The sequence below is a fragment of the Streptomyces rishiriensis genome, from assembly GCF_003112535.1.
GTDB lineage: Bacteria > Actinomycetota > Actinomycetes > Streptomycetales > Streptomycetaceae > Streptomyces > Streptomyces rishiriensis.
This window is the reverse complement of record NZ_BEWA01000012.1, coordinates 736,632-790,684: the sequence shown is the minus strand read 5'-3', so window position 1 is coordinate 790,684 and position 54,053 is coordinate 736,632. Positions and strand designations below refer to the sequence as shown.

General features: G+C 68.7%; 62 protein-coding genes, 4 tRNA genes and 2 pseudogenes (2 of these 68 cut by a window edge). 56 read left to right on the top strand and 12 right to left on the bottom strand.

The genetic code is table 11. The annotated features are described in order from the left end of the window. From nuoK to Sri02f_RS22950, 7 genes and pseudogenes are all read left to right on the top strand, one after another. Window positions 1-38, top strand: partial view of an NADH-quinone oxidoreductase subunit NuoK gene (nuoK, locus tag Sri02f_RS22980; protein ID WP_109003145.1) — the final stretch only. It extends 373 nt beyond the left edge of the window; the window shows 38 of its 411 coding nt (coding positions 374-411); the start codon falls outside the window, past its left edge; it ends in the stop codon at window positions 36-38. Further along, window positions 35-2,029, top strand: a complete 1,995-nt coding sequence (locus Sri02f_RS22975; RefSeq protein ID WP_109003144.1) for an NADH-quinone oxidoreductase subunit 5 family protein — start codon at window positions 35-37, stop codon at window positions 2,027-2,029. Before nuoK ends, Sri02f_RS22975 begins: the two co-directional genes overlap by 4 nt. Window positions 2,030-2,035: 6 nt before the next feature. Further along, window positions 2,036-3,610: an NADH-quinone oxidoreductase subunit M gene (locus Sri02f_RS22970; RefSeq protein ID WP_109003143.1), complete on the top strand. Its 1,575-nt coding sequence runs from the start codon at window positions 2,036-2,038 to the stop codon at window positions 3,608-3,610. Continuing rightward, window positions 3,607-5,142, top strand: coding sequence for an NADH-quinone oxidoreductase subunit N (locus Sri02f_RS22965; protein WP_109003142.1), 1,536 nt, complete (start codon window positions 3,607-3,609; stop codon window positions 5,140-5,142). The genes Sri02f_RS22970 and Sri02f_RS22965 overlap by 4 nt, the downstream gene beginning before the upstream one ends. A 205-nt stretch (window positions 5,143-5,347) precedes the next feature. Continuing rightward, window positions 5,348-6,214 carry a zinc metalloprotease HtpX gene (gene htpX / locus Sri02f_RS22960; protein WP_109003141.1) on the top strand — a complete coding sequence of 289 codons (867 nt, stop codon included), beginning with the start codon at window positions 5,348-5,350 and terminating at the stop codon, window positions 6,212-6,214. After that, window positions 6,211-6,603 carry a YccF domain-containing protein gene (locus Sri02f_RS22955; protein WP_109003140.1) on the top strand — a complete coding sequence of 131 codons (393 nt, stop codon included), beginning with the start codon at window positions 6,211-6,213 and terminating at the stop codon, window positions 6,601-6,603. The genes htpX and Sri02f_RS22955 overlap by 4 nt, the downstream gene beginning before the upstream one ends. Window positions 6,604-6,909: 306 nt before the next feature. Further along, window positions 6,910-7,483, top strand: a pseudogene (locus Sri02f_RS22950) (SMI1/KNR4 family protein). A 116-nt stretch (window positions 7,484-7,599) separates the two neighbouring features. Here Sri02f_RS22950 and Sri02f_RS22945 read toward each other — a convergent pair. Next, window positions 7,600-8,847, bottom strand: coding sequence for an APC family permease (locus Sri02f_RS22945; RefSeq protein ID WP_109003139.1), 1,248 nt, complete (start codon window positions 8,845-8,847; stop codon window positions 7,600-7,602). Window positions 8,848-9,182: 335 nt separating this feature from the next. On the opposite strand from Sri02f_RS22945, the gene Sri02f_RS22940 reads away from it, so the two are divergent. Further along, complete coding sequence (locus Sri02f_RS22940; RefSeq protein WP_109003138.1) at window positions 9,183-9,449, top strand: GlsB/YeaQ/YmgE family stress response membrane protein; 267 nt, start codon at window positions 9,183-9,185, stop codon at window positions 9,447-9,449. A 58-nt stretch (window positions 9,450-9,507) separates the two neighbouring features. Here the strand turns inward: Sri02f_RS22940 and Sri02f_RS22935 are convergent, their stop codons facing one another. Beyond that, the gene (locus Sri02f_RS22935) at window positions 9,508-9,996 is read right to left on the bottom strand and encodes a YajQ family cyclic di-GMP-binding protein (RefSeq protein WP_069770430.1); all 489 of its coding nucleotides are present in this window, start codon (window positions 9,994-9,996) and stop codon (window positions 9,508-9,510) included. Between the two features lie 224 nt (window positions 9,997-10,220). Between Sri02f_RS22935 and Sri02f_RS22930 the strand changes: the two genes are divergently transcribed. Beyond that, window positions 10,221-10,302: transfer RNA gene (locus Sri02f_RS22930), tRNA-Tyr, on the top strand. Window positions 10,303-10,402: 100 nt separating this feature from the next. Here Sri02f_RS22930 and Sri02f_RS22925 read toward each other — a convergent pair. Next, entirely contained in the window at window positions 10,403-10,681 is a 279-nt protein-coding gene (locus tag Sri02f_RS22925) for a hypothetical protein (protein WP_109003137.1), read from the bottom strand. A 97-nt stretch (window positions 10,682-10,778) separates the two neighbouring features. Here Sri02f_RS22925 and Sri02f_RS42985 point away from each other — a divergent pair, with 97 nt between their 5' ends. Next, complete coding sequence (locus Sri02f_RS42985; RefSeq protein ID WP_109003136.1) at window positions 10,779-11,000, top strand: hypothetical protein; 222 nt, start codon at window positions 10,779-10,781, stop codon at window positions 10,998-11,000. A 51-nt stretch (window positions 11,001-11,051) separates the two neighbouring features. On the opposite strand, the gene Sri02f_RS22915 is transcribed toward Sri02f_RS42985, so the two are convergent. The 3 genes from Sri02f_RS22915 to Sri02f_RS22905 all read right to left on the bottom strand — a co-directional run bounded on the left by Sri02f_RS22915 (window position 11,052) and on the right by Sri02f_RS22905 (window position 13,485). Continuing rightward, complete coding sequence (locus Sri02f_RS22915; RefSeq protein ID WP_109003222.1) at window positions 11,052-11,708, bottom strand: SDR family oxidoreductase; 657 nt, start codon at window positions 11,706-11,708, stop codon at window positions 11,052-11,054. A 157-nt stretch (window positions 11,709-11,865) separates the two neighbouring features. Beyond that, window positions 11,866-11,991, bottom strand: coding sequence for a hypothetical protein (locus tag Sri02f_RS43665; protein ID WP_281261900.1), 126 nt, complete (start codon window positions 11,989-11,991; stop codon window positions 11,866-11,868). Between the two features lie 213 nt (window positions 11,992-12,204). Continuing rightward, entirely contained in the window at window positions 12,205-13,485 is a 1,281-nt protein-coding gene (locus tag Sri02f_RS22905; RefSeq protein WP_109003134.1) for an amidohydrolase family protein, read from the bottom strand. 278 nt (window positions 13,486-13,763) lie between these two features. Here Sri02f_RS22905 and Sri02f_RS22900 point away from each other — a divergent pair. From Sri02f_RS22900 to Sri02f_RS22875, 6 genes are all read left to right on the top strand, one after another. Further along, window positions 13,764-13,836: transfer RNA gene (locus tag Sri02f_RS22900), tRNA-Thr, on the top strand. Between the two features lie 46 nt (window positions 13,837-13,882). Next, window positions 13,883-13,955, top strand: a tRNA-Met gene (locus Sri02f_RS22895). 88 nt (window positions 13,956-14,043) lie between these two features. Beyond that, on the top strand, window positions 14,044-14,208 hold the full coding sequence (gene rpmG / locus Sri02f_RS22890; RefSeq protein ID WP_003948671.1) for a 50S ribosomal protein L33: 165 nt from the start codon (window positions 14,044-14,046) through the stop codon (window positions 14,206-14,208). Window positions 14,209-14,337: 129 nt separating this feature from the next. Further along, a complete protein-coding gene (locus Sri02f_RS22885; RefSeq protein WP_109003133.1) occupies window positions 14,338-14,820 on the top strand; it encodes a MaoC family dehydratase N-terminal domain-containing protein in 483 nt (160 codons plus the stop codon). An 8-nt stretch (window positions 14,821-14,828) separates the two neighbouring features. Next, window positions 14,829-15,257, top strand: coding sequence for a MaoC family dehydratase (locus Sri02f_RS22880; protein ID WP_109003132.1), 429 nt, complete (start codon window positions 14,829-14,831; stop codon window positions 15,255-15,257). A 150-nt stretch (window positions 15,258-15,407) separates the two neighbouring features. After that, window positions 15,408-16,463: a UDP-N-acetylmuramate dehydrogenase gene (locus Sri02f_RS22875; RefSeq protein ID WP_109003131.1), complete on the top strand. Its 1,056-nt coding sequence runs from the start codon at window positions 15,408-15,410 to the stop codon at window positions 16,461-16,463. A gap of 59 nt (window positions 16,464-16,522) precedes the next feature. Here Sri02f_RS22875 and Sri02f_RS22870 read toward each other — a convergent pair whose 3' ends face one another. After that, entirely contained in the window at window positions 16,523-17,155 is a 633-nt protein-coding gene (locus tag Sri02f_RS22870; RefSeq protein ID WP_109003130.1) for an NAD(P)-dependent oxidoreductase, read from the bottom strand. A 98-nt stretch (window positions 17,156-17,253) separates the two neighbouring features. Between Sri02f_RS22870 and Sri02f_RS22865 the strand changes: the two genes are divergently transcribed. After that, complete coding sequence (locus Sri02f_RS22865) at window positions 17,254-17,841, top strand: TetR/AcrR family transcriptional regulator (protein WP_109003129.1); 588 nt, start codon at window positions 17,254-17,256, stop codon at window positions 17,839-17,841. Between the two features lie 241 nt (window positions 17,842-18,082). On the opposite strand, the gene Sri02f_RS22860 is transcribed toward Sri02f_RS22865, so the two are convergent. Both Sri02f_RS22860 and Sri02f_RS22855 read right to left on the bottom strand, forming a co-directional pair. Continuing rightward, window positions 18,083-19,114 carry an adenosine deaminase gene (locus Sri02f_RS22860; protein WP_069770418.1) on the bottom strand — a complete coding sequence of 344 codons (1,032 nt, stop codon included), beginning with the start codon at window positions 19,112-19,114 and terminating at the stop codon, window positions 18,083-18,085. Window positions 19,115-19,249: 135 nt separating this feature from the next. Continuing rightward, a complete protein-coding gene (locus Sri02f_RS22855) occupies window positions 19,250-20,476 on the bottom strand; it encodes a pyridoxal phosphate-dependent aminotransferase (RefSeq protein WP_109003128.1) in 1,227 nt (408 codons plus the stop codon). A gap of 260 nt (window positions 20,477-20,736) precedes the next feature. Between Sri02f_RS22855 and Sri02f_RS22850 the strand changes: the two genes are divergently transcribed. The 11 genes from Sri02f_RS22850 to Sri02f_RS22795 all read left to right on the top strand — a co-directional run bounded on the left by Sri02f_RS22850 (window position 20,737) and on the right by Sri02f_RS22795 (window position 35,044). Beyond that, a tRNA-Trp gene (locus Sri02f_RS22850) sits at window positions 20,737-20,809 on the top strand. 114 nt (window positions 20,810-20,923) lie between these two features. Further along, the gene (gene secE, locus Sri02f_RS22845; protein WP_109003127.1) at window positions 20,924-21,211 is read left to right on the top strand and encodes a preprotein translocase subunit SecE; all 288 of its coding nucleotides are present in this window, start codon (window positions 20,924-20,926) and stop codon (window positions 21,209-21,211) included. A gap of 80 nt (window positions 21,212-21,291) precedes the next feature. Further along, window positions 21,292-22,146, top strand: a complete 855-nt coding sequence (gene nusG, locus Sri02f_RS22840; protein WP_109003126.1) for a transcription termination/antitermination protein NusG — start codon at window positions 21,292-21,294, stop codon at window positions 22,144-22,146. A 170-nt stretch (window positions 22,147-22,316) separates the two neighbouring features. Beyond that, window positions 22,317-22,751: a 50S ribosomal protein L11 gene (gene rplK / locus Sri02f_RS22835; protein WP_006383482.1), complete on the top strand. Its 435-nt coding sequence runs from the start codon at window positions 22,317-22,319 to the stop codon at window positions 22,749-22,751. A gap of 80 nt (window positions 22,752-22,831) precedes the next feature. Then, the gene (gene rplA / locus Sri02f_RS22830) at window positions 22,832-23,557 is read left to right on the top strand and encodes a 50S ribosomal protein L1 (RefSeq protein ID WP_109003125.1); all 726 of its coding nucleotides are present in this window, start codon (window positions 22,832-22,834) and stop codon (window positions 23,555-23,557) included. Window positions 23,558-23,701: 144 nt separating this feature from the next. After that, a complete protein-coding gene (locus tag Sri02f_RS22825) occupies window positions 23,702-24,640 on the top strand; it encodes an SCO4651 family lipoprotein (RefSeq protein ID WP_109003124.1) in 939 nt (312 codons plus the stop codon). Between the two features lie 194 nt (window positions 24,641-24,834). Next, on the top strand, window positions 24,835-25,650 hold the full coding sequence (locus Sri02f_RS22820) for an SCO4651 family lipoprotein (RefSeq protein WP_245970728.1): 816 nt from the start codon (window positions 24,835-24,837) through the stop codon (window positions 25,648-25,650). Between the two features lie 285 nt (window positions 25,651-25,935). Then, window positions 25,936-26,466 carry a 50S ribosomal protein L10 gene (gene rplJ / locus Sri02f_RS22815; protein ID WP_069770411.1) on the top strand — a complete coding sequence of 177 codons (531 nt, stop codon included), beginning with the start codon at window positions 25,936-25,938 and terminating at the stop codon, window positions 26,464-26,466. 125 nt (window positions 26,467-26,591) lie between these two features. Then, complete coding sequence (rplL, locus tag Sri02f_RS22810; RefSeq protein WP_109003122.1) at window positions 26,592-26,972, top strand: 50S ribosomal protein L7/L12; 381 nt, start codon at window positions 26,592-26,594, stop codon at window positions 26,970-26,972. Window positions 26,973-27,548: 576 nt separating this feature from the next. Beyond that, complete coding sequence (gene rpoB, locus Sri02f_RS22800; RefSeq protein WP_109003121.1) at window positions 27,549-31,034, top strand: DNA-directed RNA polymerase subunit beta; 3,486 nt, start codon at window positions 27,549-27,551, stop codon at window positions 31,032-31,034. Between the two features lie 110 nt (window positions 31,035-31,144). Continuing rightward, a complete protein-coding gene (locus Sri02f_RS22795) occupies window positions 31,145-35,044 on the top strand; it encodes a DNA-directed RNA polymerase subunit beta' (RefSeq protein WP_109003120.1) in 3,900 nt (1,299 codons plus the stop codon). Between the two features lie 216 nt (window positions 35,045-35,260). On the opposite strand, the gene Sri02f_RS22790 is transcribed toward Sri02f_RS22795, so the two are convergent. After that, entirely contained in the window at window positions 35,261-36,538 is a 1,278-nt protein-coding gene (locus Sri02f_RS22790; RefSeq protein ID WP_109003119.1) for a putative hexosyltransferase, read from the bottom strand. Between the two features lie 140 nt (window positions 36,539-36,678). Between Sri02f_RS22790 and Sri02f_RS22785 the strand changes: the two genes are divergently transcribed. The 5 genes from Sri02f_RS22785 to tuf all read left to right on the top strand — a co-directional run bounded on the left by Sri02f_RS22785 (window position 36,679) and on the right by tuf (window position 42,444). Further along, window positions 36,679-37,818 (top strand): glycosyltransferase family 2 protein, encoded by a 1,140-nt coding sequence (locus tag Sri02f_RS22785; protein ID WP_281261899.1) that lies wholly within the window; start codon window positions 36,679-36,681, stop codon window positions 37,816-37,818. Between the two features lie 256 nt (window positions 37,819-38,074). Then, window positions 38,075-38,446 carry a 30S ribosomal protein S12 gene (gene rpsL, locus Sri02f_RS22780; RefSeq protein ID WP_003948652.1) on the top strand — a complete coding sequence of 124 codons (372 nt, stop codon included), beginning with the start codon at window positions 38,075-38,077 and terminating at the stop codon, window positions 38,444-38,446. A gap of 3 nt (window positions 38,447-38,449) precedes the next feature. Beyond that, window positions 38,450-38,920 (top strand): 30S ribosomal protein S7, encoded by a 471-nt coding sequence (gene rpsG, locus Sri02f_RS22775; protein WP_020132641.1) that lies wholly within the window; start codon window positions 38,450-38,452, stop codon window positions 38,918-38,920. Between the two features lie 39 nt (window positions 38,921-38,959). Continuing rightward, window positions 38,960-41,086, top strand: coding sequence for an elongation factor G (fusA, locus tag Sri02f_RS22770; RefSeq protein WP_109003117.1), 2,127 nt, complete (start codon window positions 38,960-38,962; stop codon window positions 41,084-41,086). A 164-nt stretch (window positions 41,087-41,250) separates the two neighbouring features. Beyond that, window positions 41,251-42,444: an elongation factor Tu gene (tuf, locus tag Sri02f_RS22765; RefSeq protein ID WP_057584687.1), complete on the top strand. Its 1,194-nt coding sequence runs from the start codon at window positions 41,251-41,253 to the stop codon at window positions 42,442-42,444. Window positions 42,445-42,543: 99 nt separating this feature from the next. Here tuf and Sri02f_RS22760 read toward each other — a convergent pair whose 3' ends face one another. Further along, window positions 42,544-43,011 carry a hypothetical protein gene (locus Sri02f_RS22760; protein WP_109003116.1) on the bottom strand — a complete coding sequence of 156 codons (468 nt, stop codon included), beginning with the start codon at window positions 43,009-43,011 and terminating at the stop codon, window positions 42,544-42,546. A gap of 169 nt (window positions 43,012-43,180) precedes the next feature. Here Sri02f_RS22760 and Sri02f_RS22755 point away from each other — a divergent pair, with 169 nt between their 5' ends. Together Sri02f_RS22755 and Sri02f_RS43885 are read left to right on the top strand one after the other, a co-directional pair. Continuing rightward, on the top strand, window positions 43,181-43,510 hold the full coding sequence (locus tag Sri02f_RS22755; RefSeq protein ID WP_307721048.1) for an acyltransferase family protein: 330 nt from the start codon (window positions 43,181-43,183) through the stop codon (window positions 43,508-43,510). A 6-nt stretch (window positions 43,511-43,516) separates the two neighbouring features. Then, on the top strand, window positions 43,517-43,660 hold the full coding sequence (locus tag Sri02f_RS43885; protein WP_307721047.1) for a hypothetical protein: 144 nt from the start codon (window positions 43,517-43,519) through the stop codon (window positions 43,658-43,660). Window positions 43,661-43,790: 130 nt separating this feature from the next. Here the strand turns inward: Sri02f_RS43885 and Sri02f_RS22745 are convergent. Further along, window positions 43,791-44,006: pseudogene (locus Sri02f_RS22745) on the bottom strand (acyltransferase family protein); the annotation flags it as partial. A 709-nt stretch (window positions 44,007-44,715) separates the two neighbouring features. Here Sri02f_RS22745 and rpsJ point away from each other — a divergent pair. The 21 genes from rpsJ to rplO form a co-directional block, all read left to right on the top strand. Beyond that, window positions 44,716-45,024 (top strand): 30S ribosomal protein S10, encoded by a 309-nt coding sequence (rpsJ, locus tag Sri02f_RS22735; RefSeq protein ID WP_003948644.1) that lies wholly within the window; start codon window positions 44,716-44,718, stop codon window positions 45,022-45,024. Between the two features lie 17 nt (window positions 45,025-45,041). After that, complete coding sequence (rplC, locus tag Sri02f_RS22730) at window positions 45,042-45,686, top strand: 50S ribosomal protein L3 (protein WP_109003115.1); 645 nt, start codon at window positions 45,042-45,044, stop codon at window positions 45,684-45,686. 8 nt (window positions 45,687-45,694) lie between these two features. Beyond that, window positions 45,695-46,354, top strand: a complete 660-nt coding sequence (rplD, locus tag Sri02f_RS22725) for a 50S ribosomal protein L4 (protein WP_069770401.1) — start codon at window positions 45,695-45,697, stop codon at window positions 46,352-46,354. Continuing rightward, a complete protein-coding gene (gene rplW / locus Sri02f_RS22720) occupies window positions 46,354-46,773 on the top strand; it encodes a 50S ribosomal protein L23 (RefSeq protein ID WP_057584678.1) in 420 nt (139 codons plus the stop codon). Before rplD ends, rplW begins: the two co-directional genes overlap by 1 nt. Before the next feature lie 40 nt (window positions 46,774-46,813). Next, a complete protein-coding gene (gene rplB, locus Sri02f_RS22715; protein WP_019980874.1) occupies window positions 46,814-47,650 on the top strand; it encodes a 50S ribosomal protein L2 in 837 nt (278 codons plus the stop codon). 12 nt (window positions 47,651-47,662) lie between these two features. Then, entirely contained in the window at window positions 47,663-47,944 is a 282-nt protein-coding gene (rpsS, locus tag Sri02f_RS22710) for a 30S ribosomal protein S19 (protein ID WP_069770399.1), read from the top strand. Between the two features lie 41 nt (window positions 47,945-47,985). Further along, window positions 47,986-48,333, top strand: coding sequence for a 50S ribosomal protein L22 (gene rplV / locus Sri02f_RS22705; RefSeq protein WP_054238783.1), 348 nt, complete (start codon window positions 47,986-47,988; stop codon window positions 48,331-48,333). Continuing rightward, a complete protein-coding gene (gene rpsC, locus Sri02f_RS22700; protein ID WP_109003114.1) occupies window positions 48,333-49,166 on the top strand; it encodes a 30S ribosomal protein S3 in 834 nt (277 codons plus the stop codon). The genes rplV and rpsC overlap by 1 nt, the downstream gene beginning before the upstream one ends. Before the next feature lie 5 nt (window positions 49,167-49,171). After that, window positions 49,172-49,591 (top strand): 50S ribosomal protein L16, encoded by a 420-nt coding sequence (gene rplP, locus Sri02f_RS22695; RefSeq protein ID WP_006140905.1) that lies wholly within the window; start codon window positions 49,172-49,174, stop codon window positions 49,589-49,591. Then, window positions 49,591-49,815, top strand: coding sequence for a 50S ribosomal protein L29 (gene rpmC, locus Sri02f_RS22690; RefSeq protein ID WP_003998824.1), 225 nt, complete (start codon window positions 49,591-49,593; stop codon window positions 49,813-49,815). Before rplP ends, rpmC begins: the two co-directional genes overlap by 1 nt. Next, entirely contained in the window at window positions 49,815-50,105 is a 291-nt protein-coding gene (gene rpsQ / locus Sri02f_RS22685; RefSeq protein ID WP_069770397.1) for a 30S ribosomal protein S17, read from the top strand. Before rpmC ends, rpsQ begins: the two co-directional genes overlap by 1 nt. A 97-nt stretch (window positions 50,106-50,202) precedes the next feature. After that, on the top strand, window positions 50,203-50,571 hold the full coding sequence (gene rplN / locus Sri02f_RS22680) for a 50S ribosomal protein L14 (protein ID WP_003998823.1): 369 nt from the start codon (window positions 50,203-50,205) through the stop codon (window positions 50,569-50,571). A gap of 2 nt (window positions 50,572-50,573) precedes the next feature. Then, complete coding sequence (rplX, locus tag Sri02f_RS22675) at window positions 50,574-50,897, top strand: 50S ribosomal protein L24 (protein ID WP_030039760.1); 324 nt, start codon at window positions 50,574-50,576, stop codon at window positions 50,895-50,897. Next, window positions 50,897-51,454 (top strand): 50S ribosomal protein L5, encoded by a 558-nt coding sequence (rplE, locus tag Sri02f_RS22670; RefSeq protein ID WP_030788262.1) that lies wholly within the window; start codon window positions 50,897-50,899, stop codon window positions 51,452-51,454. The genes rplX and rplE overlap by 1 nt, the downstream gene beginning before the upstream one ends. Window positions 51,455-51,459: 5 nt before the next feature. Continuing rightward, window positions 51,460-51,645, top strand: coding sequence for a type Z 30S ribosomal protein S14 (locus Sri02f_RS22665; protein ID WP_030890724.1), 186 nt, complete (start codon window positions 51,460-51,462; stop codon window positions 51,643-51,645). A 209-nt stretch (window positions 51,646-51,854) separates the two neighbouring features. Further along, window positions 51,855-52,253, top strand: coding sequence for a 30S ribosomal protein S8 (gene rpsH / locus Sri02f_RS22655; protein ID WP_013001411.1), 399 nt, complete (start codon window positions 51,855-51,857; stop codon window positions 52,251-52,253). A 24-nt stretch (window positions 52,254-52,277) separates the two neighbouring features. Further along, window positions 52,278-52,817 carry a 50S ribosomal protein L6 gene (gene rplF, locus Sri02f_RS22650; RefSeq protein WP_057584674.1) on the top strand — a complete coding sequence of 180 codons (540 nt, stop codon included), beginning with the start codon at window positions 52,278-52,280 and terminating at the stop codon, window positions 52,815-52,817. 3 nt (window positions 52,818-52,820) lie between these two features. Then, window positions 52,821-53,204: a 50S ribosomal protein L18 gene (gene rplR / locus Sri02f_RS22645; RefSeq protein ID WP_057584673.1), complete on the top strand. Its 384-nt coding sequence runs from the start codon at window positions 52,821-52,823 to the stop codon at window positions 53,202-53,204. A gap of 41 nt (window positions 53,205-53,245) precedes the next feature. Continuing rightward, window positions 53,246-53,854 carry a 30S ribosomal protein S5 gene (gene rpsE / locus Sri02f_RS22640; RefSeq protein ID WP_013001409.1) on the top strand — a complete coding sequence of 203 codons (609 nt, stop codon included), beginning with the start codon at window positions 53,246-53,248 and terminating at the stop codon, window positions 53,852-53,854. Further along, the gene (gene rpmD, locus Sri02f_RS22635; RefSeq protein WP_060901490.1) at window positions 53,854-54,036 is read left to right on the top strand and encodes a 50S ribosomal protein L30; all 183 of its coding nucleotides are present in this window, start codon (window positions 53,854-53,856) and stop codon (window positions 54,034-54,036) included. Before rpsE ends, rpmD begins: the two co-directional genes overlap by 1 nt. 2 nt (window positions 54,037-54,038) lie before the next feature. Beyond that, window positions 54,039-54,053: the 5' portion of a 50S ribosomal protein L15 gene (gene rplO / locus Sri02f_RS22630; RefSeq protein WP_069770396.1), read on the top strand. The gene runs 441 nt beyond the window's last position; only the first 15 of its 456 coding nucleotides appear in the window; the start codon lies at window positions 54,039-54,041; the stop codon falls past the right edge of the window.

The following is a 54,053-nucleotide window of genomic DNA, read 5'->3' as shown; positions in this document are numbered from 1 at the left end:
CCGGAGCGGCCGCCGAGAAGGCTGAGGCCACCGCGTGACCACGACCACCCTCGCCGTGCTCGTCCCCCTCCTTCCGTTCCTGGGCGCGGCCGCAGGCCTGCTCCTGGGCCGCGCCGCTCCGGGGTTCGTCCGCCCGCTGGCCGTCCTGCCCGCCGTCGCCGCCCTCGCACTGGCCGTCGTCGTCGCCGTGCGTCAGGGCGGAGGCCCCTCGGTCGACGCGGCCACCGAACTGACCCCCACCGGCTCGGTCCCGATCGAACTCGCCCTGCACATCGACGGCTTCGCCGCCCTCGTCGCGGTGGTCGTCGGTCTCGTGGCCGCCTGTGTGCAGATCTACTCCACCGGCTACCTGCGCGAGGACCCGCGCTACCCCTCGTACGCCGCGCTCGTCTCCCTCTTCACCTCCGCGATGTTCCTGGTCGTCTACTCCGGCGATCTGATCGTGCTGCTGGTCGGCTGGGAGGTCATGGGCATCTGCTCCTACTTCCTGGTCGGCCACTACTGGGAGACCCCGGAGGCCCGCGCCGCCTCCATCAAGGCCTTCCTAGTCACCAAACTCGGTGACGTCCCCTTCCTGATCGGACTGTTCGCCCTCGCCGCCGACGCCGGATCCTTCGAGATCACGAAGATCCTCGGCACGGTCGCCCACGGCGGACTCGACCATCCGACCCTCGTCGCCCTGCTGCTCCTCGCGGGCGTGGCCGGCAAGTCCGCCCAGTTCCCGCTGCACACCTGGCTCCCGGACGCGATGGCGGGCCCCACGCCCGTCTCCGCGCTGATCCACGCCGCGACGATGGTCGCCGCCGGCGTCTACTTCATCGCCCGTCTCCTCCCGGTGTTCGAGGCCTCCGCGGCCGCGATGACGGTCCTCGCCGTGATGGCCGCCGTTACGATGGTCGGCTCGGGCCTGGCCGCGCTCGCCCAGGACGACATCAAACGCGTCCTCGCCTACTCGACGATGGGCCAGCTCGGCTACATGACCGGCGCGCTCGCCGTCGGCGACCGCGGCGCCGCCGTCTTCCACCTCCTGTCGCACGGAGCCTTCAAGGCGCTGCTGTTCCTAGCGGCCGGCGTGATCATCCACGCCGCCGGCACCAACTCGCTGGCCGCCATGTCCCGCATGAGCAACCTGCGCGACCGCGTCCCCGACGCCTACTGGACGATGACCGTGGCGCTCCTCGCGCTCGCCGCGATCCCGCCGTTCAGCGGCTTCTTCTCGAAGGAGTCCGTCCTCGGCGCCGCCGAGCGCGTCACCGTCGGCCACACCGAGCACGCCCCCGGCGCCGCGGGCTGGACCGTCCTCGTCGCCGGTGTGCTCACCGCCTTCCTCACCGCCGCCTACGCGGCCCGGTTGTGGCTGCTGGCCTTCCGCGGCCGCGGCGAGGAAGCCCCCGACCACGGCCGCCAGCCCCTCACCATGAACGTGGTGCTGTGGATCCTGGCCGTCCCCTCCCTCGCCTTCGGAGGGTTCGCCTACCGCACGCTGCCCGACTGGTTCGACGGGAACGATCTCGCGCCGACCCTCACCACCTCCGTTCTCGGCACCGGAGCGGCCCTGGTCGGCGGACTCGTCACCTACGCGGCCTGGCGCCGCCTCACCGGGGTCGCCGCCCGCGTGCCGCTGGGCGCGGTCGCCGCCCACCCCGAGGGCGACGCGGCCCAGGTCGAGGCCGAGGCCATCGCGACGCACGCGCCCGCCTACGGAGACGTGGCCTCCGCGCCCGACCCCGCTGACCCCGGACGGCTCCTGCTCGGCCCACTGCACCGCCACGCGGCCGCCGGCTTCCACCTCGACGCCGTCTACCGCGAGCTGTTCGTACGCCCCGTCCTGGCGGCCGCGAGCCTTGTACGGTTCCTCGACCGGGAGGTCGTGGACACCTACGTAGGCGGCGCGGGCGCCCTGCCCCGCTGGCTGGGGGCCGCCGTGCGGCGCGCCCAGACCGGCAACGTCCAGACCTATGTGAGCGCGCTGCTCGCCGGCACCGTGGTCCTCGCGGTCGCCGCCCTGCTCGTCGCCTCGGGAGCGTGAGCAGGCGTGATCGATATCAACGAGTCCGTGATGCAGGTCCTTCTGGCGTTCATCGTGGTCGGCCCGCTCCTCGGGGCCGTCGCCGCTCTCCTGCCCGCCCCGCCCGGGCTGAAGGGGAAGTCGCCGGAGCAGGCCGTGCTCCGGCACGGCGTCACGGTCACCGGCGTCATCCTCGTCGCGGCGATCGTCCTCGCGCTGGGCTTCGACCACGACCACCCGTCGAAGATGCAGGCCAACACGGACATCAGCTGGATCCCCGCACTGGACGTGCGCATCCACCTCGGCATCGACGGCATCTCCCTCCCCCTGCTGGTCCTGACCGCGCTGCTGACCTTCCTGTGCGCGCTCTACTCCTACTTCAAGCAGCCCGAGGGGCCGTCCCCCAAGGCCTTCGTCGCCCTCGTGCTCGTGCTCGAGTCCGGCACTCTCGCGACCTTCGCCGTCCTCGACCTGCTGCTGTTCTTCCTCGCCTTCGAGACGGTGCTCATCCCGATGTACTTCCTCATCGCCCGCTGGGGCGGCGAAGGCCGGACCCGCGCGGCCTGGAAGTTCATCCTCTTCACCCTGCTCGGATCCGTGGTCATGCTGCTCGGCCTGCTCCTGATCGGAATCAAGGCGGGCACGTTCGACATGGTGGCACTCGCCACTGACAACGGCCGGTCGCTGACCACATCCGTGCAGGTCATCGCCGTACTGGCGATCGGTGTCGGGCTCGCGGTCAAGACCCCGATGTGGCCCCTGCACAGCTGGCTGCCCGACGCTCACACCGCCGCCCCGACCGTCGGCTCGGTCCTGCTGGCCGGTGTGCTGCTGAAGATGGGAACGTACGGGTTCGTCCGGATTCTGCTTCCGGTCGCTCCGGACGGCTTCCGGACCTTCGCGCCCTACCTCGCCGCCCTCGCCGTCGTCGGGATCATCTACGGATCCCTGGCCTGTCTCGCCCTCGCCAAGCAGGGCGCGAAGGGCGACCTCAAGCGCCTGATCGCCTACTCCTCCGTCGGCCACATGGGCTTCGTCCTCCTCGGCATCGCGACCATGACCCCCACCGGCGTGAACGGCGCGCTGTTCGCCAACATCGCCCACGGTCTGATCACAGGTCTCCTCTTCTTCCTGGTCGGAGCGCTGAAGGACCGGACCGGAACGACCGATCTGGACACCCTCGCCGAGCAGACGGGCGCCGCGCTGTACGGCAGGACGCCCCGCCTCGGCGGCCTCCTCGCCTTCGCCGCCGTCGCCTCGCTCGGCCTACCGGGCCTCGCCGGCTTCTGGGGCGAGATGCTGGCACTGTTCGGGGCCTTCGACCCGGCCGCCGGCCTCAGCCGCCCCGCATACCTCACCTTCACGGCGATCGCCGCGTTCGGCACGCTGCTCACGGCCGCCTACCTGCTCGCCGTGGTCCGCCGCGTCTGCATGGGCGCCGTCGCGCAGGACGCCCCACGCCTCGCCGACGTACAGACCTACGAGTTCGCGGCCTGGACCCCGCTCGTCGCCCTCACCGTCGTCGCCGGCCTGTGGCCCAAGGTCCTCCTCGGCCTGACCGACCCGGCCGTGCAGCAGCTCCTCGCAGGAGGCAACCGATGAGCGCCCTGGCCCAGTACCCGGTTCAGTCCCTGGCCGATTCGGCGGTCCAGTCCGTCGACTGGCAGGCCATCGCGCCCCCCACCCTCACCGCGGTCGTCGCCCTCGTCGTCCTCGTCGCAGACCTCTTCGTGGGCGACGCCCGCAAACCGCTCCTCGGGTGGGTCTCGGTCGCGGGCCTCATGGCCTCCACGGCCCTCCTCGTGCCCCTTCTGAACGGCGACCGCTCCACCTTCTGCCTGACCGGCGAGCCGAGCACCTGCAGCTACACCGTCGACCGCTTCACCCTCGTCATCCAGTTCCTGGTGCTCGGGGGAGCGCTACTGGCAGCCCTGCTGTCGGTCACCGCCCTGAAGGACGCGCGTGGGCGGCTCCCCGAGGGAGAGTTCTGGTTCCTGCTGCTGTCCTCCGCCTCCGGCGCCGCCCTGCTCCCGGCCTCCCGAGACCTCGCCACCCTCGTCGTCACCCTGGAGGTCGCCTCGCTGCCCGCGTTCGCCCTCGTGGGCATCCGGCACGGCGACCGCAGATCCTCCGAAGCGGCTCTGAAGTTCTTCCTGTCGTCCGTCACCGCGACCACCGTCAGCCTCCTGGGCATCAGCTTCGTGTACGCGACGACCGGCACCCTCTATCTCACCCAGGTCGCCGACCGGATCCAGCACGTCGACGGCCAACTGCACACCCTTGCCCAGACCGGCGTGGTCCTCACTCTCATCGGCTTCGCCTTCAAGACGGCCGCCGTCCCGTTCCACTTCTGGGTTCCCGACACCTACGTCGGCGCCCCGCTGCCCATCGCCGCCTACCTGTCGGTCGTCGGCAAGGCGGTCGGCTTCTCCGGCCTCATCCTCGTCACCGTCGTCGCCTTCCCCTCGTACGCCGACGTCTGGGGCCCCGCCCTGGCCGCGCTGGCCGCCCTCACCATGACCGTCGGCAACGTCGGCGCCCTCCGCCAGCAGACCACGCGCGCGTACAGCGCGGTACGGCTCCTCGCCTGGTCCTCCGTCGGCCAGGCGGGCTACCTCCTCGTGCCGATCGCAGCCGCCGCGTACTCCGACGACGCCGAGCACGCGGTCGGCTCGACCGTCGCCTACGCCCTCATGTACGCCGCCGTGAACCTCGGCGCCTTCGCGGTGGCCGCCCTGGTGGGCCGCACGAGCGCCGTGAACCGGATCGAGGACTACCGAGGCCTGTACGCGAGGAACCCCCTGGCGGCACTGCTGCTGGCGTTCTTCCTGCTCTGCCTCGCCGGACTGCCGCCGGGGCTCATCGGCCTCTTCGCGAAGGTCACCGTCTTCTCGGCGGCCGTCGATGCGGGCCTCGGCTGGCTCGCGGTCGTCATGGCCGTCAACGTCGTGATCGCCCTGTACTACTACCTGCAGTGGACGGCCCTGCTCTTCAGGACGCCCGAGGGCCAGTCCGAGAAGCACCACGTCCCCGCCCCCCTGACGGCCGCGATCGCCCTCACAGCGGCCCTCGGCATCGCCCTCTCCGGAGCTCCCCAGCTGGTCCTGCGCTTCGCCGACACCGGCCTCTTCTGAGACCGCACGCGCGCGTATCCCGACCGTCCTCACCCGGACGGCCCACACCCCTGCCCGCAAGCACAAGGGAACTCGTGCCTGCCGCCTGGCGTTGACCAGTACGGGAGGGTGCACTGGATGTGACACCACGGCACCAGTGACACCGGAGACCAGCAAGATCCGCATTCAAAGGGGTTCCCCTGCTGCACGACTTGGAGGGCGTACCGTGCACCGCCGGCACAACGGGCTCAGGACCGCAGTACTCCTCGGGGGGCTGTCGGCACTCATCATCGTCATCGGCAGCTTCTTCGGCCGCATGGGGCTCGTCGTCGCGGTCCTGATCGCGCTCGGCACCAACGCGTACGCGTACTGGAACAGCGACAAGTTGGCGCTACGCGCGATGCGCGCCCGCCCGGTGAGCGAGTTCGAGGCCCCCGCCCTGTACCGGATGGTCCGCGATCTCTCCACCCAGGCCCGCCAGCCCATGCCCCGCCTGTACATCTCCCCGACGGAAGCGCCCAACGCCTTCGCGACCGGTCGCAATCCGCGCAACGCCGCCGTGTGCTGCACGGAAGGCATCCTGCGCCTTCTCGACGAGCGCGAACTGCGCGGAGTCATCGGCCACGAGCTCAGTCACGTCTACAACCGGGACATCCTCATCTCCTCGGTCGCCGGCGCACTGGCCTCGGTGATCATGTTCCTGGTCAACTTCGCCTGGCTGATCCCGATCGGCCGCTCCGACGACGACGACGACGGCCCCGGCATCCTCGGGATTCTCCTGATCATGATCCTGGGCCCCCTCGCCGCAAGCCTCATCCAGCTGGCCATCAGCCGCTCGCGGGAGTACGAGGCCGACACCTCCGGTGCCCGGCTCACCGGCGACCCGCTCGCCCTCGCGAGCGCCCTGCGCAAACTGGAGACGGGAACCAAACAGCTTCCGCTGCCTCCGGAGCCCCGCATCGAGACCGCGAGTCACATGATGATCGCGAATCCCTTCCGTCCTGGTCAGGGACTCTCCAAGATGTTCTCGACACATCCGCCGATGGCGGACCGCATCGCCCGGCTCGAGAAAATGGCAGGTCGCCCCCAGTGAAGACCATTCTGAACGTCATCTGGCTGATCCTGAGCGGATTCTGGCTGTTCCTCGGCTACGTGCTCGCGGGCGCGCTGCTCTGCGTCACCATTATCGGGATCCCGTTCGGCGTCGCCGCATTCCGTATCGGGATCTTCGCCCTCTGGCCCTTCGGCTACACGACGGTCGAGCGGCGGGACGCCGGCGCGCCGTCCTGCCTCGGAAACGTGCTCTGGCTGGTCCTGGCCGGCTGGTGGCTCGCCATCGGCCACATCGTCACCGGCTTCCTCCTCTGCCTCACCATCATCGGCATCCCGTTCGGCATCGCGAACTTCAAGCTGATCCCCGTCTCGCTGTTCCCGCTGGGCCGCGAAATCGTGCGCACCGACGAGCCGTTCGCATCACGCTGACGACGACCGTCATGGCTGCGACGGCAGCGACGGCAGCGACGGGCCACGGCGAAAGCGCCATGGACGGCCACGGCGGCAGCGACGGTGAAGACGGTAGCGACGGCGGAGGTGGCGGAGATGGAAGGTGCCGCCGCGAGCGTCTGATCTCCGGCCCGCTCGTCGTCGTTCTCCGCAGCCAGCCAGCCAGCCAGCCAGCCAGCCAGCCGGCCAGCCAGCCGGCGGGTGCTCGGCAGGCCGGGTTGTCCACAACCGGCGGGTTGTCCACAGGCCGGCCCGGTTGTCAGTGGCGGCTTGCATCATGAACGCATGACCGAGAACGCGCAGTTGCTGGAAAGGGTGGCGGCCAAGGCGGCCGCCGTCCGCCCGTGGGGCCGGCCTTCCCTCCCCGAGCCCGTGGACGCGTCCACCGTGGCCCAGGCCGAGGCCGCCCTCGGCTTCCCCCTGCCCGCACTGCTCGCCGACCTCTACCTGCGCATAGGGGACGGCGGATTCGGCCCGGAGTACGGCCTGCTGCCCCTGCTGGACAGTTCCCCCGTCCGGCAAACCACCTGCCGTGAGCCAGTACCTCGCCAACCGCGAGAGAGGACGGCGAAACCCTGACTGGCCGTGGTCGGAAGGCGTTCTGCCGATATCCCACTGGGGCTGCGCCATGTACGCCTGCGTGGACTGCCGCTCCCCGCAGGCGAGCGTCCTGCTCTTCGAACCGAACCCCGGCGACCCCGACCAGGCGTGGTTCGTCGACGCCCCCAGCCTCACCGAGTGGTTGCGCGCATGGCTCGACGGCACAGGCTGGTACGACGTCATGGACGAGGACCTGATCCTGACTCCGTGGACTCAGTTCCGCATACGCACGGCGATGGACCGGACCGCGACGGCGTGAGCCCGGCGCCTGGCCCGGCACCGTTCAGCTGTCGCCCGCCCAGCACCCGTCGGCACCGTTCGGCCGTCGCGCCCCCGGCTGCACGGATCGCATCAGCAGGCCGGCAGGCCAGCCGGTCAGCCGGTCAGCCGCATTCGTACTCCATAGGCGACCACGCCCACCGCGAGCACCCCCGCCCCCACCACCACCGACGACGCAGGCAGCGCGAAAGCGAGGACCAGGCAGCCCAGGAGTCCCAGCGCGGGCAGCGCCCGCTTCGCGGGAGACGAATCGAGCGTCCAGGCCGAGGCGTTGGCCACGGCGTAGTACGCCAGAACACCGAAGGAGGAGAACCCGATCGCACCTCGGACGTCCACCGTGGCGGCCAGGACCGCGACCACCGCGCCCACGGCGAGTTCGGCCCGGTGCGGCACCTGGAAACGCGGGTGAACGACGGCCAGGGCATGGGGCAGATGCCGGTCCCTGGCCATGGCCAGCGTGGTGCGTGAGACGCCCAGGATGAGGGCGAGCAGAGAACCCAGCGCAGCCATGGCGGCGCCGACGCGTACCACCGGCACCAGTCCGTGCGCCCCCGCCGCCCGGACCGCGTCGGCCAGTGGCGCGCTCGCCCGCCCGAGTTCGGCCGCCCCCGACACGGAAAGGACTGCCACGGCCACACACGCGTACACGACAAGTGCGATGCCCAAGGCCAGGGGGATCGCGCGGGGGATGGTGCGCCCCGGGTCCCGCACCTCCTCGCCGAGGGTCGCGATGCGCGCGTATCCGGCGAACGCGAAGAAGAGCAGACCGGCGGCCTGCAACACCCCGCCCAAGCCCTCGGAGGCCCCGACCTCCAGCCGCCCGGCATCGGACGTGCCCGATCCCAGGCACACGACCACCACGGAAGCGAGGACCGCCAGGACCACCGTCACGATCACCCGCGTCAGCCAGGCCGACTTCTGGATGCCGCCGTAGTTCACCGCGGTCAGCGTCACCACGGCCGCCACGGCGACCGCGTGCTCCTGCCCCGGCCAGACGTACGCCCCGACCGTCAGCGCCATAGCCGCACAGGAGGCCGTCTTTCCTACCACGAACGACCATCCGGCCAGATATCCCCAGAACGCCCCGAGCCGTTCGCGTCCGTACACGTACGTGCCGCCGGACGCGGGATACAGCGCGGCCAGGCGTGCCGACGACGTGGCGTTGCAGTAGGCCACCAGCGCGGCGAGCGCGAGCCCGATCAGCAGACCGGAGCCCGCCGCGTGCGCGGCGGGAGCGAGGGCCGCGAAGACGCCGGCGCCGATCATCGAGCCGAGCCCGAGGACGACGGCGTCGCCGACGCCCAGCGTCCGCCGTAGCTCAGGGGCCGGTCCTGGCTGTGTCATGCGCCGCACCCTACTGATCCACGGAACCGCCGGACGCCGTCGTGACGTCGTCCCCACCAACACGGCGCGAACCTCGTACGACGCCTAAGCCACGGCGGTCGCCGCAGCCGGTGCCACGGCAGTCGGCGAAGTGGAAGTCGCGACAATGGCCGAAGCCGATGCCACGACAGTGGGCGAAGCGCAAGCCGATGCCGCGGCGGTCGACGTAGCGGAAGCCGATACCGACGGCGGGGACGGGAGCCGCCGCCCGCCTCGGTGAGTGAATGAGCGAATGCGGGAGCAGGATCACAGTGCCTGGACAGCGCGGGCACAGCACTGAAGGGCAGGTTCAGGGCATGAGCATCATCAGTTGGATCATCCTGGGGCTGCTGGCCGGAGTCATCGCCAAGGTGCTGCTGCCGGGCCGTGACCCGGGCGGCTTCATCGGGACGACCGTCATCGGCGTGGCAGGCGCGTTCATCGGTGGCTGGATATCGGCCCGCTGGCTGGACCACCCCATCAGCAAGGACTTCTACGACGGCGCGACCTGGGCCGCGGCGATCGGCGGTTCGCTCGTGCTCCTGATCGTCTACCGCCTGTTGTTCGGCAACTCGCGCGACTGAGCGCGGCCGGTGGGCGGAGTCGGGCCGGTGGGCGCCCGGGAGGCGCCCACCCGGCGAGCTACCGGTAGTTCACGAACTGCAGGGCGAAGTCGAAGTCCTGGCCCTTCAGCAGCGCGATGACGGTCTGCAGGTCGTCGCGGCTCTTGGAGCTGACACGCAGTTCCTCGCCCTGGACCTGGGCCTTCACGCCCTTGGGGCCCTCGTCGCGGATGAGCTTCGCGACCTTCTTCGCGTTGTCCTGGGAGATGCCCTCCTTGATCTCCGCGAAGAGCTTGTATTCCTTGCCGGAGAGCTGGGGCTCGCCCGCGTCCAGCGCCTTCAGCGAGATCCCGCGCTTGATGAGCTTGGACTGGAAGACGTCGAGGACAGCGTTCACCCGGTCCTCGGAGTTCGCCTCCATCAGGATCTTCTCACCGGACCACGAGATCGAGGCGCCCACGCCCTTGAAGTCGTAGCGCTGCGAGATCTCCTTGGCGGCCTGGTTGAGGGCGTTGTCGACCTCCTGCCGCTCGACCTTCGAGACGATGTCGAAACTGGAGTCGGCCATGTCCTGTGGCTCCTTGTATCAGAGTGCGTATCGGGTGCGAATCGGCGCACGCGAGGGTGACCGCCGAGCCCGGCGTGACCCGGGCCGCATCCGGACAAGCCTAGCCACCCCGCTCCCTCCGGGCGGCGAGGAATCAGGTGGCGAAGCACCCCTGCGCATCAGGTATCGTTTACGTCGTTGCCAGGGAGCACCGCCGAAAAGCGGTTCGAATCGGCAGCAAGCCCGGCGGTGTGCCCGAGCGGCCAAAGGGAGCAGACTGTAAATCTGCCGGCTCAGCCTTCCCAGGTTCGAATCCTGGCGCCGCCACGCTGAGTGAAGTAACCCCTCCGAACTGCGGAAACGCAGAGCGGAGGGGTTTCTTCGTGTGGGGCCGGGCGGCGGGACGGCAGGCCGGGACCGCGTGGCCTCAACGTTCCTCGGAGGGGGACTTTGCCGCCCTCTTCACCTCCGCCTCGACGTCGTTACGCGGTTTGTTCTCGTCCTTGGCGTACTCGGTCACCGTGGCCTGGACGTCGCGGGCCAGGTCGCGCCAGGCGCGCCACGCGGTCTCGTAGGTGTCGGTCTGGATCTCCGCCCAGGGGGTGGCCGTGGGCGCGCCGTAGGCGTCCCGCAGCTCTTCGACCCTCGCGTGTGCCTCGTCGGCCGCGCGTTGCTTCTGCACGAGTTCCTCGAAGGTATGTGCCACGTATAGCGATGCTAGGGAGGCGAGGGCACTTCCGCGCGGCGAGCGGGGCGCGTCCCGCCAGGGGCACCCGCGTGGCGCACTGGGGCAGACTGGCCCCATGTCCAGCGCGTCCAGCCGTCGCAGAACCTGTCCGGAGTGCCGTCGAGAGATCGCCGTCGTCGCTGGACGCTTCGCCCGGCATGACCCGCCGGGGGCGCGGGGCAGCGGCGACCTGGTCTCCTGCCCCGGTTCCCGCAGCCCAGCCCAACTGGGGGCGGCGCAGCCGTCCTTGGACGGCTACGTCGTGCCGGATTTCCCGGGACAACTGCCCCTCTTCTAGCCTGCGCGCCTCGGCCGGCTCCGGCCCCCACAGGGCCCAGGGGCCGGCGTCTCAGTTTCCCGCCACCGCCTTCACCGCCACGGCGACCGGGGCCGAGCCGTTGATCAGCTCCAGGACGAGACCGGACGTCGCAGGGGTGTCGACCAGTTCCGCCAGGACGGCGGCCACGTCGTCACGGGGGACCTTGCCCCGGCCCGTACGGGCCTCCAGGCGGACCAGGCCGGTGCCGGGGTCGTCCGTGAGCGAGCCGGGGCGCAGGATCGTCCAGTCGAGGGACTGCAGGCCCTGTACGTACGCGTCGGCCTCGCCCTTGGCGCGCAGGTAGACGTCGAAGATCTCGTCGCCCTGGTGGCCGGGGTCCGCGCCCATGGAGGACACGACCACGAAGCGGCGCACCCCCGCGCGCACGGCCGCATCGGCGAAGAGGACCGCCGCGCCCTTGTCCACCGTGTTCTTGCGGGCCACCCCGCTGCCCGGGCCCGCGCCCGCCGCGAACACGGCCGCGTCCGCGCCCCGCAGCTGCTCGGCGGCCTCTTCGACGGACGCCGACTCCAGGTCCAGGACGACCGGTTCGGCGCCGGCCGCCCGTAGGTCGTCGCTCTGTTCCGCCTTCCGGATGATCCCCGCGACCTCGTCTCCGCGCGCGGCGAGCAGACGCTCCAGCCGCAGCGCGATCTGACCATGACCACCAGCGATGACAATGCGCATGCTTTCGACCGTACGCCCGGGAAGCACCGTGTGCCGCACGGCCCGGACCTGGATCCCGATCAGCAAGCCGCAAGAAGCCCCCGGAAGCCGCCCATGAGCGGACCGCGAGCCGACCGCGCGCGGACCACGAGGGGACGGTGAACCGAGCAGGAAGCGATCAGCGATCGAGCAGGAATCGATCAGAGTTCACCGCCACCGCCACCGCCACCGCCACCGCCACCGCCACCGCCACCGCCACCGCCGCAGCCACCGCACCCGCCGCCCGGCGTCCGTCACCCGCCATCCGTCATCCGGCGTCCGCCCTCTTCCCATCGCCCTTCGTCAATCGCTCGACGCCCGATGCCCGACGCCCGATGCCCGACGCCCGATGCCCGACGTCCGACGTCCGACGTCCGACGCCCGATCAGGAACCGGCCGGGGCCCGGACGTCCGAGCCGTGGGGGTGGGCGGAGGCCGTCGGGGTCGTCCGTTCGGGAGCGGGGCGGTGTCGTCGTTCTCACGAGAGGTCGCCGCGGCCCTGTCTCGGGAGGCCCAACTCCGTGGTGACCGCCGAGTCGCAGTACTCGCGGACCGCGCTCGTGCGGGCCACCACACGGCCCTGGTGGATGACGATCCTGCTGTACGCCAGTGACAGGGCGCCTGCCAGCCGGTCGCCGCGGACGGCCAGGAGGTCGGCCGGGAAGCCGGCCTCGACGCGCACCTCGGGCAGGTTCAGTGCGGCGCGCGCGGACGCGCTCACGGCGTCGTAGGCGTCCTCGGGGCGCAGGTCGTGACGGGAGGCCAGGAGGTAGGCCGCGTCCAGGGGGTCGCCGCGGCCGACCGGGTTGCCGACGTCCCGCAGCGCCCCGCTGCCGGCCGCCACCCGCACCCCGGCCGTGCGCAACAGCCGTACGGGCGCCGTGCCCCGCTGGTCGACGGCTGCGCAGCCGCCCTGGGGAAGGCAGACCACCGTCACGCCGGCGGCGGCCAGTTGGTCGGCGGTGCGGCCGGCCGCGTCGGCGGGGAGACGGGCGAGGCCGCCGCAGGGGCTGAGGGCGACGCCGGGGCGCAGACCGCCGGCCATCGCGGCCAGACGGGCCAGGCGCGCGGGGTCGCCGGCGTCGGTGTGCAGGTCGACGGGACAGCCGTGTTCGGCGGCGACTTCGAGCACGGCCTCCACGTAGCCCGTGGGGTCGGGGTCCAGGTCAGGACAGCCGCCCACCGCCGAGGCGCCCATCTTCACCGCGTCCCGCAGCATGGCGAGTCCGTCCGCTCCCGCCGTGCCGGTCAGCACCCGGGGCATCGCCACCGTCGTCAGTTCCGCGAGCCCGCGCAGCGAGCGCTGGGCCCGCAGCACGGCGGCCAGCGCGCCGAGCCCCTGGACGTCGCCCACGTGGACGTGGGCGCGCAGCGCCGTCGCGCCGTGGCCCAGCTGCACCAGGACGGCCTCCGTGACGCGGCGCTGGACGTCCAGGGGGGCGTACGAGACGGGGCCGTCGAGGTCGGCCGTGAGGGCGGTGTCGGCGTGCGCGTGCGGCTCGGCCGGGGCCGGGAGCAGCAGATAGCCGCCGAGGTCCACGCGGGCGCCGGCGACCGCGCCGGAGCGGGGCGGTCCGGCCGTCAGACTGCCTGCCGTGCCGACCGCCTCGATGCGCCCGCGGCCCAGCCGGACGTCCACGGTCCGGCCGTCCGTCAGACGGGCCCCGCACAGCAGGAGGGCTGCCGGGTCGGTCGAGCCGTCGCGGGCGCCGGACGAGGACGACCACGAGTGGGGCGGCTGCGGCTGGCTGTCGGGCATCGCGCTCCAGGGGCTCGGGACTGCGTCGGTGACGCAGCACACGCTGAGGACGCAGGCGTCGCACGGGGACGCGTGATCACGCAGAGTGAGTCGAGCCTAGGGCGGTGGTTCGGCGCGGGCGGGGAGGAGCGCAATAGTCGTACCGGTGTGGCCCGTCGTGCGGAAGGGGCCCGGGAGGCTGCCGGGACCTCGGCAGACGGCCCTCCGGGCGGTCGCGGAAGGGCCTGCGAAACGGATTTGGGTGAACGGCTGCGGACCGTGTAATGTCTTCCTCGCTCGCCCCAATAGCTCAGTCGGTAGAGCGTCTCCATGGTAAGGAGAAGGTCTACGGTTCGATTCCGTATTGGGGCTCTGGTGGGTGAGGTTCCCGTCGCGAGGCGGGGCCCGATCCCATCAAAGCGGTGTAGCTCAGTCGGTAGAGCAAGCGGCTCATAATCGCTGTGTCACCGGTTCAAGTCCGGTCACCGCTACTGACAGTAGCCGATTGTGGGGTCGGTCCTTCGATCGGCTACTCTTCTATGCGTTAATCGTCCCATCCGTTCGTCAAGGAGCACTCCTGTGGCTGCCACCGACGTCCGCCCGAAGATCACGCTGGCCTGCGTGGAGTGCAAGGAGCGGAACTACATCACCAAGAAGAACCGGCGTAACAACCCGGACCGACTGGAGATGAAGAAGCACTGCCCGCGTTGCAATGCGCACACCGCGCATCGCGAAACGCGATAATTCAGGCTCGTATGCGAGGCCGTCCCCGAGTGATCGGGGGCGGCCTCGTGTCGTTGAGCGACTCGTACCGATCAGTAGAGCGACGCAGTTCCAGGGCGGCGCGGAGCAAATCAGGAGGTGCCGAGGCCCATGGCGCTCGACCAGTCCTTCGTCGGGCGGACCTACCCGCCCACCGATCCCTATGAGGTCGGCCGGGAGAAGATCCGCGAGTTCGCCGAAGCCGTGGGGGACGCCCATCCGGCGTACACCGACCCGGACGCCGCCAAGGCCCTGGGACACCCGGATGTGATCGCGCCGCCGACGTTCGTGTTCTCGATCACCTTCAAGGCTGCCGGGCAGGTGATCCAGGACCCTCAGCTGGGCCTGGACTACAGCCGCGTGGTGCACGGCGACCAGAAGTTCGCCTACCGGCGCCCGGTGCGCGCCGGCGACCGGCTCACGGTCACCTCGACCATCGAGGCCGTCAAGTCCATGGCGGGCAACGACATCCTGGACATCCGCGGCGAGGTGCACGACGAGGCCGGCGAGCACGTCGTGACCGCCTGGACCAAGCTCGTCGCCCGCGCGGCGGAGCCCGCGGAAGCCGCGACGCAGGCCGACGGGAAGGCGTGAGGAATCCGATGACGGCGAAGATCGCTTACGACGACGTCGAGGTCGGCACGGAGCTGCCGGCCCAGTCCTTCCCTGTGAACCGCGCCACGCTCGTGCAGTACGCGGGGGCCTCCGGGGACTTCAACCCCATCCACTGGAACGAGAAGTTCGCCAAGGAGGTGGGCCTGCCGGACGTCATCGCGCACGGCATGTTCACCATGGCCGAGGCGATCCGCGTCGTCACCGACTGGACCGGCGACCCGGGCGCGCTCGTGGACTACGGCGTCCGCTTCACCAAGCCGGTCGTCGTCCCGAACGACGACCAGGGCGCGGTCATCGAGGTGTCCGGCAAGGTCGGCGCCAAGCTCGACGACAACACCGTGCGGGTCGACCTGACGGTGACCAGCGGCGGGCTGAAGGTTCTCGGGATGTCTCGGGCCGTCGTACGACTGGCCTGAAGGGCGACCGCGCCGGGACGACCGGCAGGCGACCGACAGCAGGCGGTGCGGTAAGGGGCGTTCTCCATGGAGAGGCGCCCCTTACGCGTTTCGGCTTCCGTCGGCGGACGTGGCCGGACCGGTGTCGGCGCCGTCTCGTAGGCTGGGCGCGTGCAGGAACTCCGTGACGCCCCGCTCGCCCCGCTGACCACCTTCCGGCTGGGCGGTCCCGCCGCCAGGCTGGTGACCGCGACGACCGACGCCGAGGTGGTCGCCGCCGTGCGCGAGGCCGACGCCGACGGCACGCCGCTGCTGATCGTCGGCGGCGGCTCGAACCTCGTCATCGGCGACAAGGGCTTCCCCGGCATCGCCCTGCGCATCGCCACGCGCGGCTACGAGCTCGTCGGGACGCGGCTCGAACTGGCCGCCGGAGAGGTGTGGACCGACGCCGTCGCCCGCACCGTGGAGGCCGGGCTCGCCGGCGTCGAGTGCCTGGCCGGCATCCCCGGTTCGGCGGGCGCCACCCCGATCCAGAACGTCGGGGCGTACGGCCAGGAGGTCTCCTCGACGATCACCGAGGTCGTCGCCTACGACCGCCGGGCGGGCGAGACGGTCGTCCTCACCGGTGAGGAGTGCGCCTTCTCCTACCGTCACAGCCGCTTCAAGGCCGAGCCCGAGCGGTACGTCGTGCTGCGTGTCCGGTTCGCGCTGGAGGACGCGGGCGGGCTGTCGGCACCCCTGAAGTACGCCGAGACGGCCCGCGCGCTGGGCGTCGAGCCCGGAGACCGCGTGCCGCTCGCCGACGCCCGCGAGACCGTGCTGAAGCTTCGCGCAGGGAAGGGCATGGTCCTGGACGCGGAGGACCACGACACCTGGTCGGCCGGCTCGTTCTTCACCAACCCGATCCTCACCGACGCCGACTTCGCGGCGTTCCACGCGCGTGTGCGGGAGCGGCTCGGCGACGCCGTGGAACCGCCCGCCTACCCGGCGGGACAGGGACACACCAAGACCTCCGCGGCCTGGCTGATCGACAAGGCGGGCTTCACCAAGGGCTACGGCAGCGGGCCCGCACGCATCTCCACGAAGCACACCCTCGCCCTCACCAACCGGGGCACGGCCACCGCGGACGACCTGCTGGCGCTGGCCCGCGAAGTGGTCGACGGGGTGCGTGAGGCCTTCGGCATCACGCTGGTCAACGAGCCCGTGATGGTGGGCGTCGAGCTGTAGGGGCTGTTCGCCGCCTGCCCGGCCCTGGCCCCGGCAACGGCCCTGTCCCGGCAACGGCCCTAGTAGGCCGCCCCCACCCCCTGTTTCACCGTTCCCGTGTCCGTCACCATCGTCAGCATCGCGTGCGCCACGTCGGCGCGGCCGATGAACCGGCCCCGGGGCGGGAAGCCGCCCACCGAGGTGCGGTACGAGCCGGTGAGCGGCTTGTTCTGCAGGCGCGGAGGGCGTACGACCGTCCAGTCCGTGGCGCTGCGCGCCAGCTCGGCCTCCATCTCCCGCAGGTCGGCGTACACGTCCTTCAGGGCCGCCGAGACGAGGGAGCGCATGGTGCGGTCCAGGGCGCCGTCGCCCGCGGGGGCCGGCCCGACCGGGGCGGCGCTCACCACGAGCAGCCGGCGCACGCCCTCCGCCTCCATGGCCGTCAGCACGGTGCGGGTGAGCCGGGCGGCGACGCCGGCGTCCTTGCGGCGGCGCGCCCCGAGGCCGGAGAGGACCGCGTCCCGGCCGGTCACGGCGGTGCGCAGCGGCTGTGGATCGGTCAGGTCGGCGCGGACCACCTCCAGGCGGTCGCCGGTGACGCCGAGCCCGGCGGGATCCCGTACCACGGCCGTGACCTGGTGGCCGGCGTCCAGGGCCTGGCGGACGACCTCCCGGCCGATGCCCCCGGTGGCGCCGAAAACGGTGAACTTCATGGCGTGCTCCCCACTCCGGTCAGGTGGGTGAGTGTTCACTCACCCCTGCCTCCTCTAGAGTGGGTAAGCATTCACTCACTCGTCAAGAGGGGAATCCGATGGAACGACCGGCCCGCGTCCGCATCCTCGACGCCGCGCACGAGCTGATGCTCACCGTCGGGCTGGCCCGCGCCACCACCAAGGAGATCGCCAAGGCGGCCGGCTGCTCCGAGGCGGCGCTGTACAAGTACTTCGCGAGCAAGGAGGAGCTGTTCATCCGGGTCCTCACGGAACGTCTGCCCCGGCTGACCCCGCTGCTCAGCAGCCTCGTCGACGAGCCGGGGCGCGGCACGCTGGAGGGCAACCTCACCGAGATCGCCCGTCAGGCCGCTCTGTTCTACGAGGAGAGCTTCCCGATCGCGGCCTCCCTGTACGCCGAGAAGCAGCTCAAGGGGCGGCACGACGAGACCATGAGGAAGCTGGGCGCCGGCCCGCACGTGCCGATCGAGCAGCTCGCGGCCTACCTGCGGGCCGAGCAGGCGGTGGGCCGGGTGCGGGCGGACGCGGACGCGTTCGCCGCGGCCTCGCTGCTGCTGGGGGCCTGCGCGCAGCGCGCTTTCGCCTACGACGCGACGGGGGAGCGGCCGCAGGCGGACGGCTTCGCCGCACGCCTCGCGCGCACCCTCCTGGCCGCCGTCGCCGCCTGACGGCTCACGAGAGGGGCGGTCGTCGGCTCACGAGCGGGGCGGCGGTCGGCTCACGAGAGGGGCGGTCGTCGGGCTCACGAGCGGGGCGGCGGTCGGCTCACGAGGCGGGCGGTCGGCTCACGAGGCGGGCGGTCGGCGCAGGACGCCGGCCCATGGGCGCAGGACGCCCACCGGTCCGCGCGGGGCGCCGGCCGGGTCGCGGCGGACGCCGGCCGGTCCCGCCGGGCGTCGGCCGGACGGCTCAGGACGCCAGCCAGTCGTCCACGCCCGCCAGCAGCTTTCGCCGCACGTCCTCCGGCGCCGCCGAACCCCGTACCGACTGCCGGGCCAGTTCGGCCAACTCCTCGTCCGTGAAGGCGTGGTGATCGCGGGCGATGTCGTACTGGGCCGCCAGGCGCGAACCGAACAGCAGCGGGTCGTCGGCGCCGAGCGCCATCGGCACCCCGGCGTCGAACAGGGTCCGCAGCGGCACGTCCTCCGGCTTCTCGTACACCCCGAGAGCCACGTTCGACGCGGGGCAGACCTCACAGGTCACGCCGCGCTCGGCGAGCTTCTTCAGCAGCCGGGGGTCCTCGGCCGCCCGCACCCCGTGCCCCAGACGGTCGGCGTGCAGGTCGTCCAGGCAGTCGCGGACGGACGACGGCCCGGTCAGCTCGCCGCCGTGCGGGGCGGACAGCAGGCCGCCGTCCCGCGCGATCGCGAACGCCCGGTCGAAGTCGCGCGCCAGGCCCCGGCGTTCGTCGTTCGACAGCCCGAAGCCGATCACCCCTCGGTCGGCGTAGCGCACGGCCAGCCGGGCCAGGGTGCGCGCGTCCAGCGGGTGCTTCATCCGGTTCGCCGCGACCAGCACCCGCATCCCGAGCCCGGTCTCGCGCGAGGTGGTCTCCACGGCGTCGAGGATGACCTCCAGCGCCGGGATCAGTCCGCCCAGCCGGGGTGCGTACGACGTCGGGTCGACCTGGATCTCCAGCCAGCCCGAGCCGTCCTTCAGGTCCTCCTCCGCCGCCTCCCGCACCAGCCGCTGAATGTCCTCCGGCTCCCGCAGACAGGAACGCGCCGCGTCGTAGAGGCGCTGGAAGCGGAACCAGCCCCGCTCGTCGGTGGCCCGCAGCTTCGGCGGTTCCCCGCTCGTCAGCGCCTCGGTCAGCGCCTCGGGCAGGCGCACACCGTGCTTGTCGGCCAGCTCCAGCACGGTGGTGGGCCGCATCGAACCGGTGAAGTGCAGGTGCAGATGGGCTTTCGGCAGTTCAGAGACATCACGTACGCGCTCCATTCAGGAATCCTGCCGTACGCGGGCGTCGTCCGGGTAGCCGATTCCCCGAACGTGGTCTTGCTCGCACACAGCAGCGGGCCGCCTCCCGGAGGAGACGGCCCGCTGACCACTCGCGTGAGCAGGCTGGGGAGGGGGTCAGTCCCTGGCCTCCCCCAGCAGCTTCTGGATGCGGCTCACGCCCTCGACGAGGTCCTCGTCGCCCAGCGCGTACGACAGCCGCAGGTACCCCGGGGTGCCGAACGCCTCGCCCGGCACCACCGCGACCTCGGCCTCCTCCAGGATGAGCGCGGCCAGCTCGACCGTGTCCCGGGGGCGCTTGCCGCGGATCTCCTTGCCGAGCAGCGCCTTCACGGACGGGTACGCGTAGAACGCGCCCTCGGGCTCCGGGCAGAGCACGCCGTCGATCTCGTCGAGCATCCGCACGATCGTCTTACGACGCCGGTCGAACGCCTCGCGCATCTTCTCCACGGCCGACAGGTCGCCGGAGACGGCGGCCAGGGCGGCGACCTGCGCCACGTTGGAGACGTTCGAGGTGGCGTGCGACTGCAGGTTCGTCGCGGCCTTGACGACGTCCTTGGGGCCGATGATCCAGCCGACCCGCCAGCCGGTCATCGCGTAGGTCTTGGCGACGCCGTTGACGACGATGCACTTGTCGCGCAGCTCGGGGACGACCGCCGGCAGCGACGTGAACGTCGCGTCGCCGTAGACGAGGTGCTCGTAGATCTCGTCCGTCATCACCCACAGGCCGTGCTCGACGGCCCAGCGGCCGATGGCCTCCGCGTCCTCCGCGCTGTAGACCGCGCCGGTCGGGTTCGACGGGGAGACGAAGAGCACGACCTTCGTCTTCTCGGTGCGCGCGGCCTCCAACTGCTCGACGGAGACCCGGTAGCCGGTGGTCTCGTCGGCCACGACGTCCACGGGGACGCCGCCGGCCAGCCGGATCGACTCCGGGTACGTCGTCCAGTACGGCGCCGGGACGATGACCTCGTCGCCCGGGTCGAGGATCGCCGCGAAGGCCTCGTAGATCGCCTGCTTGCCGCCGTTGGTGACGAGGATCTGCGAGGCGTCGACCTCGTAGCCGGAGTCGCGCAGCGTCTTGGCGGCGATAGCGGCCTTCAGCTCGGGCAGACCGCCCGCCGGCGTGTACCGGTGGTACTTCGGGTTCTTGCAGGCCTCGACGGCCGCCTCGACGATGTAGTCCGGGGTCGGGAAGTCCGGCTCACCGGCGCCGAAGCCGATCACCGGCCGCCCGGCGGCCTTCAGGGCCTTGGCCTTGGCATCCACGGCGAGGGTGGCGGACTCGGAGATCGCGCCGACTCGGGCGGAGACCCGGCGCTCGGTGGGAGGGGTTGCAGGGCTCATGACCCCCATGGTTTCAGACCGGAAACCACCCGGGCACACGGGTTTCACGTACTGAACATGTACGGGCAAAGGCCTGAACATCCGTCCGGATCCCGTTCCCCTCCTGGGCGATCTTCCGTCCAGGACGTCCCCGCAGCCCGTTTACGTTCGACGAGGCGCTCAAGACCACGTACACTCACACGTCGTTGGCCTTCGACAGCCGCGCCGCCAAAGGTGCACACCGAGCACCCGGTCGGATGCGGTACGTTGGGGACACACAAAGGGTCGTAGCTCAATTGGTAGAGCACTGGTCTCCAAAACCAGCGGTTGGGGGTTCAAGTCCCTCCGGCCCTGCTACACACTCCGTCACCAGGATGTGTGCGCAGCGCATGTACGTCCAGCAATGCACTCGCCGTGCGGCTCACACCGGGCGCGGCACGGCCACGACCCGGGAACAGGTGAGGACGAATGGCGGATGCCGTGGGCTCCATCGACACGCCTGATGCCCAGGACGAGGCGCCTGAGGCGAAGAAGAAGGCCCGCAAGGGCGGTAAGCGGGCCAAGAAGGGCCCGCTGAAGCGCCTCGCGATCTTCTACCGCCAGATCGTCGCGGAGCTCCGCAAGGTCGTATGGCCGACGCGCAGCCAGCTGACGACGTACACGACCGTGGTGATCGTCTTCGTCGTCATCATGATCGGCCTGGTGACCGTGATTGACTATGGACTCAGCCACGCCGCCAAGTACGTCTTCGGCTGATCCAAGAGCGAAGGGCGCCGAGGTATCCGGCGCCCCTTTCGCATGTTCCACCCCTATGTATCCAGGAAGAAGCAGCCACCGTGTCTGACCAGAACCTGAACGAGGACGTCGAGTCCGTGGACGACGAGCTCGACATCGTCGAGGGCGCGGACGAGGGCCTGGACGAGTTCGAGGCTGCCGAGGCCGAAGCGGGCGAGCCCGCCGAGGAAGCCGCGCTCCACGTCGAGGACGAGGACGCCGAAGAGGCCGACGCCGAGGAAGCCGACGAGGCTCCCCTCGACGAGGCCGAGGCCGAGGAAGAAGAGCCGGCCGAGCCCGTCGACCCTGTCGTCGCCCTGCGCGAGGAGCTGCGCACCCTCCCCGGCGAGTGGTACGTCATCCACACGTACGCCGGCTACGAGAACCGCGTGAAGACCAACCTCGAGCAGCGCGCGGTCTCCCTGAACGTCGAGGACTACATCTTCCAGGCCGAGGTGCCGCAGGAAGAGGTCGTCCAGATCAAGAACGGCGACCGCAAGACGATCCGTCAGAACAAGCTCCCCGGCTATGTGCTGGTGCGCATGGACCTGACGAACGAGTCCTGGGGCGTCGTCCGCAACACCCCCGGCGTGACCGGATTCGTGGGCAACGCCTACGACCCGTACCCGCTGACCCTGGACGAGATCGTCAAGATGCTCGCCCCGGAGGCCGAGGAGAAGGCCGCCCGTGAGGCCGCCGAGGCCGAGGGCAAGCCGGCTCCGGCCCGCAAGGTCGAGGTCCAGGTGCTGGACTTCGAGGTGGGCGACTCGGTCACCGTCACCGACGGTCCGTTCGCCACGCTGCAGGCCACGATCAACGAGATCAATGCGGACTCGAAGAAGGTCAAGGGTCTCGTGGAGATCTTCGGCCGCGAGACGCCGGTCGAGCTGAGCTTCGACCAGATCCAGAAGAACTAGCTCCTTCTGGAACCCACGCCTCCGAACAGGTCAGGCGGGCTGTCACAGCTCGCCTGACCTGCTCGGTTTTTGGCCGCGCATGGATACCCGTTATCGTTGTGCGGTATGCCTCCATCCGGATCATCCGGACCGGACGGCTGAAAAACTCTCACTAGGACCCGGAGAGAGCAATGCCTCCCAAGAAGAAGAAGGTCACGGGGCTCATCAAGCTCCAGATCAACGCCGGTGCGGCGAACCCGGCCCCGCCGGTCGGCCCCGCGCTCGGCCAGCACGGCGTCAACATCATGGAGTTCTGCAAGGCCTACAACGCCGCGACCGAGTCGCAGCGTGGCTGGGTGATCCCGGTGGAGATCACGGTCTACGAGGACCGTTCCTTCACCTTCATCACCAAGACGCCGCCGGCCGCGAAGATGATCCTCAAGGCCGCGGGTGTCGAGAAGGGCTCTGGCGAGCCGCACAAGACCAAGGTCGCCAAGATCACTCAGGCGCAGGTCCGTGAGATCGCCACGACCAAGCTGCCCGACCTGAACGCCAACGACCTGGACGCCGCGTCGAAGATCATCGCCGGCACCGCCCGTTCCATGGGCATCACCGTCGAGGGCTGACCTCACCCCCCGTACCAGCAGAAGTGTGGAAGGGCCTGCTCGGCCCGGACCACGACTCCTCAGAATCACCAGGAGCAGTAGTGAGCAAGCGCAGCAAGTCTCTCCGCGCTGCGGACGCCAAGATCGACCGGGAGAAGCTCTACGCCCCGCTCGAGGCCGTCCGTCTCGCCAAGGAGACCTCCACGAGCAAGTTCGACGGCACCGTCGAGGTCGCCTTCCGCCTGGGTGTCGACCCGCGCAAGGCCGACCAGATGGTCCGTGGCACCGTGAACCTGCCGCACGGCACCGGCAAGACCGCCCGGGTCCTGGTCTTCGCGACCGGTGACCGTGCTGCGGCCGCAGAGGCCGCGGGCGCCGACATCGTCGGCTCCGACGAACTGATCGACGAGGTCGCGAAGGGCCGTCTGGACTTCGACGCCGTCGTCGCCACCCCGGACCTCATGGGCAAGGTCGGCCGCCTCGGCCGCGTGCTCGGTCCGCGTGGTCTGATGCCGAACCCGAAGACCGGCACCGTCACCCCCGACGTGGCCAAGGCCGTCACCGAGATCAAGGGTGGCAAGATCGAGTTCCGCGTCGACAAGCACTCGAACCTGCACTTCATCATCGGCAAGTCGTCCTTCGACGACGAGAAGCTGGTGGAGAACTACGGCGCGGCGCTGGAGGAGATCCTCCGTCTGAAGCCGTCCGCCGCCAAGGGCCGCTACATCAAGAAGGCCGCGATCAGCACCACGATCGGCCCCGGCGTCCCGGTCGACCCGAACCGCACCCGCAACCTTCTCGTCGAGGAGGACCCGGCCGCGGTCTGAGCCTCACAGCTCACCCTCAGTCGGTGACGAGCCCCGCAACCTTTCGAGGTGCGGGGCTCGTCCCTTTTGCCGTACGCCGCTTTCCCGTACGGCTGTCAGTGCCGTGCGTTAGCGTGCAGTCACGGGAATCTGGGGGGTGGGCGAATGAGGCGGGAGACCGTGCGCCGGGTGGGGCTGTCGATCGTTGCTGTGACGCTGTTCGCGGGGGTGACGGCCTGCGGGTCCGGGGGGTCCGGGGGGTCCGGGGGGTCCGGGGGTTCCGCCGGGTCAGGCGGCTCCGGGGGCTCCGGTGAGGGCGGGGAGGGCAGCCCGCGGCTGAGCCCTGTCGCGGCCCTGCGCACCGCCGAGAAGTCCACCGACGGCGCCGACTCGGCGAAGGTCGAGTCCAGCACGACCATCGGCTCGCTGATGTCGATGACCGCCGACGGCGCCCTCGGCTGGGGGGACGGTCTCACCGGCGCCCTCACCATCACGTACACCGGCGGCACCATCGCCGACACGATGCGCCAGCTGGGCACGACGTCGATGCAGGCCCGCTATCTGCCCGACGCGTACTACGCCAGGATGGGCGACGCCTTCGCGCGGCAGACCGGCGGCAGGCACTGGATCAAGTACGCGTACGACGATCTGAAGAGCCTCGCCGGCGGCTCCGGCGCGTATCTGAAGGACCAGATGACCCACACCACCCCCAACCAGTCGGTCAAGCTGCTGCTGGCCTCGGGGGACGTGCGCCAGGTCGGCACGGAGAAGGTGCGGGGCCAGAACACCACGCACTACGCGGGGACGGTCGAGGTGGCCGACCTCGCCCGGCAGAACTCCAACCTCAGCCGCGGCCAGCTCGACGACCTGAAGAAGACGCTGGAACAGGCCGGCGTGACCACCGAGACGGTCGACATCTGGGTCGACGGCCGGGACCTGCTGGTGAAGAAGGTGGAGCGGGGCCAGACGGCGCAGGGCGGCTACACCCAGACCGCCTACTACACCGACTACGGCACCGAGGTCTCGCCCAAGGAGCCCCCGGCGGCCGACACCGCGGACTTCACGGAGCTGGTGCGGCAGCAGAGAGCGGGAAGCGGCTCGTAATCCACGAGACCCTCACCGCCTGCCTGGGATACCTTCACGGTCTTGCTGTGATGCGACCGTGTGTTCTCTGTGCGGGGCCTCCGCGTGAGTTCTCCACGTGCTCGGTGCGCGAGTTCCGTGCGTGAGTGCCGTGCGTGAGTTCTCTGTACGAGTGCCGCGGTCCGGGTTCTGGGGGAAGTTGAATGAGGTCTTCCGTGGGTGTCCTCGGGCTGTCCGCGCTGCTGGTCACCGGCTGTGCGGCGGTGGGCGACTCCGGGGGCGGGGGCGGGGGTGACTCGGCCGCCGCGGCGGCCGTCGCCCGGGTCGCCCGGAAGGCGGAGGAGCCCGTCTCCCTGCGCTACCGGATGACCGGCCGGACGCCGGAGGAGGGCCGGATCACGGGGGAGGCCGCGATCGGCGTCAGGCCGCCGGCGATGAGCCTGAAGTCGACCGTGCTCAGCGGGGCCGACCGAGGCACCGGAGAGTTCCGGGTGGTCGGCGGGGTGCTGTACGTGGGCAGCGACCAGCCCGGCCAGGGCGGCAAGCACTGGATCAAGTTCGGCGCGCCGGGCCACTCCGCCACCCCGAGCGGCATCAAGGCCGACACGGGCACGATGGTGGACCGGGTCCGCGACAACCCCTCCCACGAGAGCGGGTTCCTCGCCGCGGCAGACGACCTGAAGAAGGCCGGGGCCGAGACCGTCGGGGGCGTCAGCACCACCCACTACACGGGCACCGCCACCCTCGACGCCATCCGCGCCGCGTACAAGGACGACGAGACGAACGTCCGGCAGCGGACCGAGAAGAGCCTTGCCCAGTACGAGAAGCTGGGCGTCGACGAGCTCACCATGGACCTCTGGGCCGATGCCCAGGACCGCACACGGCAGCTGCGCATGCAGGGCTTCGGGCGGCACGGCCAGCTCGACCTCACCCTCACGTTCACCGACTTCGGCAAGCCCGTGACCGTGAAGGCCCCGCCCGCCTCGGACACCGTGGACATGGCCGAGGAACTGAAGAAGGCCGGCCGCTGACGGCGTCCGTACGGGCGGATTTGCTTGACGGCGACCGGTTCACGTAGTCTCCACGAGAAGCCAAAGACCGCTGGTCGTTGCCGTGCTCTCGCAAGAGGGGGCGGTGGCCGAAGGATCCGCTGCAATGCGGACGACCCGCGCAGGTGTCAGTGGATGTGCTCCCGAGAGAAATCCTCCCACGGAATTCTTGCGGTCGAGCTACGCCCCGTGCGCCTGCGCCGGGGCGTTTCGTCTGTCACAGCCCCTTCTGAGCGGTCCTCATCACCCGGAAGGAGGCCGACGCTCATGGCAAGGCCCGACAAGGCTGCCGCGGTAGCCGAGCTGACGGAGTCGTTCCGCAGCTCGAACGCCGCCGTGCTGACCGAGTACCGGGGTCTCACCGTGGCGCAGCTCAAGACGCTGCGTCGTTCGCTCGGTGAGAACGCCCAGTACGCCGTGGTGAAGAACACGCTGACCAAGATTGCGGCCAACGAGGCCGGGATCAACACGCTGGACGACCTTTTCAACGGTCCGACGGCGGTCGCCTTCATCACCGGTGACCCGGTGGAGTCGGCGAAGGGTCTTCGTGACTTCGCCAAGGACAACCCGAACCTCGTCATCAAGGGCGGCGTCCTTGACGGCAAGGCGCTGTCCGCCGACGAGATCAAGAAGCTTGCGGACCTCGAGTCCCGCGAGGTTCTGCTCAGCAAGCTGGCGGGTGCCTTCAAGGGTAAGCAGACTCAGGCTGCTCAGCTCTTCCAGGCGCTTCCCTCGAAGCTCGTCCGCACCGTGGACGCTCTTCGTGCCAAGCAGGCCGAGCAGGGCGGTGCCGAGTAATTCGGCTCCCGAAATGACCGCCGCCTGAGGCAGCCCGCCTGAAGCAGCGGTCGTAGCGGGCCGAACGTACGCCCGCCAGACATGTACATACCGGCACCAGCCGAATTAGTGGAAGGAAAGCCGTCATGGCTCTCACCCAGGACGAACTGCTCGCCGAGTTCGAGGGCATGACCCTCATCCAGCTCTCCGAGTTCGTGAAGGCGTTCGAGGCGAAGTTCGACGTCACCGCCGCCGCCGCGGTCGCCGTCGCCGGTCCCGCCGCCCCGGGCGCCCCGGTCGAGGCTGCTGAGGAGCAGGACGAGTTCGACGTCATCCTCACCGGCGCCGGCGAGAAGAAGATCCAGGTCATCAAGGTCGTGCGCGAGCTGACCTCCCTGGGTCTGAAGGAGGCCAAGGACCTCGTGGACGGCGCTCCGAAGCCCGTTCTCGAGAAGGTCGCCAAGGAGGCCGCTGAGAAGGCCGCCGAGTCCCTCAAGGCCGCCGGCGCCTCGGTCGAGGTCAAGTAACACCCCGCGGTCGGCGACGACCGCGAGCGGAGGCTGAAACTGCCCCTCCGGGGGCTGTAACGCCCACGCACCGAAGAGCGATCATCCATCTGGGTGGTCGCTCTTCGTCGTTCCCAGGGGTGCGGCCACGGTTGCCTTGCACCCCTCTGAGCGGGGGGTATGGTGATCTTCGTCGTGTCCCAGAGCGCCCCGGTTCACGCAGGGGGGCCTTGACGAACCGCACGCAGCGCGCAATTCTCAGGACGCGTCGTCACAACGATCCGCATCCGAGGCATGGATCGACGACGAAGAGGGCAGTATCACCGTGCGTTGAGGACTACCGGACCGAGGGCGTTGAGAACCACGAGGGTCGCGAATAACCCGCACTGGACATCAGTGTGCCAAGTGGCTACACTGACCCTTTGCGCTGCCTGTTAGCTGTCCCCTGCCCGTCACCAGGGGCATGCCCTCCCTTGAACCCGGACGATCAGACGTCTCCCACCTGGCCAACTGTCAGATCGGGATCTGTCTGTCTCCGTGCGCGAGAGAGGGGCCGGTACGCGCGTAGTGAGTCCGAGCCCTCGGAAGGACCCCCTCTTGGCCGCCTCGCGCAACGCCTCGACCGCGAATACGAACAACGCCGCCAGCACTGCCCCGCTGCGCATCTCCTTTGCAAAGATCAAGGAGCCCCTCGAGGTTCCCAACCTGCTCGCGCTGCAGACCGAGAGCTTTGACTGGCTGCTCGGGAACACCGCCTGGCAGAGTCGGGTCGAGGCGGCTCTCGAGTCCGGTCAGGACGTCCCCACGAAGTCGGGTCTGGAGGAGATCTTCGAGGAGATCTCTCCGATCGAGGACTTCTCCGGGTCGATGTCGCTGACTTTCCGCGACCACCGTTTCGAGCCGCCGAAGAACAGCATCGACGAGTGCAAGGACCGTGACTTCACGTACGCGGCCCCGCTCTTCGTGACGGCCGAGTTCACCAACAACGAGACCGGCGAGATCAAGTCCCAGACGGTCTTCATGGGCGACTTCCCGCTCATGACCAACAAGGGCACCTTCGTCATCAACGGCACCGAGCGTGTCGTGGTGTCGCAGCTGGTCCGTTCGCCGGGCGTCTACTTCGACTCCTCGATCGACAAGACGTCCGACAAGGACATCTTCTCCGCCAAGATCATCCCCTCCCGGGGCGCCTGGCTGGAGATGGAGATCGACAAGCGCGACATGGTCGGTGTCCGCATCGACCGCAAGCGCAAGCAGTCCGTCACCGTCCTCCTGAAGGCTCTCGGCTGGACCACCGAGCAGATCCTCGAGGAGTTCGGCGAGTACGAGTCCATGCGCGCCACCCTGGAGAAGGACCACACCCAGGGCCAGGACGACGCGCTGCTGGACATCTACCGCAAGCTGCGTCCGGGCGAGCCCCCCACGCGTGAGGCCGCGCAGACGCTTCTTGAGAACCTTTACTTCAACCCCAAGCGCTACGACCTCGCGAAGGTCGGCCGCTACAAGGTCAACAAGAAGCTGGGTGCGGACGCTCCGCTCGACGCGGGCGTCCTGACCGTCGAGGACGTCATCTCGACGATCAAGTACCTGGTCAAGCTGCACGCCGGCGAGACCGAGACGGGTGCGGACAACGGCACCACGATCGTCGTCGAGACCGACGACATCGACCACTTCGGCAACCGTCGTCTGCGCAGCGTGGGCGAGCTCATCCAGAACCAGGTCCGCACGGGTCTGGCGCGTATGGAGCGAGTCGTCCGCGAGCGGATGACGACCCAGGACGTCGAGGCGATCACGCCGCAGACCCTGATCAACATCCGGCCGGTCGTCGCCTCCATCAAGGAGTTCTTCGGCACCAGCCAGCTGTCGCAGTTCATGGACCAGAACAACCCGCTGTCGGGGCTCACCCACAAGCGCCGTCTGTCGGCGCTCGGTCCGGGTGGTCTCTCGCGTGAGCGGGCCGGCTTCGAGGTCCGTGACGTGCACCCGTCCCACTACGGACGCATGTGCCCGATCGAGACGCCCGAAGGCCCGAACATCGGTCTGATCGGTTCGCTCGCCTCCTACGGCCGGGTCAACGCGTTCGGCTTCGTCGAGACGCCGTACCGCCGGGTCACCGACGGCATCGTCACCGACGAGGTCGACTACCTCACGGCCGACGAGGAGGACCGGTTCGTCATCGCGCAGGCCAACGCCACGCTCGACGACGACATGCGCTTCACCGAGAACCGCGTCCTGGTCCGCCGTCGTGGCGGCGAGGTCGACTACGTCCCCGGTGACGACGTGGACTACATGGACGTCTCGCCGCGCCAGATGGTGTCGGTCGCGACCGCCATGATCCCGTTCCTCGAGCACGACGACGCCAACCGTGCCCTCATGGGCGCGAACATGATGCGTCAGGCCGTGCCGCTCATCAAGAGCGAGGCCCCGCTCGTCGGCACCGGCATGGAGTACCGCTCCGCGGTCGACGCCGGCGACGTGGTCAAGGCCGAGAAGGACGGTGTGGTCCAGGAGGTCTCCGCGGACTACATCACCACGACCAACGACGACGGCACGTACATCACGTACCGCCTGGCCAAGTTCTCGCGCTCCAACCAGGGCACCTCGGTCAACCAGAAGGTCATCGTCAACGAGGGCGACCGGATCATCACCGGTCAGGTCCTCGCCGACGGCCCGGCCACCGAGAACGGCGAGATGGCGCTCGGCAAGAACCTGCTCGTGGCGTTCATGCCGTGGGAGGGTCACAACTACGAGGACGCGATCATCCTGTCGCAGCGCCTCGTGCAGGACGACGTCCTCTCCTCGATCCACATCGAGGAGCACGAGGTCGACGCCCGTGACACCAAGCTCGGCCCCGAGGAGATCACCCGGGACATCCCGAACGTCTCCGAGGAGGTCCTCGCCGACCTCGACGAGCGCGGCATCATCCGCATCGGCGCCGAGGTCGTCGCCGGCGACATCCTGGTCGGCAAGGTCACGCCCAAGGGCGAGACCGAGCTGACCCCGGAGGAGCGCCTGCTGCGCGCGATCTTCGGCGAGAAGGCCCGTGAGGTCCGTGACACCTCGCTGAAGGTGCCGCACGGCGAGATCGGCAAGGTCATCGGCGTCCGCGTCTTCGACCGTGAAGAGGGCGACGAGCTGCCGCCGGGCGTGAACCAGCTGGTTCGTGTCTACGTGGCGCAGAAGCGCAAGATCACGGACGGTGACAAGCTCGCCGGCCGTCACGGCAACAAGGGCGTCATCTCCAAGATCCTGCCCATCGAGGACATGCCGTTCCTCGAGGACGGGACCCCGGTCGACATCATCCTCAACCCGCTGGGCGTGCCGTCCCGAATGAACCCGGGACAGGTGCTGGAGATCCACCTCGGCTGGCTCGCCAGCCGCGGCTGGGACGTCTCCGGGCTCGCCGACGACTGGGCCAAGCGCCTGCAGGTCATCGGCGCCGACCAGGTCGACCCGGGTACCAACGTCGCCACCCCGGTGTTCGACGGCGCCCGTGAGGACGAGCTCGCCGGTCTGCTGCAGCACACCATTCCGAACCGCGACGGCGAGCGCATGGTGCTCCCGACCGGTAAGGCGCGGATGTTCGACGGCCGTAGCGGTGAGCCGTTCCCGGACCCGATCTCGGTCGGCTACATGTACATCCTGAAGCTGCACCACCTGGTCGACGACAAGCTGCACGCCCGTTCGACCGGTCCGTACTCGATGATCACCCAGCAGCCGCTGGGCGGTAAGGCGCAGTTCGGCGGTCAGCGCTTCGGTGAGATGGAGGTGTGGGCGCTGGAGGCATACGGCGCCGCGTACGCCCTCCAGGAGCTCCTGACCATCAAGTCCGACGACGTCACCGGCCGCGTGAAGGTCTACGAGGCCATCGTCAAGGGCGAGAACATCCCCGAGCCCGGCATCCCCGAGTCCTTCAAGGTGCTCATCAAGGAGATGCAGTCTCTCTGCCTGAACGTGGAGGTGCTGTCCAGCGACGGTATGTCCATCGAGATGCGTGACACCGACGAGGACGTCTTCCGCGCGGCGGAGGAGCTCGGCATCGACCTGTCCCGGCGCGAGCCGAGCAGCGTCGAAGAGGTCTGACGGGAGTCCGGCCCGGAGGTTCGGCGATGAAGATCCCTGAACCTCCGGCCGGCCCCGGGACCCCCGTATCAGACCCCAAGACTTACAACCCTGAGAGGGATTGACGCATAGTGCTCGACGTCAACTTCTTCGACGAGCTCCGGATCGGTCTGGCTACCGCTGACGACATCCGTCAGTGGAGCCACGGCGAGGTCAAGAAGCCCGAGACCATCAACTACCGCACGCTCAAGCCCGAAAAGGACGGACTCTTCTGCGAGAAGATCTTCGGTCCGACCCGGGACTGGGAGTGCTACTGCGGCAAGTACAAGCGTGTCCGCTTCAAGGGCATCATCTGTGAGCGCTGCGGCGTCGAGGTGACCCGCGCCAAGGTGCGTCGTGAGCGGATGGGCCACATCGAACTGGCCGCGCCCGTCACCCACATCTGGTACTTCAAGGGCGTCCCGAGCCGTCTGGGCTACCTGCTCGACCTGGCTCCCAAGGACCTCGAGAAGGTCATCTACTTCGCGGCGTACATGATCACGTTCGTCGACGACGAGCGCCGCACGCGTGACCTGCCCTCGCTGGAGGCGCATGTCTCCGTCGAGCGTCAGCACATCGAGAACCGTCGCGACTCCGACCTGGAGGCCCGCGCCAAGAAGCTCGAGACCGACCTGGCCGAGCTCGAGGCCGAGGGCGCCAAGGCCGACGTGCGCCGCAAGGTGCGCGAAGGCGCCGAGCGGGAGATGAAGCAGCTGCGCGACCGTGCGCAGCGCGAGATCGACCGGCTCGACGAGGTGTGGACCCGGTTCAAGAACCTCAAGGTCCAGGACCTGGAGGGCGACGAGCTCCTCTACCGCGAGCTGCGTGACCGCTTCGGCACGTACTTCGACGGTTCGATGGGCGCCGCGGCGCTGCAGAAGCGCCTGGAGTCCTTCGACCTCGACGAGGAGGCCGAGAAGCTCCGCGAGATCATCCGCACCGGCAAGGGCCAGAAGAAGACCCGTGCGCTCAAGCGCCTGAAGGTCGTCTCCGCGTTCCTGCAGACCAGCAACAGCCCCAAGGGCATGGTGCTCGACTGCGTGCCGGTCATCCCGCCGGACCTTCGCCCGATGGTGCAGCTGGACGGTGGCCGCTTCGCGACCTCCGACCTGAACGACCTGTACCGCCGTGTGATCAACCGCAACAACCGTCTGAAGCGGCTTCTCGACCTCGGCGCGCCCGAGATCATCGTGAACAACGAGAAGCGCATGCTCCAGGAGGCCGTCGACGCGCTCTTCGACAACGGCCGTCGTGGTCGCCCGGTCACGGGCCCCGGCAACCGTCCGCTGAAGTCGCTGTCCGACATGCTCAAGGGCAAGCAGGGCCGCTTCCGTCAGAACCTGCTCGGCAAGCGTGTGGACTACTCCGCGCGTTCCGTGATCGTCGTCGGTCCGCAGCTGAAGCTGCACCAGTGCGGTCTGCCGAAGGCGATGGCGCTGGAGCTGTTCAAGCCGTTCGTGATGAAGCGGCTCGTGGACCTCAACCACGCGCAGAACATCAAGAGCGCCAAGCGCATGGTGGAGCGCGGCCGCACGGTCGTGTACGACGTCCTCGAAGAGGTCATCGCCGAGCATCCGGTTCTGCTGAACCGTGCGCCCACCCTGCACCGCCTCGGCATCCAGGCCTTCGAGCCGCAGCTGGTCGAGGGCAAGGCCATCCAGATCCACCCGCTCGTCTGCACCGCGTTCAACGCGGACTTCGACGGTGACCAGATGGCCGTCCACCTGCCGCTCTCCGCGGAGGCGCAGGCCGAGGCCCGCATCCTGATGCTGTCCTCGAACAACATCCTCAAGCCCGCCGACGGCCGTCCGGTGACGATGCCGACCCAGGACATGGTCCTCGGTCTGTTCTTCCTCACCACCGACGGCGAGCTGCGTGACACCAAGGGCGAGGGCCGGTCGTTCGGCTCCACGGCCGAGGCGATCATGGCGTTCGACGCCGGTGAGCTCGCGCTGCAGTCGCCGATCGACATCCGCTTCCCGGTGGGCACCATCCCGCCGCGTGGCTGGACGCCGCCGGCGCGTGAGGAGGGCGAGCCCGAGTGGCAGCAGGGTGACACCTTCCGGCTGCGGACGACCCTGGGCCGCGCGCTCTTCAACGAGCTGCTGCCCGAGGACTACCCGTTCGTCGACTACTCGGTGGGCAAGAAGCAGCTCTCCGAGATCGTCAACGACCTGGCCGAGCGTTACCCCAAGGTCATCGTGGCGGCGACGCTCGACAACCTGAAGGCGTCCGGCTTCTACTGGGCGACCCGTTCCGGTGTCACCGTGGCCATCTCCGACGTCGTCGTTCCCGAGGCGAAGAAGGAGATCGTCAAGGGTTACGAGGCGCAGGACGAGAAGGTCCAGAAGCAGTACGAGCGCGGTCTGATCACCAAGGAAGAGCGCACGCAGGAGCTCATCGCGATCTGGACCAAGGCGACCAACGAGGTCGCCGAGGCGATGAACGCGAACTTCCCCAAGACCAACCCCATCTTCATGATGGTCGACTCGGGCGCCCGAGGAAACATGATGCAGATGCGGCAGATCGCGGGTATGCGCGGTCTGGTGTCGAACGCGAAGAACGAGACCATCCCGCGTCCGATCAAGGCGTCCTTCCGTGAGGGCCTGTCCGTGCTGGAGTACTTCATCTCCACGCACGGCGCCCGTAAGGGTCTGGCGGACACCGCCCTGCGTACCGCCGACTCGGGTTACCTGACCCGTCGTCTGGTGGACGTCTCGCAGGACGTCATCATCCGCGAGGAGGACTGCGGCACCGAGCGCGGTCTGAAGCTGAAGATCGCGGTCCGTGGCGAGGACGGCGTCCTGCGCAAGACGGACGACGTCGAGACCAGCGTCTACGCCCGCATGCTCGCCGAGGACGTCGTCATCGACGGCAAGGTGATCGCGCCGGCCAACGTGGACCTGGGCGACGTGCTCATCGACCAGCTCGTGCGCCACGGCGTCGAGGAGGTCAAGACCCGCTCGATCCTGACCTGTGAGTCTCAGGTCGGCACGTGTGCCATGTGCTACGGCCGCTCGCTGGCCACCGGCAAGCTGGTCGACATCGGTGAGGCGGTCGGCATCATCGCCGCCCAGTCCATCGGTGAGCCCGGCACCCAGCTGACGATGCGTACCTTCCACACCGGTGGTGTGGCCGGTGACGACATCACGCAGGGTCTGCCGCGTGTCGTCGAGCTCTTCGAGGCCCGTACCCCGAAGGGTGTCGCCCCGATCTCCGAGGCCTCCGGCCGCGTGCGGATCGAGGAGACCGAGAAGACGAAGAAGATCGTCATCACGCCGGACGACGGCAGCGACGAGACGGCGTTCCCGATCTCGAAGCGCGCCCGTCTCCTGGTCAGCGAGGGCGAGCACGTCGAGGTGGGCCAGAAGCTCACCGTGGGCGCCACCAACCCGCACGACGTGCTGCGCATCCTGGGTCAGCGTGCCGTCCAGGTCCACCTGGTCGGCGAGGTCCAGAAGGTGTACAACTCGCAGGGCGTGTCGATCCACGACAAGCACATCGAGATCATCATCCGGCAGATGCTGCGCCGTGTGACGATCATCGAGTCCGGCGACGCCGAGCTGCTGCCCGGCGAGCTCGTCGAGCGCTCGAAGTTCGAGGTCGAGAACCGTCGTGTGGTGCAGGAGGGCGGTCACCCGGCCTCCGGTCGTCCGCAGCTGATGGGTATCACCAAGGCCTCGCTGGCGACGGAATCCTGGCTGTCGGCCGCCTCCTTCCAGGAGACGACCCGAGTCCTGACGGACGCGGCGATCAACGCCAAGTCCGACAGCCTCATCGGCCTCAAGGAGAACGTCATCATCGGTAAGCTCATCCCGGCCGGTACGGGTCTTTCCCGCTACCGCAACATCCGGGTCGAGCCGACCGAGGAGGCCAAGGCCGCGATGTACTCGGCCGTCGGTTACGACGACATCGACTACTCGCCGTTCGGCACCGGCTCCGGCCAGGCCGTTCCGCTGGAGGACTACGACTACGGTCCGTACAACCAGTAAGGCGTACGTCTGAGGTACTGAAGGGCGGTCTCCCCGTGCTGAACGGGGGGACCGCCCTTCGGCGTGTCCTGGGCGGCGCCTGCCGCTCCTCCGGCGGCCCCGGACCTTGGGCGGGCCCCGGGAACCCGCCCAGGGGCCCACAGGGGAAGAGAGAGCCTGCGAGGACGTCGGGGCGCCGGGCGCCGGTCGCGGCCCGGCGCCCGGCGCGCTCGTAGGTTACGGAATGCCCAGTTCGAAGATGACGAAGTGGGCGTACCAGCCCGAGGCGACGGCCGCGGTGGTGAAGAACACGGTCAGGCTCGGCCACTTCAGACGGCTCATCGCCGCCGCCGGGGCCAGGAGGAGGGGGAAGACCGGGAGCAGGTAGCGGCCCGTGTTGCCGAACATCTGCTGGGTCCCCAGGACGGCGACGACGCTCGCCAGGGTGTACGCGACCAGCACCAGCGGCGGCTTCCTGCGCAGCATCAGCGCGATCAGGAAGGGCAGTGCCACGACCAGCTGGACGGCGAGGAGGTCGGGCACGGAGAACGCGAACAGGTAGTTGTTGTGCCCGATCGCCGTGTTGCCCAGCACGTCCAGGGTGTAGGCGCCGAAGTCGAAGTAGTGCGCCCAGCCCTCGCGCTGGAGGGTGAAGTACGCGGTGAGGTCGCCCGCTTCGAGGCCGACCCAGGTGACGTAGGTGAGCAGGCCCAGCGGTGCGGCGATCATGGCGTACACGGGCCCGGCGACCCCGTGCTCGCGTCTGCTCTCCGGCCGGGCGAGGGTGACGATCGCGGCGAGCCCGACCGCGCCGATGAGCGCGGCGGACGTCGGCCGGTTGAGGCCGGCGAGGAAGGCGAGCAGCCCCGCGGCCACCCAGTGCCGCTTCATCACGCAGTAGCAGCACCAGGCGGCGATGGCGACGAACACGGACTCCGAGTAGACCGCCCACTCCACGCCCGCGCCGGGCGCCAGCGCCCACAGGCCGGCCGCGATCGTGCCCGCCCGCGCGCCGGCCAGCGTCGAGATCACCGCGTAGACGCCGGCGGCCGCGACGAAGGAGGCCAGGACCGAGACCGCGATGGCGGAGCCGTACAGGCCGAGGCCGGTGATCTCGGAGACGCCACGGATCAGGCCCGGGTAGAGCGGGAAGAACGCGACGGAGTTCTGCTTGACGGTGAACAGCCCGCCGGGAGCCAGTCTCACCAGCGGGCCGGGCTCGTACCCCTTCTCGGCGACCTGGAGGTACCACCAGCCGTCCCAGGTGGCGAGCACGTCCCACCAGTGCGCGCCGCCGCCGAAGCGCGGGTCCTTCTTCTGGTACTCGTCGGCCGCCTTCAGGAGCCGGACGAACACGGTCAGTCCCACGAGCTTCGTCACGCCGTAGAGGAGCAGCGGGGCGAGGTACGGTCGTACCCCGTCGGGCAGGGCGAGGCGGCGCTGTCGCCGCGACGGCTCCGTCGGCCCGTCGGGCACGGCGGGATCCGTCGCCGTGTCGCTGGAAGCCGTGCTCATGGCTGGGGTCCCCCTCGGCCGATCGCCGGACACCCAGGGGCGGCGCCGCTGTCCGGATGATCGTGACGTTCGGTCATAAGAGTGCGGTCATAAGATCGCAACAGAGTCGCACATGTGCGCCACAGGTGGGGGGAGGACGGGTGTCCGAAGCGCCGACGACCACGGCTGCGACGACCGTCTTGTCGGTCGTCATACCCATGTACAACGAGCAAGAGGTCCTTCCCGCGCTGGTCAGCCGGTTGCGTCCGGTCCTCGCCGGTCTCGGCGTCCCGTACGAGGTCGTCGCCGTGGACGACGGGAGCACCGACCGCACAGCCGCGCTCCTCGACGCCTTCCGGCTCGGCTGGCCGGAGCTGCGCGTGATCGGTCTGCGTCGCAACTCCGGTCATCAGGCCGCCCTCACCGCGGGCCTCGACCGGGCCGTGGGCGCCTACGTGGTCAGCATCGACGCCGATCTGCAGGACCCGCCCGAGAAGATCGCCGACATGCTCGCGCTGGCCCGCGCCGAGCACCTCGACATCGTGTACGGCATCCGGGCCGACCGGGCCAGCGACACCGGCTTCAAGCGGTGGACGGCGGGTCTGTACTACCGCCTGGTGCGCCGCCTGGCGGGCCCGTCCGTGCCGGCCCAGGCCGGTGACTTCCGGCTGCTCAGCAGGGCCGCGGTGGACGCCCTGAAGGCGCTGCCTGACCAGCAGCGCGTCTACCGGCTCCTCGTGCCCTGGCTGGGCTTTCCCAGCGGCGAGGTCACCTACGAGCGCGCCCCGCGGCCGGCGGGCCAGAGCAAGTACCCGCTGGGCCGCATGATCCGGCTGGCCGTGGACAGCGTCACGGGGTTCTCGGCGGCGCCCCTGCGCATCGCCACCTGGCTGGGAGGCTTCGCGTTCCTGGTCTGCCTCGGCCTGATGATCTACACGCTGTGCGCGCACGCCTTCCAGCACACCGTTCCCGGCTGGACGTCCCTGTTCATCGGGGTGCTGTTCATCGGCGCGGTCCAGCTGGTCTGCGTGGGCCTGCTCGGCGAGTACGTGGGCCGCATCTACACGGCCGTGCAGAACCGTCCGACGTATTTCGTCGGCCACGACACGGCTGCGCGGGCGCATCCCACGGCCGCGGCGTCCATGGTGCCCGTGGCGCCCACCGTGCCCGTGGCGGCCGAGGCGCCCACCGTGCCCGTGGCGGCCGCGGTGGACGCGGGCGTGCCGGGCCCGACGGCTGCCCCGGCGGGCGAGGCGGACCCCTCGGCTCCGCCGGCGCACAGGCTGAGGCAGCGTTCCTGAACCCCCCGGCGTGTCGACGGCCGGGCTTCTGTTTTGACCGGAGTCAGTGCGCTAGGTACGCTCATACCTTGTGCCTGGGGTGTGCCCTGGCCCTCGTGCGTGTCTTCAACCGCATGCGGGTCTTTAGCAGTGGCCACCGCGATCCGCGCCTTTTCTGCTTTGCGGCGGAAGTCCGCGGGTCCGACACACCCGACCGCGTGGGTCGGCGAAGTTCCAGGTTAGCTTCACCATTCGGCACACAGAAACCGGAGAAGTAGTGCCTACGATCCAGCAGCTGGTCCGTAAGGGCCGGCAGGACAAGGTCGAGAAGAACAAGACGCCCGCACTCGAGGGTTCGCCCCAGCGTCGCGGCGTCTGCACGCGTGTGTTCACGACCACCCCGAAGAAGCCGAACTCGGCCCTGCGTAAGGTCGCGCGTGTGCGTCTGACCAGCGGGATCGAGGTCACTGCTTACATCCCGGGTGAGGGGCACAACCTGCAGGAGCACTCCATCGTGCTCGTGCGCGGCGGCCGTGTGAAGGACCTGCCCGGTGTTCGCTACAAGATCATCCGCGGTTCCCTCGACACCCAGGGTGTCAAGAACCGCAAGCAGGCCCGCAGCCGCTACGGCGCCAAGAAGGAGAAGTAAACAATGCCTCGTAAGGGCCCTGCCCCGAAGCGCCCGGTCATCATCGACCCGGTCTACGGTTCTCCTCTTGTCACGTCGCTCATCAACAAGGTGCTGCTGAACGGCAAGCGCTCCACCGCCGAGCGCATCGTCTACGGTGCCATGGAGGGCCTGCGCGAGAAGACCGGCAACGACCCGGTCATCACGCTGAAGCGCGCTCTCGAGAACATCAAGCCGACCATCGAGGTCAAGTCCCGCCGTGTCGGTGGCGCGACCTACCAGGTCCCGATCGAGGTCAAGCCCGGCCGCGCGAGCACCCTTGCTCTGCGCTGGCTCGTCGGCTACTCCCGCGCCCGTCGCGAGAAGACCATGACCGAGCGCCTGCTCAACGAGCTTCTCGACGCGTCCAACGGCCTCGGCGCCGCTGTGAAGAAGCGCGAGGACACCCACAAGATGGCCGAGTCCAACAAGGCCTTCGCGCACTACCGCTGGTAGTCGCTACCCACATCGAGACCGAGAGAAGACTGAAGCCTTATGGCTACCACTTCACTTGACCTGGCCAAGGTCCGCAACATCGGGATCATGGCCCACATCGACGCGGGCAAGACGACCACCACCGAGCGGATCCTGTTCTACACCGGTGTGTCTTACAAGATCGGTGAGGTCCACGACGGCGCTGCCACCATGGACTGGATGGAGCAGGAGCAGGAGCGTGGCATCACGATCACGTCTGCTGCCACCACCTGTCACTGGCCGCTGGCCGACGTCGACCACACCATCAACATCATCGACACCCCGGGCCACGTCGACTTCACCGTCGAGGTGGAGCGTTCCCTCCGGGTGCTCGACGGTGCCGTGACGGTGTTCGACGGCGTCGCCGGCGTCGAGCCCCAGTCGGAGACGGTCTGGCGTCAGGCGGACCGTTACGGCGTCCCGCGCATCTGCTTCGTCAACAAGCTCGACCGGACCGGTGCCGAGTTCCACCGCTGCGTCGACATGATCTCTGACCGCCTCGGCGCTCAGCCGATCGTCATGCAGCTCCCGATCGGTGCCGAGGCCGACTTCAAGGGCGTCGTCGACCTGGTCACGATGAAGGCGTTCGTGTGGTCCGCCGAGGCGGAGAAGGGCGAGATGTACGACGTCGTCGACATCCCGTCCACCCACACCGAGGCTGCCGAGGAGTACCGCGGCAAGCTCGTCGAGACCGTCGCCGAGAACGACGACGAGATCATGGAGCTGTACCTGGAGGGCCAGGAGCCTTCCGTGGAGCAGCTGTACGCCGCGATCCGTCGCATCACCATCGCGTCCGGCAAGTCCAAGGACACCACCGTCACCCCGGTGTTCTGCGGTACCGCGTTCAAGAACAAGGGCGTTCAGCCCCTGCTCGACGCGGTCGTGCGCTACCTCCCCTCCCCGCTCGACGTCGAGGCCATCGAGGGCCACGCCGTGAACGACCCGGAGGAGGTCGTCAAGCGCAAGCCGTCCGACGACGAGCCGCTGTCGGCGCTGGCGTTCAAGATCATGAGCGACCCGCACCTCGGCAAGCTCACCTTCGTCCGGGTCTACTCGGGCCGCCTGGAGTCCGGCACCGCCGTGCTGAACTCCGTGAAGGGCAAGAAGGAGCGCATCGGCAAGATCTACCGCATGCACGCGAACAAGCGTGAGGAGATCGCGTCGGTCGGCGCCGGCGACATCGTCGCCGTCATGGGTCTGAAGCAGACCACGACCGGTGAGACGCTGTGCGACGACAAGCAGCCGGTGATCCTGGAGTCCATGGACTTCCCGGCTCCGGTCATCCAGGTCGCCATCGAGCCCAAGTCGAAGGGCGACCAGGAGAAGCTGGGCATCGCGATCCAGCGCCTGGCCGAGGAGGACCCGTCGTTCCAGGTCCACTCGGACGAGGAGACCGGCCAGACCATCATCGGCGGCATGGGCGAACTGCACCTCGAGGTGCTGGTCGACCGTATGCGCCGTGAGTTCAAGGTCGAGGCCAACGTCGGCAAGCCGCAGGTCGCCTACCGCGAGACCATTCGCAAGGCGGTCGACCGGGTCGACTACACGCACAAGAAGCAGACCGGCGGTACCGGCCAGTTCGCCAAGGTGCAGATCGCGATCGAGCCGATCGAGGGCGGCGACGCCTCGTACGAGTTCGTGAACAAGGTGACCGGTGGTCGCATCCCGAAGGAGTACATCCCTTCGGTCGACGCCGGTGCGCAGGAGGCCATGCAGTTCGGCATCCTCGCCGGTTACGAGATGACCGGCGTGCGCGTGATCCTGCTCGACGGTGGCTACCACGAGGTGGACTCCTCCGAGCTCGCGTTCAAGATCGCCGGTTCGCAGGCCTTCAAGGAGGCCGCGCGCAAGGCCAGCCCCGTGCTGCTCGAGCCGATGATGGCCGTCGAGGTCACCACGCCCGAGGACTACATGGGCGAGGTCATCGGCGACATCAACTCCCGCCGTGGTCAGATCCAGGCCATGGAGGAGCGGGCCGGTGCCCGCGTCGTCAAGGGCCTGGTGCCCCTGTCGGAGATGTTCGGCTACGTCGGCGACCTCCGCAGCAAGACGTCGGGTCGCGCGAGCTACTCGATGCAGTTCGACTCCTACGCCGAGGTTCCCAGGAACGTCGCCGAGGAGATCATCGCGAAGGCCAAGGGCGAGTAACGCACCGCGTTCACACGCTTTAGGCTTGACTCCGGAGCCTCTGGGGCAATCACCCGCATCCGTCAAGGATCGTGAGTGTTTGCCTCGGGCCCGGGATTTGACAGCAAAGATCACCTGGCGCCGATGAAGCAAGGCGTTCCAGAACCACTTCCAGGAGGACCCCCGTGGCGAAGGCGAAGTTCGAGCGGACTAAGCCGCACGTCAACATCGGCACCATCGGTCACATCGACCACGGTAAGACGACCCTCACGGCCGCCATTACCAAGGTGCTGCACGACGCGTACCCGGACCTGAACGAGGCCTCGGCCTTCGACCAGATCGACAAGGCTCCTGAGGAGCGCCAGCGCGGTATCACCATCTCCATCGCGCACGTCGAGTACCAGACCGAGACGCGTCACTACGCCCACGTCGACTGCCCCGGTCACGCGGACTACATCAAGAACATGATCACGGGTGCGGCGCAGATGGACGGCGCCATCCTCGTGGTCGCCGCCACCGACGGCCCGATGCCGCAGACCAAGGAGCACGTGCTCCTGGCCCGCCAGGTCGGCGTTCCGTACATCGTCGTCGCCCTGAACAAGGCCGACATGGTGGACGACGAGGAGATCCTGGAGCTCGTCGAGCTCGAGGTCCGTGAGCTCCTCTCCGAGTACGAGTTCCCGGGCGACGACCTGCCGGTCGTCAAGGTCTCGGCGCTCAAGGCCCTCGAGGGCGACCCGGAGTGGGCGAAGACCGTCCTGGAGCTCATGGCCGCGGTCGACGAGTCGATCCCGACCCCCGAGCGTGACGTCGACAAGCCGTTCCTCATGCCCGTCGAGGACGTCTTCACGATCACCGGTCGCGGTACGGTCGTCACCGGCCGTATCGAGCGTGGTGTCCTGAAGGTCAACGAGACCGTTGACATCATCGGCATCAAGCAGGACAAGACCACCACCACGGTCACCGGCATCGAGATGTTCCGCAAGCTGCTCGACGAGGGCCAGGCCGGTGAGAACGTCGGTCTGCTGCTTCGTGGCATCAAGCGCGAGGACGTCGAGCGCGGCCAGGTCATCATCAAGCCGGGCTCGGTCACCCCGCACACCGAGTTCGAGGCCCAGGCCTACATCCTGTCGAAGGACGAGGGTGGCCGTCACACCCCCTTCTTCAACAACTACCGTCCGCAGTTCTACTTCCGTACGACGGACGTGACCGGCGTCGTGACCCTCCCCGAGGGCACCGAGATGGTCATGCCGGGTGACAACACCGAGATGAAGGTGGAGCTCATCCAGCCCGTCGCCATGGAAGAGGGCCTGAAGTTCGCCATCCGTGAGGGTGGCCGGACGGTCGGCGCCGGCCAGGTCACCAAGATCAACAAGTAGGTCTTGTTGTTCGACCTGGTAGCTCCAGCCTGAGCTGAGCACCTGAGAGGGCCCGTACGACTCCGGTCGTACGGGCCCTCTTGTCGTGTCCGGCCGGATTCAGATGCGCGCGAGGATCTGCCGCACCGGATGCCCGAGCGCCTTGCCGAGATCGGCCAGCTCGCCGTCGTCGAGCGGCTCCCGGTCCGGATTCCAGGCCGCGATCTCGAAACGCGCGAAGCCGCAGGGCCGGTCGTACTCCAGGGCGTCCAGCGAGGTGGCCGCCCCACAGCAGGGGACCTCCACGTCGAGGCTGACGAAGCCGTCGTCGCCGTGCGCCTCCAGGAGATCGCCGTACCAGACCTCGGAGACGGCGGCCCCGCACCGCGGGCAGCCGATCCGCTCCAGGTACTCGCCGCAGTCGACGGCCATGACGGCGTCGTACCAGTCGACGTCGATCTCCGTGTCCAGGCCGGCGTCGTCCTCGGGAACGAGACGGGTCAGCAGCGCGGCGGCGCGGTCGGCCGCGGCCTCGTCCGGCTGCCAGCGCGGGTCGGTCGGAATCACCGAGAGGACGTTGTCGCTCATGGGCTCACTCGAATCGTCGAAGTCGTCTGCTGACGGGGTCGTCAGGTGAAGTGTCGTGGAACACGGCGCGAGCGTCCGACGAGGGGCCGGTCAACCCTGCGGACGAGGCGGGTGAATCGCCCCCGTCTGCGCCCTGTGGGGCGGTTGGTGCGGCCGTAGTGTCCCGAGGGTGACTGGCCTGACCCTCCCCTTGACCGCGACGCGGCCGGCGCCGGGACCCGACGCCCCGAGCGCCCCGGACCGGCGCCGGGAACGTTCCGCCCGCCTCCACGCCCTCGACGGCATCCGGCTGCTGGCGGCGCTCATGGTGGCGGCGCACCACTACGCCGGCACCGACCGCCCGAACCGGCCGGGCAATCCGATCTGGGGCCGCCCGGTCTCCCACGTCATGCCGACGGTGTTCCATGTGGCGGCCTACGGCTGGATCGGCGTCGAGATCTTCTTCGTGATCAGCGGCTTCGTCGTCTGCATGTCGTGCTGGGGGCGCCCGCCCGGGTAGTTCTTCGTGTCGCGGGTGATGCGCCTCTACCCGGCGTACTGGTTCGCCGTGCTGTTCACGACGGCAGTCCTGGCGGCCCTGCCGGGCGTGTGGGAGCGGCTCGGCCCACGCGAGGTGTCCATCTCGGGCTGGCGACGGCCGGAAGCCTGACGTATCCCCTGTACCTGATGCACTACGCGGCGGGCACAGCGCTGATCAGCCGCCTGCGCGTGATCGCCGCCCCGGAGTCGGCCTGGTACTTCGCATGGCTGCTGACGGGGCTGGTGACGGCCGGCTTCCTGGCCCTGAGGTCCAGCAGCGGGAGGCCGGCCGCCGGCGCCAGGACGGCCGACGCGCCCCAGACGCAGCAGAAGAGCACCACCTTGCGGTACGTCAGCCCCGTCCACACCACCTCCAGGAAGAGGAGGTAGAAGCGCAGCTCCGACCAGAGCGTCCAGTACACGCCGTCGACGTCGCGCACCCCCGAACCCGACTGCAGCATCGTCAGGCTGAGCAGGATCATCGCGGGTCTGGCCCTGTACCTGATGCACCGCTTCGGCCAGGACCCGCTAGCTGGGCGGTGCACCGGTTCGTGGAGCGACCGCTGGCGGGGGTGGTGAAGCGGGGGCTGGAGGGGGCGTTCGCGCGGACACGCGCCTGATCACGGGACACGTGGTGAGGGACCCGCAGCACGCGGCCGGTAGCGGCAGGAGCGCCAGCGGAACGAGTGTGAGCGTACTCACGTACGGGCCCGTTCCGTCCGGGTGAAGTACCCGGGTCGAGGCCCTCGGCGGCGGCGCGCGGTGCTCCGCGTTTGACCTGCGTCACGTTCGGGGTATTGTCTCCGGCTCGATTGGCCAGGGCCCTGCCCCATATGGCAGACTGTCGGAGTTGCTCGGTCGAGTGTTGATGCTGCGCGCCTCCCGCCGGGAGGACCGGAAGCGAGTCCCACAGTACTCGTCGCCCTAACTGCCTGATGGCAGCGCTGGGGCGGACGTACGGGAATCTTTCGGGAAGTGTCAGTGCGGCGCCGACCAGGCACCCGGTGGACCTTTCGTCCTCGGCTTGCGGTTCCGGAAGGGCCGTGCTTTCCCAGCAGGGATGTTCGAACAAGGGGCATCTGTGTCGGTGAGAGCGCGACACACCCGACCGCGTGGGTCGGAGAGACGAAGCGAACGGGCCATCTGGTTCCAGAGCGTTAGAAGAGACAGGACTACTGAGTAGCCATGGCGGGACAGAAGATCCGCATCCGGCTCAAGGCCTACGACCACGAGGTCATCGACAGCTCGGCGAAGAAGATCGTCGAGACGGTGACGCGTACTGGTGCGTCGGTCGCGGGCCCGGTGCCGCTGCCCACTGAGAAGAACGTGTACTGCGTCATCAAGTCGCCGCACAAGTACAAGGACTCGCGCGAGCACTTCGAGATGCGCACGCACAAGCGCCTGATCGACATTCTCGACCCGACTCCCAAGACCGTTGACTCTCTGATGCGACTCGACCTCCCGGCCGGTGTCGACATCGAGATCAAGCTCTGAGGGCTGGTGATCTGAGAATGGCTAAGCAGATCAAGGGCATCCTGGGCGAGAAGCTCGGCATGACGCAGGTGTGGGACGAGAACAACCGCGTTGTTCCCGTCACCGTCGTCAAGGCCGGCCCCAACGTCGTGACCCAGGTCCGCACGAACGACAGTGACGGCTACGAGTCGGTCCAGATCGCCTTCGGCGAGATCGACCCGCGCAAGGTGAACAAGCCCCTCAAGGGCCACTTCGCCAAGGCCGACGTCACGCCCCGTCGTCACCTCGTCGAGATCCGGACGGTCGATGCCGCCGAGTACACGCTCGGTCAGGAAATCACCGCCGAGGTCTTCGAGGCCGGCGTGAAGGTCGACGTGACCGGCAAGAGCAAGGGCAAGGGCTTCGCCGGTGTCATGAAGCGTCACAACTTCAAGGGCCTCGGCGCCGGTCACGGCACCCAGCGCAAGCACCGCTCGCCCGGTTCCATCGGTGGCTGCGCCACCCCGGGCCGCGTGTTCAAGGGCCTCCGCATGGCGGGTCGCATGGGCAACGAGCGTGTCACCACCCAGAACCTGACCGTCCACGCCGTTGACGCGGAGAAGGGTCTGCTGCTCATCAAGGGCGCTGTCCCCGGTCCGAACGGCGGCCTCGTCCTGGTCCGCACCGCGGCCAAGGGGGCCTGAGGTAACCGATGAGCACTGTTGACATCCTTTCGCCTGCAGGCGAGAAGACCGGTAGCGTCGAGCTCCCCGCGGAGATCTTCGGCGTGGAGAAGATCAGCATCCCGCTGATCCACCAGGTCGTCGTCGCGCAGAACGCGGCTGCCCGTCAGGGCACCCACAAGACCAAGACCCGCGGCGAGGTTCGCGGTGGCGGTAAGAAGCCTTACCGTCAGAAGGGCACCGGCCGCGCACGCCAGGGCTCGACCCGCGCGCCGCAGTTCGCCGGCGGTGGCGTCGTCCACGGCCCGCAGCCGCGTGACTACTCGCAGCGGACCCCGAAGAAGATGAAGGCTGCCGCTCTGCGTCACGCCCTCACCGACCGGGCCCGCCACAACCGCATTCACGTCGTCTCCGGCGTGATCGAGGGCGAGACCCCCTCCACGAAGGCCGCTCGCTCGCTGTTCGGCAAGATCTCGGAGCGCAAGAACCTGCTCCTGGTCGTCGACCGTGCCGACGAGGCCGCGTGGCTGTCCGCCCGCAACCTGCCCCAGGTGCACATCCTGGAGCCGGGCCAGCTGAACACGTACGACGTGATCGTCTCGGACGACGTGGTCTTCACCCAGGCCGCTCTTGAGTCCTTCGTGTCCGGCCCGAACAAGGCCAACGACACCGAAGGGAGTGACGCCTGATGGCTACGCGTCACCCGAGCATCGCCTCCAAGGCGGCCAAGGCCGCCAAGGCCGCGCGCGTCGCCAAGGCGAAGCGCCACGAGGCCGAGGGCAAGAACACCGTCGTCACCGCGCCCAGCAAGGCGTACACGGACCCCCGTGACGTCCTGCTGAAGCCGGTCGTGTCGGAGAAGAGCTACGCGCTCCTCGACGAGAACAAGTACACGTTCATCGTCGACCCGAACGCCAACAAGACCCAGATCAAGCAGGCCGTCCAGGCGGTCTTCTCGGTCAAGGTCACCGGGGTCAACACGATCAACCGCATCGGCAAGCGCAAGCGCACGAAGACCGGTTTCGGTCAGCGCGCCGGCACGAAGCGAGCGATCGTGACCCTTGCTGAGGGCGACCGTATCGACATCTTCGGCGGTCCGACCGCCTGAGGGCGGTCTGGATCGTCCGATATCGGACGAGGACTGAATAATGGGAATCCGCAAGTACAAGCCGACTACGCCGGGCCGTCGTGGCTCCAGCGTCGCCGACTTCGTCGAGGTCACGCGGTCCACGCCGGAGAAGTCGCTGGTCCGCCCGCTGCACAGCAAGGGCGGCCGTAACAACGCCGGTCGTGTGACCGTTCGCCACCAGGGTGGCGGACACAAGCGCGCCTACCGAGTGATCGACTTCCGTCGTCACGACAAGGACGGCGTGCCGGCGAAGGTCGCGCACATCGAGTACGACCCCAACCGCACCGCGCGCATCGCGCTGCTGCACTACGCCGACGGCGAGAAGCGCTACATCCTCGCCCCGCGCAACCTGCAGCAGGGTGACCGCGTCGAGAACGGTCCCGGGGCCGACATCAAGCCGGGCAACAACCTGGCGATCCGCAACATCCCGGTCGGTACCACGATCCACGCGATCGAGCTCCGTCCGGGTGGCGGCGCCAAGTTCGCCCGCTCCGCCGGCGCCTCCGTGCAGCTGCTCGCGAAGGAGGGCTCGATGGCCCACCTCCGCATGCCGTCCGGTGAGATCCGCCTGGTCGACCAGCGCTGCCGCGCCACGGTCGGCGAGGTCGGCAACGCCGAGCAGAGCAACATCAACTGGGGCAAGGCCGGCCGCAAGCGCTGGCTGGGCGTCCGCCCGACCGTTCGCGGTGTGGCGATGAACCCGGTTGACCACCCCCACGGTGGTGGTGAGGGCAAGACCTCCGGTGGTCGCCACCCGGTCAGCCCCTGGGGTCAGAAGGAGGGTCGTACTCGTTCGCCGAAGAAGGCTTCGAACAAGTACATCGTCCGCCGCCGCAAGACGAACAAGAAGCGCTAGGAGCGGGTTTAGATGCCGCGCAGTCTCAAGAAGGGGCCCTTCGTCGACGACCACCTCGTGAAGAAGGTGGACGCCCAGAACGAAGCCGGTTCCAAGAACGTCATCAAGACCTGGTCCCGTCGCTCGATGATCATTCCCAGCATGCTGGGCCACACGATCGCGGTGCACAACGGCAAGACCCACATTCCGGTGTTTGTCACCGAGTCGATGGTCGGCCACAAGCTCGGCGAGTTCTCGCCGACGCGCACCTTCCGGGGTCACGTCAAGGACGACCGGAAGTCGAAGCGCCGCTAACGCGGGGTGGAATGACCATGACAGACACTGGAAGGACAACCATGGAAGCCAGGGCCCAGGCGCGGTACATCCGCGTCACGCCCATGAAGGCCCGCCGGGTGGTGGACCTTATCCGTGGCATGGACGCCACGGAGGCTCAGGCGGTCCTGCGTTTCGCCCCGCAGGCCGCGAGCGTGCCGGTCGGCAAGGTGCTTGACAGCGCCATCGCCAACGCCGCGCACAACTACGACCACACCGACGCCGACAGCCTCTTCATCTCCGAGGCGTACGTCGACGAGGGTCCGACCCTGAAGCGATTCCGTCCGCGGGCCCAGGGCCGCGCGTACCGGATCCGCAAGCGGACCAGCCACATCACCGTGGTCCTCAGCAGCAAGGAAGGATCCCGGTAATGGGCCAGAAGGTTAACCCGCATGGGTTCCGGCTCGGCATCACCACGGACTTCAAGTCCCGCTGGTACGCCGACAAGTCGTACAAGGAATACGTCGGAGAAGACGTCGCCATCCGTCGGATGATGACGTCCGGCATGGAGCGCGCCGGCATCTCGAAGGTGGAGATCGAGCGCACCCGTGACCGGGTCCGCGTCGACATCCACACCGCGCGTCCGGGCATCGTCATCGGCCGCCGCGGCGCCGAGGCCGACCGTATCCGCGGCGACCTGGAGAAGCTGACCAAGAAGCAGGTCCAGCTGAACATCCTCGAGGTCAAGAACCCCGAGGTCGACGCTCAGCTGGTGGCCCAGGCCGTCGCCGAGCAGCTCTCCTCCCGCGTCTCCTTCCGTCGCGCCATGCGTAAGAGCATGCAGTCGGCGATGAAGGCGGGCGCCAAGGGCATCAAGATCCAGTGCGGTGGCCGCCTCGGCGGCGCCGAGATGTCCCGCTCGGAGTTCTACCGCGAGGGTCGTGTGCCCCTGCACACGCTCCGCGCGAACGTGGACTACGGCTTCTTCGAGGCCAAGACGACCTTCGGCCGCATCGGCGTGAAGGTCTGGATCTACAAGGGCGACGTCAAGAACATCGCCGAGGTCCGCGCCGAGAACGCTGCTGCCCGCGCGGGCAACCGCCCGGCCCGTGGCGGCGCTGACCGCCCGGCCGGCCGTGGTGCCCGCGGTGGCGAGCGTGGCGGTCGCGGTCGTAAGCCGCAGCAGGCTCCCGCCGCCGAGGCCCCCAAGGCCGAGGCTCCGGCGGCTGCCGCTCCGGCTGAGAGCACCGGAACGGAGGCCTGACCGACATGCTGATCCCCCGTAGGGTCAAGCACCGCAAGCAGCACCACCCGAAGCGCCGTGGTCAGGCCAAGGGCGGTACGACGGTCTCGTTCGGCGAGTACGGCATTCAGGCCCTCACGCCGGCTTACGTGACCAACCGCCAGATCGAGGCGGCCCGTATCGCCATGACCCGCCACATCAAGCGTGGCGGCAAGGTCTGGATCAACATCTACCCGGACCGCCCGCTCACGAAGAAGCCTGCCGAGACCCGCATGGGTTCCGGTAAGGGTTCTCCGGAGTGGTGGATCGCGAACGTGCACCCGGGCCGGGTCATGTTCGAACTGTCCTACCCCAACGAGAAGATCGCCCGTGAGGCCCTGACTCGCGCAGCCCACAAGCTGCCGATGAAGTGCCGGATCGTCAAGCGCGAGGCAGGTGAAGCGTGATGTCGGCCGGTACCAAGGCGTCCGAGCTGCGCGAACTGGGTGACGAGGAGCTTCTTGCGAAGCTCCGCGAAGCCAAGGAAGAGCTGTTCAACCTCCGCTTCCAGGCGGCGACGGGTCAGCTCGAGAACCACGGTCGGCTCAAGGCCGTCCGTAAGGACATCGCGCGGATCTACACCCTGATGCGTGAGCGCGAGCTGGGCATCGAGACGGTGGAGAGCGCCTGATGAGCGAGAGCAACGTGACCGAGAACACCACGACCGAGGCCCGCGGCTTCCGTAAGACCCGTGAGGGTCTGGTCGTCAGCGACAAGATGGACAAGACCGTCGTCGTCGCCGTCGAGGACCGTGTGAAGCACGCGCTGTACGGCAAGGTCATCCGCCGTACGAACAAGCTCAAGGCTCACGACGAGCAGAACGCCGCGGGCGTCGGCGACCGTGTCCTCCTCGCGGAGACCCGGCCGCTGTCCGCCACGAAGCGCTGGCGCGTCGTCGAGATCCTCGAGAAGGCCAAGTAATCCTCCTGCGGGCAAACTCGCAGGACAGTTCCGCCAGGCTCCGGGAGCCGCTCGCTGAGCGGCTCCCGGGGAACCGGCAGACAAACAGGAGATAGACGTGATCCAGCAGGAGTCGCGACTGCGTGTCGCCGACAACACTGGTGCGAAGGAAATCCTTTGCATCCGTGTGCTCGGTGGCTCCGGTCGCCGCTACGCGGGCATCGGTGACGTCATCGTCGCCACCGTCAAGGACGCGATCCCCGGTGGCAACGTGAAGAAGGGTGACGTCGTCAAGGCGGTCATCGTTCGCACCGTCAAGGAGCGCCGCCGTCCGGACGGCTCGTACATCCGCTTCGACGAGAACGCCGCCGTCATTCTGAAGAACGACGGCGACCCTCGCGGCACCCGCATCTTCGGCCCGGTCGGGCGCGAGCTGCGCGAGAAGAAGTTCATGAAGATCATCTCGCTGGCTCCGGAGGTGCTGTAAGCATGAAGATCAAGAAGGGCGACCTGGTCCAGGTCATCACCGGTAAGGACAAGGGCAAGCAGGGCAAGGTCATCGCGGCCTTCCCCCGTGAGGACCGCGTCCTGGTCGAGGGTGTCAACCGGGTCAAGAAGCACACGAAGGCCGGTCCGACCGCCAAGGGCTCCCAGGCCGGCGGCATCGTGACCACCGAGGCCCCGATCCACGTGTCCAACGTTCAGCTGGTCGTGGAGAAGGACGGCAACAAGGTCGTCACGCGCGTCGGTTACCGCTTCGACGACGAGGGCAACAAGATCCGCGTTGCCAAGCGGACGGGTGAGGACATCTGATGGCTACCACCACCACTCCGCGTCTGAAGACGAAGTACCGCGAGGAGATCGCGGGCAAGCTGCGTGAAGAGTTCTCCTACGAGAACGTCATGCAGATCCCCGGCCTCGTCAAGATCGTGGTCAACATGGGTGTGGGCGACGCCGCCCGCGACTCCAAGCTGATCGAGGGCGCCATCCGCGACCTCACCACGATCACCGGTCAGAAGCCGGCCGTCACCAAGGCCCGCAAGTCCATCGCGCAGTTCAAGCTGCGCGAGGGTCAGCCGATCGGCGCCCACGTCACGCTTCGTGGCGACCGCATGTGGGAGTTCCTGGACCGCACCCTGTCGCTCGCGCTCCCGCGCATCCGCGACTTCCGTGGTCTGTCCCCCAAGCAGTTCGACGGCCGTGGCAACTACACCTTCGGTCTCACGGAGCAGGTCATGTTCCACGAGATCGACCAGGACAAGATCGACCGTGTCCGGGGTATGGACATCACCGTGGTCACCACGGCGACCAACGACGCTGAGGGCCGCGCGCTCCTTCGTCACCTCGGCTTCCCCTTCAAGGAGGCGTGAGCGAGATGGCGAAGAAGGCTCTGATCGCGAAGGCTGCTCGCAAGCCCAAGTTCGCTGTGCGCGCTTACAACCGCTGCCAGCGCTGCGGTCGTCCGCACTCCGTGTACCGCAAGTTCGGCCTCTGCCGTGTGTGCCTTCGTGAGATGGCTCACCGCGGCGAGCTGCCGGGCGTGACCAAGAGCTCCTGGTAAACCCCTAAATCAGGGTTCCAGAGGCTCTCGGTAAGCAATGGGCGTGTCAGGTGCCCGTCCTTCCATGCCGTAGGCTGGGAGGGTTGGGCGCCTGACGCCCGTACGACTTACTACGCCGTAGGTCCACCGCGCCGCACCCGTCCCGTCTCGGATCGGGGAGAGGGATGGCGCACCAGGAAACCCCGGCGAGAGAGGCCACAGGCCAACTCATGACCATGACTGATCCGATCGCAGACATGCTTACGCGTCTGCGGAACGCGAACTCGGCGTACCACGACTCCGTGACGATGCCGGCATCGAAGATCAAGTCTCACATCGCGGAGATCCTCCAGCAGGAGGGCTTCATCACGGGCTGGAAGGTCGAGGACGCCGAGGTCGGCAAGAACCTCGTTCTCGAGCTGAAGTTCGGCCCGAACCGTGAGCGCTCCATCGCGGGCATCAAGCGGATCTCCAAGCCCGGTCTCCGGGTTTACGCGAAGTCCACCTCCCTGCCCAAGGTGCTCGGTGGCCTCGGCGTGGCGATCATCTCCACGTCGCACGGTCTCCTCACCGACAAGCAGGCCGGCAAGAAGGGCGTAGGCGGAGAAGTTCTCGCCTACGTCTGGTAGCGGAAGGGAACGGAGGAAACAGCTATGTCGCGTATTGGCAAGCTCCCTATCACGGTTCCCGCCGGCGTGGACGTCACCATCGACGGCCAGACGGTTTCGGTCAAGGGCCCCAAGGGCTCGCTGACCCACACCGTCGTTTCGCCGATCGAGATCGCCAAGGCTGAGGACGGCGTCCTGAACGTCACTCGCCCCAACGACGAGCGTCAGAGCAAGGCCCTGCACGGCCTGTCCCGCACGCTGGTGGCGAACATGATCACCGGCGTGACCGAGGGTTACGTGAAGAAGCTCGAGATCAGTGGTGTCGGTTACCGCGTGACCGCGAAGGGCTCGAACCTCGAGTTCGCGCTCGGTTACAGCCACCCGATCACCGTCGAGGCGCCCGAGGGAATCACCTTCAAGGTGGAGACCCCGACCCGCTTCCAGGTCGAGGGCATCGACAAGCAGAAGGTCGGCGAGGTTGCGGCCAACATCCGCAAGCTGCGCAAGCCCGACCCGTACAAGGCCAAGGGTGTCAAGTACGAGGGCGAAGTCATCCGCCGCAAGGTCGGAAAGGCGGGTAAGTAAGCCATGGCATACGGACAGAAGATCCTCAAGGGCGACGCTTACAAGCGTGCCGCGATCAAGCGTCGCCACATCCGGATCCGTAAGCACATCTCGGGTACGGCGGAGCGTCCGCGCCTGGTCGTGACGCGCTCCAACCGCCACATCGTGGCTCAGGTCATCGACGACATCAAGGGTCACACCCTGGCGTCGGCGTCGACCCTGGACACCACGATCCGCGGTGGTGAGGCCGACAAGTCCTCGCAGGCCAAGCAGGTCGGCGCCCTGGTCGCCGAGCGCGCCAAGGCCGCCGGTGTCGAGGCTGTCGTGTTCGACCGTGGTGGTAACCAGTACGCCGGGCGCATCGCCGCCCTGGCGGACGCCGCCCGCGAAGCCGGACTCAAGTTCTGAGTCGGTTCCGTAGCTAGCGGAAACAGAGAGAGGTAATTCCAATGGCTGGACCCCAGCGCCGCGGTGGCGGTGCCGGTGGCGGCGAGCGGCGGGACCGGAAGGGCCGTGACGGCGGCGCTGCTGCCGCCGAGAAGACCGCGTACGTTGAGCGCGTCGTCGCGATCAACCGTGTCGCCAAGGTTGTGAAGGGTGGTCGTCGCTTCAGCTTCACCGCGCTGGTCGTGGTGGGCGACGGTGACGGCACCGTGGGTGTCGGATACGGCAAGGCCAAGGAGGTGCCGGCCGCCATCGCCAAGGGCGTTGAGGAGGCCAAGAAGCACTTCTTCAAGGTCCCGCGTATCCAGGGCACCATCCCGCACCCGATCACGGGCGAGAAGGCTGCGGGCGTCGTTCTGCTCAAGCCTGCTTCCCCCGGTACCGGCGTCATCGCCGGTGGCCCGGTGCGTGCTGTGCTCGAGTGCGCCGGCGTTCACGACATCCTGTCGAAGTCGCTCGGTTCGTCGAACGCGATCAACATCGTGCACGCGACCGTGGAGGCCCTGAAGGGCCTGCAGCGTCCCGAGGAGATCGCGGCCCGCCGCGGTCTGCCCCTCGAGGACGTCGCCCCCGCGGCTCTGCTTCGTGCGCGTGCCGGGGCTGGTGCTGCGTAATGGCACAGCTCAGGATCACGCAGACGAAGTCGTACATCGGCAGCAAGCAGAACCACCGTGACACCCTGCGTTCGCTCGGGCTCAAGCGCCTGAACGACGTGGTCGTCAAGGAGGACCGCCCCGAGTTCCGCGGAATGGTGCACACCGTCCGCCACCTCGTGACGGTCGAGGAGGTCGACTGATCATGGCGGAGAACAAC

Coding starts and splice junctions, on each gene's coding strand:
- Sri02f_RS22965 (WP_109003142.1), top strand. CDS start 3,607: ATGAGCGCCCTGGCCCAGTACCCGGTTCAGTCCCTGGCCGATTCGGCG.
- Sri02f_RS22945 (WP_109003139.1), bottom strand. CDS start 8,847: ATGACACAGCCAGGACCGGCCCCTGAGCTACGGCGGACGCTGGGCGTC.
- Sri02f_RS22940 (WP_109003138.1), top strand. CDS start 9,183: ATGAGCATCATCAGTTGGATCATCCTGGGGCTGCTGGCCGGAGTCATC.
- Sri02f_RS22935 (WP_069770430.1), bottom strand. CDS start 9,996: ATGGCCGACTCCAGTTTCGACATCGTCTCGAAGGTCGAGCGGCAGGAG.
- Sri02f_RS42985 (WP_109003136.1), top strand. CDS start 10,779: ATGTCCAGCGCGTCCAGCCGTCGCAGAACCTGTCCGGAGTGCCGTCGA.
- Sri02f_RS22915 (WP_109003222.1), bottom strand. CDS start 11,708: ATGCGCATTGTCATCGCTGGTGGTCATGGTCAGATCGCGCTGCGGCTG.
- Sri02f_RS43665 (WP_281261900.1), bottom strand. CDS start 11,991: ATGGCGGGTGACGGACGCCGGGCGGCGGGTGCGGTGGCTGCGGCGGTG.
- Sri02f_RS22905 (WP_109003134.1), bottom strand. CDS start 13,485: ATGCCCGACAGCCAGCCGCAGCCGCCCCACTCGTGGTCGTCCTCGTCC.
- Sri02f_RS22885 (WP_109003133.1), top strand. CDS start 14,338: ATGGCGCTCGACCAGTCCTTCGTCGGGCGGACCTACCCGCCCACCGAT.
- Sri02f_RS22880 (WP_109003132.1), top strand. CDS start 14,829: ATGACGGCGAAGATCGCTTACGACGACGTCGAGGTCGGCACGGAGCTG.
- Sri02f_RS22870 (WP_109003130.1), bottom strand. CDS start 17,155: ATGAAGTTCACCGTTTTCGGCGCCACCGGGGGCATCGGCCGGGAGGTC.
- Sri02f_RS22865 (WP_109003129.1), top strand. CDS start 17,254: ATGGAACGACCGGCCCGCGTCCGCATCCTCGACGCCGCGCACGAGCTG.
- Sri02f_RS22860 (WP_069770418.1), bottom strand. CDS start 19,114: ATGGAGCGCGTACGTGATGTCTCTGAACTGCCGAAAGCCCATCTGCAC.
- Sri02f_RS22855 (WP_109003128.1), bottom strand. CDS start 20,476: ATGAGCCCTGCAACCCCTCCCACCGAGCGCCGGGTCTCCGCCCGAGTC.
- secE (WP_109003127.1), top strand. CDS start 20,924: ATGGCGGATGCCGTGGGCTCCATCGACACGCCTGATGCCCAGGACGAG.
- rplK (WP_006383482.1), top strand. CDS start 22,317: ATGCCTCCCAAGAAGAAGAAGGTCACGGGGCTCATCAAGCTCCAGATC.
- Sri02f_RS22825 (WP_109003124.1), top strand. CDS start 23,702: ATGAGGCGGGAGACCGTGCGCCGGGTGGGGCTGTCGATCGTTGCTGTG.
- rplJ (WP_069770411.1), top strand. CDS start 25,936: ATGGCAAGGCCCGACAAGGCTGCCGCGGTAGCCGAGCTGACGGAGTCG.
- rplL (WP_109003122.1), top strand. CDS start 26,592: ATGGCTCTCACCCAGGACGAACTGCTCGCCGAGTTCGAGGGCATGACC.
- Sri02f_RS22790 (WP_109003119.1), bottom strand. CDS start 36,538: ATGAGCACGGCTTCCAGCGACACGGCGACGGATCCCGCCGTGCCCGAC.
- rpsG (WP_020132641.1), top strand. CDS start 38,450: ATGCCTCGTAAGGGCCCTGCCCCGAAGCGCCCGGTCATCATCGACCCG.
- fusA (WP_109003117.1), top strand. CDS start 38,960: ATGGCTACCACTTCACTTGACCTGGCCAAGGTCCGCAACATCGGGATC.
- Sri02f_RS22760 (WP_109003116.1), bottom strand. CDS start 43,011: ATGAGCGACAACGTCCTCTCGGTGATTCCGACCGACCCGCGCTGGCAG.
- rpsJ (WP_003948644.1), top strand. CDS start 44,716: ATGGCGGGACAGAAGATCCGCATCCGGCTCAAGGCCTACGACCACGAG.
- rplC (WP_109003115.1), top strand. CDS start 45,042: ATGGCTAAGCAGATCAAGGGCATCCTGGGCGAGAAGCTCGGCATGACG.
- rplD (WP_069770401.1), top strand. CDS start 45,695: ATGAGCACTGTTGACATCCTTTCGCCTGCAGGCGAGAAGACCGGTAGC.
- rplW (WP_057584678.1), top strand. CDS start 46,354: ATGGCTACGCGTCACCCGAGCATCGCCTCCAAGGCGGCCAAGGCCGCC.
- rplB (WP_019980874.1), top strand. CDS start 46,814: ATGGGAATCCGCAAGTACAAGCCGACTACGCCGGGCCGTCGTGGCTCC.
- rpsS (WP_069770399.1), top strand. CDS start 47,663: ATGCCGCGCAGTCTCAAGAAGGGGCCCTTCGTCGACGACCACCTCGTG.
- rplV (WP_054238783.1), top strand. CDS start 47,986: ATGGAAGCCAGGGCCCAGGCGCGGTACATCCGCGTCACGCCCATGAAG.
- rpsC (WP_109003114.1), top strand. CDS start 48,333: ATGGGCCAGAAGGTTAACCCGCATGGGTTCCGGCTCGGCATCACCACG.
- rplP (WP_006140905.1), top strand. CDS start 49,172: ATGCTGATCCCCCGTAGGGTCAAGCACCGCAAGCAGCACCACCCGAAG.
- rpmC (WP_003998824.1), top strand. CDS start 49,591: ATGTCGGCCGGTACCAAGGCGTCCGAGCTGCGCGAACTGGGTGACGAG.
- rpsQ (WP_069770397.1), top strand. CDS start 49,815: ATGAGCGAGAGCAACGTGACCGAGAACACCACGACCGAGGCCCGCGGC.
- rplX (WP_030039760.1), top strand. CDS start 50,574: ATGAAGATCAAGAAGGGCGACCTGGTCCAGGTCATCACCGGTAAGGAC.
- rplE (WP_030788262.1), top strand. CDS start 50,897: ATGGCTACCACCACCACTCCGCGTCTGAAGACGAAGTACCGCGAGGAG.
- Sri02f_RS22665 (WP_030890724.1), top strand. CDS start 51,460: ATGGCGAAGAAGGCTCTGATCGCGAAGGCTGCTCGCAAGCCCAAGTTC.
- rpsH (WP_013001411.1), top strand. CDS start 51,855: ATGACCATGACTGATCCGATCGCAGACATGCTTACGCGTCTGCGGAAC.
- rplF (WP_057584674.1), top strand. CDS start 52,278: ATGTCGCGTATTGGCAAGCTCCCTATCACGGTTCCCGCCGGCGTGGAC.
- rplR (WP_057584673.1), top strand. CDS start 52,821: ATGGCATACGGACAGAAGATCCTCAAGGGCGACGCTTACAAGCGTGCC.
- rpsE (WP_013001409.1), top strand. CDS start 53,246: ATGGCTGGACCCCAGCGCCGCGGTGGCGGTGCCGGTGGCGGCGAGCGG.
- rpmD (WP_060901490.1), top strand. CDS start 53,854: ATGGCACAGCTCAGGATCACGCAGACGAAGTCGTACATCGGCAGCAAG.